Here is a 57,671-nt window from a genome sequence, read left to right as displayed (position 1 = left end):
AGTGGCGCCGCGAGGGCGAGCCGCACCTCTTTGACCCGGACACCGTCTTCCGGCTCCAGCACTCCACCCGCGAGCGCCGCTACGACATCTTCAAGAAGTACACCGAGCGGGTGAACGAGCAGTCCGAGCGGCTGATGACGCTCCGCGGCCTGTTCGGCTTCAAGAGCGACCGGCAGCCGATCCCGCTGGACGAGGTCGAGCCGGCGTCCGAGATCGTCAAGCGCTTCTCCACCGGCGCGATGTCGTACGGCTCCATCTCCCAGGAGGCGCACGAGACCCTCGCCATCGCCATGAACCAGCTGGGCGGCAAGTCCAACACCGGTGAGGGCGGCGAGGACCCCGAGCGGCTCTACGACCCGGCCCGCCGTTCGTCGATCAAGCAGGTCGCCTCCGGCCGCTTCGGTGTGACGTCCGAGTACCTGGTCAACTCCGACGACATCCAGATCAAGATGGCCCAGGGCGCCAAGCCCGGTGAGGGCGGTCAGCTGCCCGGCCACAAGGTCTACCCCTGGGTCGCCAAGACCCGGCACTCCACCCCGGGCGTCGGCCTGATCTCCCCGCCGCCGCACCACGACATCTACTCCATCGAGGATCTGGCCCAGCTGATCCACGACCTGAAGAACGCCAACCCGGCGGCCCGCATCCACGTGAAGCTGGTCTCCGAGGTCGGCGTCGGCACGGTCGCCGCGGGCGTCTCCAAGGCGCACGCGGACGTGGTGCTGATCTCCGGCCACGACGGCGGCACCGGCGCCTCGCCGCTCACCTCGCTCAAGCACGCGGGCGGCCCCTGGGAGCTGGGCCTGGCCGAGACCCAGCAGACCCTGCTGCTCAACGGCCTGCGCGACCGCATCGTGGTGCAGACCGACGGCCAGCTCAAGACCGGCCGTGACGTCGTCATCGCCGCCCTGCTGGGCGCCGAGGAGTACGGCTTCGCCACCGCCCCGCTGGTGGTCTCCGGCTGCGTGATGATGCGCGTCTGCCACCTGGACACCTGCCCGGTGGGCATTGCCACCCAGAACCCGGTGCTGCGCGAGCGGTTCAGCGGCAAGGCCGAGTACGTCGTCAACTTCTTCCAGTTCATCGCCGAGGAGGTCCGTGAGCTCCTCGCCGAGCTGGGCTTCCGAACCCTGGAGGAGGCGGTCGGCCACGCCGAGCTGCTGGACACCGCCCGGGCGGTCAACCACTGGAAGGCGCAGGGCCTGGACCTGGCCCCGCTGCTGCACGTCCCCGAGCTGCCCGAGGGCGCGGTCCGCCACCAGATCACCGCGCAGGACCACGGCCTGGCGAAGGCGCTCGACAACGAGCTGATCAAGCTCGCCGCCGATGCGCTGGCCGCGGACACCGCCGAGGCCGCGCAGCCGGTGCGGGCCCAGGTCGCGGTGCGGAACATCAACCGCACGGTCGGCACCATGCTCGGCCACGAGGTGACCAAGAAGTTCGGCGGCGCCGGCCTGCCCGACGACACCATCGACATCACCTTCACCGGCTCGGCCGGCCAGTCCTTCGGCGCGTTCCTGCCGCACGGGGTCACCCTCCGCCTGGAGGGCGACGCCAACGACTACGTCGGCAAGGGCCTGTCCGGCGGCCGGATCGTGGTCCGCCCGGACCGCGGCGCGGACCACCTCGCCGAGTACTCCACCATCGCGGGCAACACCCTCGCCTACGGCGCCACCGGCGGTGAGCTGTACCTGCGCGGCCGGGTCGGCGAGCGCTTCTGCGTCCGCAACTCCGGTGCCACGGTGGTCTCCGAGGGCGTCGGCGACCACGGCTGTGAGTACATGACCGGCGGCAACGCCGTCGTCCTGGGCGAGACGGGCCGCAACTTCGCGGCCGGTATGTCCGGTGGCTTCGCCTACGTCATCGATCTCGACAAGGCCAACGTCAACAAGGACCTGGTCGATGCGGTGAACCCGCTGGACGACGCCGACAAGCAGTGGCTGCACGACGTGGTGCAGCGCCACCAGGAGGAGACCGGCTCCACCGTGGCCGAGAAGCTCCTCGCCGACTGGGATGCCGCGGCCGCCCGCTTCAGCAAGGTCATCCCGCCCACCTACCAGGCAGTGCTCGTCGCCAAGGAAGCCGCCGAGCAGGCCGGGCTCTCCGAGTCCGAGACCCACGAGAAGATGATGGAGGCGGCGACCAATGGCTGACCCCAAGGGCTTCCTGAACCACGAGCGCGAGGTCGCCAAGACCCGCCCCGTCGACGAGCGCGTCAAGGACTGGAACGAGGTCTACCAGCCCGGCTCGCTGCTGCCGATCATCAGCAAGCAGGCGTCGCGCTGCATGGACTGCGGCATCCCGTTCTGCCACAACGGCTGCCCGCTGGGGAACCTCATCCCCGAGTGGAACGACTACGCCTACCGCGAGGACTGGAGCGAGGCCAGCGAGCGGCTGCACGCGACCAACAACTTCCCGGAGTTCACCGGGCGGTTGTGCCCCGCGCCGTGTGAGGCCGCCTGTGTGCTGGGCATCAACCAGCCGCCGGTGACCATCAAGAACGTCGAGGTCTCCATCATCGACAAGGCGTGGGACAACGGCGACGTCACCCCGCAGCCGCCCGAGCGCCTCTCCGGCAAGACCGTCGCGGTCATCGGCTCCGGCCCGGCGGGCCTGGCCGCCGCCCAGCAGCTGACCCGGGCCGGCCACACCGTCGCCGTCTACGAGCGCGCGGACCGCATCGGCGGCCTGCTCCGCTACGGCATCCCCGAGTTCAAGATGGAGAAGCGCCACATCAACCGCCGCATCGAGCAGATGCGCGCGGAGGGCACCAAGTTCCGTACGGAGGTGGAGATCGGCCGCGACCTCGACGCCAAGAAGCTGCGCAAGCGCTACGACGCCGTCGTCATCGCCGCCGGTGCCACCACCTCCCGCGACCTGCCGGCGCCCGGCCGGGAGCTGAACGGCATCCACTTCGCGATGGAGTACCTGCCGCTGTCCAACAAGGTGCAGGAGGGCGACCTCACCACCTCCCCGATCACCGCCGAGGGCAAGCACGTGGTGGTCATCGGCGGCGGTGACACCGGCGCGGACTGCGTGGGCACCGCCCACCGCCAGGGCGCGGCCTCCGTCACCCAGCTGGAGATCATGCCCAAGCCGGGCGAGGAGCGGAACGCCGGCCAGCCCTGGCCGACCTTCCCGATGCTCTACAAGGTCACCTCCGCGCACGAGGAGGGCGGTGAGCGGGTCTACTCCGTCTCCACCACCCACTTCGAGGGCGACGAGGACGGCAACGTCCAGTGGCTGCACCTGGTCGAGGTGGAGTTCAAGGACGGCAAGCTGGAGCAGAAGGCCGGCACCGAGCGGAAGATCCCGGCCCAACTGGTCACCCTCGCCATGGGCTTCACCGGCACCGACCAGGAGAACGGCCTGGTCGAGCAGTTCGGCCTGGAGCTCGACGAGCGCGGCAACGTCGCCCGCGACGGCGACTTCGCCACCAACGTCCCCGGCGTGTTCGTCGCCGGTGACGCCGGCCGCGGCCAGTCGTTGATCGTGTGGGCCATCGCCGAGGGCCGCTCCGCCGCCCGTGGCGTGGACCGCTACCTGACCGGGGCCAGCGCCCTGCCGGCTCCCATCAAGCCGACGGACCGCGCACTCGCCGTCTGACCGACGGCGGTTGAGCGACCGTCCCCGACTGTCCCGTACAACGTCGTACGGAGGCAGGGGACCGGGGAGACCCGGAACCCCCACCGCGGCGCCTGCCCCCTCCCCCGACCGGAGGCAGGCGCCGCGGGTCCTTTCACCGGGCGGCGCGTCACGCGAACCGCCCGTCACCGGGCGATGCGCCGTGGGAACACCGCCCGCCACCGGGTGGCGCGTCACGGGAATTCCTTCTGCCACCGGGCGGCGCGCCATGGGACCGCCCGCCACGGGGCGGCGCGTCACGGGGCGGCGCGTCACGGGAATACCGCCCGCCCGCACCCCGTTGTGGCCCTGCAGGGGGCTCGCGGGCCCCCTAGGGAATCCGTTCGCCCGCCCCCTACGAGCCGCTGCGCTCGGCGGGGAACCGGCGCGCCAGGTGCTGCGCCATCTCCCGCGCGGGCGCCGGCACGGTGTGGGCCGGGGGAGCGGCCGGGGGCCGGAAGTCGTGCACCGGCGGATGCCACGCCCCCAGATCGATCCGGCCCTCGCCCAGCGGCAGCACCCACCGCGGGTCCGCGTGTACCCGTAGCACCTGAGCCTCGATCTGGGTCCACGCCCCGTCGGTCACCGTGCGCTCGCCGATCCGGCGCGCCTCCAGCTGCACCGGGCAGTGCACCAGCCGAGGCGGCCGGACCAGCTCGGACGGTTCCGTCCACGGTGCGTCCGGCGAGGGCCCGATGACGCCCGTCCCTTCCTCGGTCCCCGTTGTGTCCGGCGGCAGATTGAACACCACGTCCGGGCGGACCGCGAGGTTCCTGGCGGTGCGTCCGCGGGTCGGCAGCCAGAGGCTCACGACCGGGCCGAGGTCCCACCGGATCCGCAGCTCGACCAGGACGAATGTTCCGTCGTCGTTCTCCGTGGACAGCAGCGCCGGGGTGACCGAACTGCTCTTGTCCAGCGAGCTTTTCATGCAGTCGAGGATAGAAGTCGGATCATTCGGTGCTCACCGAAATGTTATCAGAGGTTACTCTGTGTACATGAACCGATGGGACGCCGATCAGGTAAGCCTCGCGGACACCCCCGATCTCGCCGCGCTCGCGGCACTGCTCGCCGACCGCACCCGCGCCGCCATCTGCATGGCCCTGCTCGACGGCGGCACCTGGACCGCCGGGGAGCTCGCCGAGTACGCCGCGGTGGCGCCGTCCACGACCACCGAGCACCTCAACCTCCTGGTCGCCGGAGGTCTGCTCACCGAGGAGCGCCAGGGGCGGCGGCGCTATGTGCGGCTGGCCGGCCCGGACACCGCGGAGACGCTGGAGAACCTCGCCGGCCTGGCCCCCTACCGACCCGTCCCGATCCGCTCCCTGGCCGAGGCCAACCAGCGCAGAGCCCTGCACCACGCCCGTACCTGCTACGACCACATCGCCGGCGCCCTGGGCGTCGCCGTCGCCGAGGCGATGACCGCCCGCGGTCTGCTCGCCCGGGACTACGGCCTGGTGCTCACCACCGCGGGCGCCCGGTGGCTGACCGCGCTCGGCGTCCCCGACACCGGCCCCTCGTCCGCCCACCGGGCGCACGTACGCACCTGCCTCGACTGGACGGTGCGCCGCCAGCACCTCTCCGGTGCGGTGGGGGCCGCCCTCTACCGCCATGCCGTGGACCGCGGATGGCTCGTCAAGTCGCCCACCACCCGCATCCTTGGCGTCACCGAGGCCGGCCGCGCCGCCTTCCGCGACCGGCTCGGCCTGCCAGAAGAGGCGCTCTCCCCGTCCCTGACGTTCGCCTCGCCCCGCACATGAGACGTGCGCCCCGCCCGCACATGACCGCCGGCCCGGCCCCTGGGTGGGGGCCGGGCCGGCGGTCATGGTCCGGAGCGTCGGCGGGGCTACGCGCCGGGGCCGCCCGCCACAAGGCGGGCCGGGAAGCCACCGGTGGCGATCGGGCCCCAGCGCCGCGGTGTCACCCGGATCAGTGACTTGCCCTGCTTGCGCATGGCGTCCCGGTACTCGTCCCAGTCCGGGTGCTCACCGGCGATGTTGCGGTAGTACTCGACCAGCGGCTCGATCGAGTCCGGCGCGTCGATCACCTCGGCCTCGCCGTCGACCTGCACCCAGGGGCCGTTCCACTCGTCGGACAGCACCAGGACGCTGACCGACGCCACCCGCCGGGCGTTACGGGCCTTGGCGCGCTCCGGATACGTCGCCATCACCAGCCGGCCGGAGTCGTCCACCCCGCAGGTCAGCGGCGAGCCCTGCGGGGTGCCGTCGCTGCGGCGGGTGAGCAGGATCGCGCGGTGACGGGGGCGGAGGAACTCCAGCAGCTCGGGCAGTTCGACACGGGTGGTGGTGGCGATGGAAGGGCTCATACGGCCGAGCGTAGGGCCTACAGGCCGCAAGGCGGTGGCCCCGGCAGGGGTACGCCCGGCCGCGTCGCGGGGTCAGCCCTTCAGCAGCTGCTTGCCGGTGGCCGCGTCCACGACCTTGCGGTCGGCCAGCGGCCCGTCGAGCTTGACCTTCACCTTGTCGGTGGCCAGGTTCTCGGTGCACATCCCCTTGGCGCTCTTGCGCTTGCCCCAGCCGGTCACCACCACCAGGCCCTTCGCCTCGTGGACCCGGGCGCCGAAGTGGGCGTCGCAGGCGCTGTGCCCGACGGTCACGGTGATCTCCCGTACACCGGTGTCCTTGGGGCGGTCGGCGCCGACCAGTGGCAGCAGCGCCTGCGTCCGCCCGTGGACCGGCGAGACCTTCGGCCAGTCCTTGACGATCTGGTCCGCCCTCTTCTCGAACGCGTCCAGCTTCGCCGGCGGCGGGGCGCTGCCCACGACCTGCTCGCGCTGGCCACAGCCGGTCAGCGCGAGAGTGCCGGTGAGCGCCACAGTGAGCGCGGCGGCGAGCGTACGGGTGCGGGAGAGGTGGGATCCTCGCATGACATGCCTCCTTGGTTCGCCTCTGTGACGTGCTCACGGCGTAACGGGTTCCGTTCCGGTCGCGGACCGTTCGCCGGGCGCGCAATCCGCTCCCCGCGCAAACCGTCCGGCGGCCCGCCCGCGCCCCATTAGCGTCGCTGGCATGGACTTACTCACCCGGATCGCCCCCACCGTCTGGCAGCTCGCCTTCCCCGTCGGCCATGTGTACGCCCTCGCCCTGCCCGACGACGGCTGGGCACTGGTCGACACCGGCGTCCCCGGCTCGGCCCCCGCCATCCTCGACGCGCTCGCCCAGATAGGCGGCCGGCCGGAGCGGTTGCGGCAGATCGTGCTCACCCACTCCCATGTGGACCACATGGGCTCCGCGGCCGACCTGGTCGCCGCCACCGGTGCCCGCGTCCTGGCCGGTGCGGCAGACGTCCCGTACATCCGGGGTGCCGCCCCCGAGCTCCCGCCGGTGCTCACCGAGGCCGAACGGGCCCTGCACGAAGGGATCATGGCGGACCTCGCGGCCTCCGGGATCCCGCCGCGGCGCCCGGTGGAGGTCGATGTCGCCCTGCACGACGGCGACACCCTCGACGACTGGTCCGAGCCGGTCCGGGTGCTGCACGTTCCCGGCCACACTCCGGGCGGCATCGCGCTCCATCTGCCGGCGAGCGGGCTGCTGTTCCCGGGCGACATCATCGGCGCCGCGCCCGGCGGCGACCGCGCGGTCCTCGGTCCGTTCAACGTCGACCGGGATGCCGCCGTCGCCTCCTTCCGCCGGCTCGCGGCGCTCGACGACGTCGACACGGTGTGCGTCCCGCACGGTGGGCCGATCCGGGGCGGCGCCCGGGAGATCCTGGCGGCGGCGACGCCGGAGCGGGACTGGCGGTGAGGGGGTGGCGGTGAGGGGTTGGGGCGAGTCACCCAAGGTGGCGCGGGGTGTCGGGCCGGTGGCTCGGGACCAGAGGGCCGGTAGGACCCGGTGTGCCGTCCCGCTGCGAACGGTGGCCCGGTCAACTTCCCGGCCTGATAGTGCGGTTGGGGTGCCGCGGAGCCAGTAGGGCCGGTCGCGCCGTATGCCGGACGGTGCCGCCCGGCGGGCCCGGGGCGCGGCATGATCACCGGGGCGGCCGGCCCGTATAACCTCGTGCGCGTGCGGTCCCGGACCGGAGGACACCGGGCCGGGAGCCGGAGGACCGGGACACAGGAGAGAGGCCACGGGCATGCAGCTGCACACCCAGCAATGGGGTACCGGGGAGCGGACCGCGGTGCTGGTCCACGGGATGATGTCCGACCACCGCACCTGGCACCGGGTCGCGCCCGCGCTCGCCGCCCGCGGGTACCGGGTCCTCGCCGTCGACCTGCGCGGCCACGGCCTCAGCCCGCGCGGCCCGTACGGCGCCGAACTTTTCGCCGACGACCTGGTGGAGACCCTGCCGGCCCGGCCCGAGGTGGTCATCGGGCACTCGCTGGGCGGCCTCGCGCTGGCCCTGGCCGTGGAGCGGCTGCAGCCCCGGCGGGCGGTCTACAGCGACCCCGCGTGGTCACTCGGCCGGGTCGGCCAGGCCGTCGACCCGGCCGTGTTCCTCCCCTTCAAGACCGCCGGCCGGGCGATGGTGAAGACCTTCAACCCCCGCTGGGACGAGACCGACGTCGACATCGAGCTGGCCACCCTCGCGCTGTGGGACACCGGCACCGCCCTGGCCCTGTCCGCGGAGCGCCTCCTGGACCGTACGCCGGAGAAGCCGGTCGTCCCCTCGCTGGTCCAGATCGCCGGCCGGGGCTTCCTCTTCTCCGACGCCGCGGCCGCCGACCTGGCCTGCCGCGGCTTCGAGGTCCGTACCGTGCCGGGCGCCGGACACACCATCCACCGCGACGACTTCGACGGCTTCATGGCCGGGCTGGAGGGGTGGATCTGAGCTCCGGCGCCGCCGCCCCGCTGTGCCGCCGGACCAGCAGGCCGCCCAGGGCGGTGCGCCGGTGCAGTACCGCCCGTCCGGCGCGCACCGTGGTGAGCAGGCCGGCGCCGCGCAGCGCGGCGGTGTGGGCGGAGACGGTGGCGTTGCCCACGCCCAGCCGCCGGGCCAGGCCGCTGGTGGTGTGTGCGTCGGCGAGCGCCAGCAGGATGGCCAGCCGGGTCCGCCCGAGCACCTCCGCCAGCGCGCCGTCCGGGCCGTCCGCCCCTCCCGGGGTCAACGGCAGGCCCGGACCGGCCGGGTAGGTCAGGAACAGCGGGCCGTCGGGCGGGTCGGCGATCAGTGGGTGGCCGGTCCAGTGGAAGGTGGGCTGGAGCACCAGACCGCGCCCGCGCAGCTCCCGTTCGCCCGCCGTCCCGGGGCCCGGGCACTCCCACACCTCGCCCTCCAGCCGGCTGCCGGGGACCAGCGCGGTCAGTGCGGCGCCGGTGCCGTGCTCGGCCACGGTCAGGGCATGGCGGGTGAACTCCGCCTGGTGCAGGTCCTGCACCAGCGGCCAGACGGGGCGCAACGCCGTCTCGAACGCCGCCCGTTGGGCGCGCCGCAGCAGCCGCCAGGCGTCGTCGTCCCCCCGGTGCAGACCGCGCACCCACAGCGGGGCCGGGCCCGGCGCTCCCGCGTACACCCGCTCGATCTCGGCGCGGACCAGGGGCGGGTGGCCGGACCGTACGGCGGTGAGCCCCTCCGTCAGGCTGTCGGCGAACACATCGAGGAACGCCGGGGCGGCTGCCCCGGGGACCAGGTCGGCCAGGGGACCGGCCGCGGTCGGCAGCGACCGCAGCAGCTTGCGGCGCCAACGGCCGAATAGCAGGTCGTCGCCGGGGTGGCACATCTGCAGCAGGGCCGTGTTCAGCTCCTGCAAGGGGGCCGGGCGGGGCGCGAGGCGCACCATGGCGAAGTCGGCGGCCGTGAAGCGGATCCGGATCACTGCTGTCCTCCGTCGTGCCCGCCAGCCTTTCGGGCAGGGTCGAAACCCTGGCCGCGCGCGGAGGTGGGCGCCAGCATGCGGGTCATGACCTCTTCGTCCTGCTCCTGTTCGTACGCGTCCTCGTGCACGTGCGTGGGCTTCCCCCATGATGCCGCCGGGGTGGACCGGCGGACCGCCGTCCGGTCGGCGGTGGTGGCCGCCGGGGCGCTGCTCGCCGGCCGGGCCGGCACCGCCCGGGCCGCCTCCCGCCCCTCATCCGCCGCCGGCCTCACCCTGCACCTGCCGCCGCCCACCGGCCCGCACCCGATCGGCGTCACCCCGCTGTACCTGGTCGACCGTGGCCGGCGGGACCCCTGGGACTCCCGGATCCCGGTGCGGGAGCTCATGGCGAGCGTCTTCTACCCGGCCCGCACCGTCCATGGGGTGCCGACGGCGCCGCAGATGACCGAGGGCGCCGCGGCCCGGTTCGCCGCGATCGACACTCGGGTGCACGGCCTCCCGGCCGGCGGGGTCGACTGGGCGGCGACCAGGTCGCATGCGCACGTTGGGGCGCCCGTGGCGGCCGGGCGGTGGCCGGTGCTGCTGTACAGCCCCGGTGGTGGTGACCCGCGCACCCTGGGGACCTCGCTCGCCGAGGAACTCGCCGGCCACGGCCATGTGGTGGTGGCCGTCGATCACCCCGGCGATGCGAGCGAGGTGGAGTTCCCCACCACCACCCCGTACCGGCGCGACCTGTTCCGTACGACCGTCTTCCGCGACGACCCCCGCAAGGACCCGGGGCGTTTCCGCGCCATGATCGACACCCGGATCGCCGATCTCCGCTTCGTACGGGACCAGTTGGCGCTGCTGGCCGAGGGGCGCCCCGCCGACGCGGCCGGCCGCGCCCTGCCGGAGCACCTCGGCCGGGCGCTGGACCTGCGGCGGGTCGGCCTCTACGGCCACTCGGCCGGCGGCACCGCGGTCGCCGAGGCGCTGTACGAGGACCGTCGGTTCGCCGCCGCGGTCAACCTGGAGGGCTACCTGGACCGTCCGGTGTCCGGCGGGGGAGCGGAGCCCTATCCGGTCGCCGCCCACGGGGTGGACCGGCCGCTGCTGCTGCTCGGTTCGCAGCACTTCCTCGGCCCCGGATCCCGGCGGGAGTTGGCGCGTTCCTGGTCGGCGGTGCTCGACCGGTCGCGCGGGTACGCCCATCGGCGGCGGATCGCCCGCACCGCGCACTGGGCGTTCACCGACTACGCCGCGCTGGTGCCGCCGTTGCAGGCCGCCGGGCTGCTGCCGGCCGCGGCCCGCAATGCGCTGGTCGGCACCGCGGGGCCGGCCGAGACGGTGCCCGCGGTGCGCACCAGCGTGCGGGGGTTCTTCGCCCGACACCTTCCGCGGTGCCCGGTCGGCTGACGCACCGCCCGGCTGGCTGACGCACCGCCCGGTCGGCTGACGCACTGCCCAGCCCGGCTGACGCGCCCTCAGGTGTCGCAGTCCAGCAGCGTGGTGCACAGCCCGCAGCGCGCCTGCAACCGGCCCCGGACCGGTACCCGGATCCGCTGGTGGCAGGCGGGACAGGGGAACGACACCCGCAGCGGAGCGGAGCCCTCGGCGGCCTCGAAGACATAGCTGTCGCCCGGGCCCGCCACCCGGCCGGTCCGGCGTGGATCCTGCGCCGCCCGGCGGTCCTTGGCGTACCGGAGCCGGGCGGCCAGGCCGGCACCGGCCAGCGGCGGCCGGCGGGCGTCCCGGCGGGCCCGCGCCGCGCCCGCGGTGTACGCGTCGTACGCCTGCGGGCTGGTGAACCACGGCGAGGGGTCCTCGTCGAAGAACGCGGCCCGCTGGGCCAGGACATAGCCGAACTCCTCCGGCGTCAGATAGCCCAGCTTCTGCGAGAGCGGCCCGTGCTCGCGGTAGGCGTCCAGCAACAGCCAGCCGGCACCGAGGTAGGTGGTGGCGGTGTCGGTGAGGATCTCGTTGTCGTGGGTCCCGGGGAACGACAGGTCCAGGCGGTGCAGGTAGATGTGCATCACCTCGTGGGCCAGCGCGGCGCCGATGTCCTTGCGGTGGCTGCGGAAGCGGTCGTTGAGCTCGATGAAGTACTCCGGCCCCGCGGTGAGCTCGACATTCGCGGCATGCGCCATCTCGCGGAAGGTCACCACCATCCGGGCGTCGGGCAGATGCAGCTGCCGGACCAGCGCCCGGGCGACCCGCTGCGCCCCCAGATGCAGGTCCTCGGCGTCGTCGAAGGCCACATCGACGGGCAGCACACTCGTCCCGAAGGTGCTCACCGTGTCGTACGACAGCCGTTTGAACAGCGCGTGGACGGCCGAACGCACCGTGTCGAGATGGGGGAATCCGTGCTCGATGCCGCTGTCGCCCGTGGTCACCCGGCCCACTCTACGGGCGCCCGGGTTGCTCCGGTATGAGCCGTACCGGGCGGAGGAGCAAGGGAGTTGGCCGGATGCGAACCCTTGCCACTTCCTTTACCCACTCCACATAATCCAAGGGCGCTCCGCGGACTCATCCCCCACTGGGTCCGGACGCTCACGGCGTGCTGCCGCTCTCCACGCAGACCCTGCGGCGGTGACGTCCGGCTTCCGGTGTTGGCATGGGCTCGTCAGCGACGTGCAACCCCCCACGAAAGGAAGCCCGTTGCGCAGCTACCGGAAGCACCTCAAGAGAGCCACCGCAGTCGGCGCGGTCGCCCTGGCCGCCTACAGCCTCCAGGCCGGACCGGCCCTCGCCGCCCCCGCACCGGACCCCTCCGGCTCCGTCCACACCAAGGTCGTCGGCGGCACCAAGGCCGACCAGGGTGAATTCCCCTTCATGGTCCGGCTGTCGATGGGCTGCGGCGGCGCCCTCTACGCCAAGGACATCGTGCTCACCGCGGCGCACTGCGTCGACGGCAGCGGCGACAACACCTCCATCACCGCCACCGCGGGCGTGGCCGACCTGGAGGACTCCGGCGCCGTCAAGGTCAACTCCACCAAGGTCCTCCAGGCCCCCGGCTACAACGGCAAGGGCAAGGACTGGGCCCTGATCAAGCTGGCCAAGCCGATAGACCAGCCCACGCTGAAGATCGCCGAGGACGACAAGCTCAACAACGGCGACTTCACCATCGCCGGCTGGGGCGCCGACAAGGAAGGCGGCGACCAGCAGCGCTACCTCCTCAAGGCGACCGTGCCGTTCGTGGACGACGCCACCTGCAAGAAGGCCTACGGCGACCAGCTGACGCCGGGCGACGAGATCTGCGCCGGCAAGCTCGACACCGGCGGCGTCGACACCTGCCAGGGCGACTCCGGCGGCCCGATGTTCCGCAAGGACGACGGGGGGCAGTGGCTCCAGGTCGGCATCGTCTCCTGGGGCGAGGGCTGCGCACGGCCCGGCAAGCCCGGCGTCTACAGCGAGGTGAGCACCTTCGCCAAGGACATCAAGAAGGCCGCGGGCGAACTGGGCGGCTGACCGCACCTCGTACGGACCGCACCGCGTGCGGACCGCGTGTGGACCGCACTTCGTACGGACCGCGTGCCGCGTGTGGACCGCACTTCGTACGGACCGTCCTCGTACTGACGGCGTCTCCTCCGGAGCGGCGCCAGTGCCAGTACCAGCACCTCGTACCGACCGCACCACCCACGCAGGCGCGGCCCCGGGACACGCTGCCCGGGGCCCCGCTGCGCCGTGTGCCCGTGTGCCCGTGGCCGACGGGCCCCGGTCCCGGCCCTTCGCCCCGGCCTTTCACCCTGGCTCACCCCGGCCCTCGCCCCCGGACCTCGCCCCCGCCCCTTGCCCGGGCCTTTGGTCCCGGCCCTTGGTCCTGCGGGCCCCGGACGTTGGTCCCGCTCCCGCCGGGGTCCAAGCTCCTGCGCCCGTCCGGCCCTTGTGCCGCCGGTCATGGCCCTACGGCCTCTGGGCGGCCCGCCGTCCGCTGCCTAGCGTGAACGGCATGTCCTCCGCGCCCCGCACCAGGCCGCCGAAGCCCGACCGCGACCACCGCACGACGGTCCTGGCCGCCCTGGTCCTCGCCGCCTCCGCCGCGGCCCTCGCCTATGTGCTGCTCGGTGGCCACCACGACCCCGTCGAGACGGCCGCGGAGCCCCCTCGACCCCAGGCCCCGGCGTAGGGCGGTTCGTTCGGGAACCGCCCGCAAGCACGCGGCGGACGCCACCGCGGTACGGATCACCCTGCGGGCGGTGTGCGGGGGAGTGGAACTGCGGATCGCCAACGACGGCGGCGTCCCGGCCTGGACCGGACCGGCCCCCGCGGGTCGACGGAGCCCGCCGGTCCAAGGAGCCCGCCGGTCGACCGGCCCCGCCGGTCCACGGGCCCGCCGGTCCACGGGCCCGCCGGTCCACGGCCCCCGCCGGTCGACGGGGCCCGCCGTAAAAGCCCGCATAACCCCCGTGCACGGCCCGCCGGGAGTACGGCAGCATGGCTCCATGCCCCCACTGCAGCGCGACGAGGCGCAGAACCGAGCCCGGCTGATCGACGTCCACCGCTACACCGTCGAACTCGACCTCACCCAAGGCGACGAGCGGTTCGGCTCGCACACGGTCATCCGCTTCACCGCCCGCACCGCCGGCGACACCTTCGTCGAGCTCAAGCCCGCCGAGTTGCACTCTGCCACCCTCGACGGCCGGCGGCTCGACCCGGCGACGCTCGACGGCAACCGCCTCCCGCTGACCGGCCTCGCCCCCGGCGACCACGAACTGTGCCTCGACGCCACCATGCGCTACTCCCGCACCGGCGAGGGCATGCACCGCTTCACCGACCCCGCCGACGACGAGAGCTACGTCTACACCCAGCTGTTCATGGAGGACATCCAGCGCGTCTTCCCCGCCTTCGACCAGCCCGACCTCAAGGCCGTCTTCGAGGTCTCCGTCCGGGCCCCCGAAGACTGGACCGTCCTGGCCAACGGCCGCACCGAGCAGCTGGGCGACGGCCGTTGGCGGGCCGCCCCCACCCCGCTGATCTCCACCTACCTCGTCGCCGTCGCCGCCGGCCCCTGGCACTCGGTCCGCACCGAGCACGCCGGCCTGCCCTTCGGCATCCACTGCCGCCGCTCCCTGGCGTCCCACCTCGACGCGGACGCCGAGGAGATCCTCGACCTCACCCGCCGCTGCTTCGACCGCTACCACGAGATCTTCACCGAGCCCTACCCCTTCGACTCCTACGACCAGGCCTTCGTCCCCGAGTTCAACGCCGGCGCCATGGAGAACCCCGGCCTGGTCACCTTCCGCGACGAGTTCGTCTACCGCTCCGCCGTCACCGACACCGAGCGCCAGACCCGCGGCATGGTCATCGCCCACGAAATGGCCCATATGTGGTTCGGCGACCTGGTCACCCTCCAGTGGTGGGACGACATCTGGCTCAACGAGTCCTTCGCCGAGTACATGGGCTACCAGGTGCTGTCCGAGGCGACCCGCTTCACCGACACCTGGACCGACTTCGCCGTCGCCCGCAAGGGCTGGGGCTACGACGCCGACCAGCGCCCCTCCACCCACCCCGTCGCCCCCGCCCCCGACGACGTCCCCGACACCGACTCGGCCCTCCTCAACTTCGACGGCATCTCCTACGCCAAGGGCGCCTCCGCCCTGCGCCAACTCGTCGCCTGGATGGGCACCGAGGACTTCCTCACCGGCATCAACGCGCACTTCGCCCGGCACCGCTTCGGCAACGCCACCCTCGCCGACTTCATCGACTCCCTCGCCGGCGCCACCGACCGCGACGTCCACGGATGGGCCGAACGCTGGCTGCGCACCACCGGCGTCGACACCCTCACCCCCGTCGTCGAAGACCGCGACGACCACTGGAGCCTCACCGTCGAACAGACCGGAAGCGGCGACGGCACCCGCCCGCACCGCCTCACCGCCGGCCTCTACGACCACGACCCGCACACCCCCGGCCGCCTCGTCCCCCGCCCGCCGCTCTCCCTCGACGTGCCCGACGACACCCGCCACACCGCCGACGGCCGCCGCCCCGCCCTGCTCCTCCTCAACGACCAGGACCTCACCTACGCCAAGGTCCGCCTGGACGCGGGCTCCTGGGACACCGCCCTGGCCACCCTCTCCGGCCTCCCCGACCCGCTCACCCGCGCCGTGGTGTGGAACGCCGCCCGCGACATGGTCCGCGACGGTGAACTGCCGCCCACCGCCTACCTCGACGCGGCCCGCGCCCACCTCCCGCACGAGACCGACCTCGCCCTGCTCCAGGGCGTCCTCGCCTTCGCCCGCACCCAGATCGCCGACCGTTACCTGCCGGCACCCCAGCGCCACCAGGCGCTGACCACCCTCACCGCGCTCAGCCGCGAGATACTCCGGCGCACCGAAGGACCCGAGAACGGCAACCAGGCCGGGCTGCGGCTCACCGCCGTACGCGCCTTCATCGACAGCGCCACCTCCCCCGAGGGCATCCAGGACTGGCTCGACGACGGCAGCGTCCCCGGCGGCCCGCACCTCGACCCCGAACTCCGCTGGCGCATCCTCGGCCGGCTCGCCACCCTCGGCGCCACCCCCCTCGACGCCCTCCGCGCGGCCATCGACGCCGAACTCGCCCGCGACCCCAGCGCCACCGGTCGCGAAGGCGCCGCCCGCTGCCGCGCCGCGCTTCCCGACCCGGAGGCCAAGGAGGCCGCCTGGGAAGCGCTGTTCCGCACCGACGAGCACACCGCCCTGTCCAACTACCTCTTCACGGCCACCGCCGCCGGCTTCTGGGCACCCGAACACCCCGACCTGCTCCGCCCCTACGTCGCCCGCTACTTCCAGGAGGCCCCCGCGCTCGCCGCGGCCCGCGGCGCCGCCCTCGCCGACGCCGCCGGCCGCTACGCCTTCCCCGCCGCCCTCGTCGAGGAGGACACCCTCCGCCGCGGCGAGACCTGCCTCGCCGACGGCGCGCCCACGCCCGCCCTGCGCCGCAAGCTCATCGACCAACTCGACGATCTGCGGCGGGCGTTGACGGTACGGGCCGCGGCCGGCGCGCGGTAGCGCGGGCGCGGTGGACGGTGCCGCCGGCCGGCCGCCGGCGGCACCCGAACACCTGCGGTACACCCGTACCACCTTCGGGTGGTATGACTGCATGCAGTGGATACGGTGCGTACAGGGAAAGTAACTTAGGGCTGCCTCACGTCTCGTCCGCAAGGGAACTCCCTGCGGCCCGGCCCGCACTCCCTGACAGAAGAGCACCCGATGTCCGTGCCCCCTGCCGGCACCGCCCTCGCAGGCGGCACCCACGGCCCCCGCGCACTCCGCCCCCTCCTCGACACCGTCCTCGACGCCCTCACCACCGGTGCCGAGGACCGCGCCGGCCCCCTCCCGCCGGGCGGCCCCGAGGCCGTCGCCCGCGCCGTACGCGACGCCTGCCACCCCCTCCTCCCCGAACACGGCACCGGCCCGCACGCCGCCCTGCGCACCCTCGTCCACACCCTCGCCGCCGGCGCCGCCGACCCCGCCGACCCGCACTGCGCCGCCCACCTGCACTGCCCCCCACTGGCCCTGGCCACCGCCGCCGACCTCGCCGCAACCGCCCTCAACCCGTCCCTGGACTCCTGGGACCAGGCCCCCGCCGCCTCCGCCCTGGAAGCCCTCACCGGCCACGCCCTCGCCGCGCTGGTCTACCCGCACGCCCCCGCCCCCGACGCCCTGGTCACCACCGGCGGCACCGAATCCAACCAACTGGGCATCCTCCTCGCCCGCGAGGCCGCCGCCCACCACCCGGGGACCGGCCCCCTCCAGATCGTCTGCGGTGCCAATGCCCACCACTCCCTGCACCGCTCCGCCTGGCTCCTCGGCCTCCCCGAACCCGTCACCCTCCCCACCCCCAACGGCATCCTCACCCCCGACACCGTCCACACCTGCCTGGCCAACCTCGCCGGCCACACCGGCCCCGTGCTCCTCGCCGCCACCGCGGGCACCACCGACGCCGGCGCCATCGACCCCCTCCCGGCCCTCGCCGACGTGGCCGACCGGCACGGCGCCCGCCTCCACATCGACGCCGCCTACGGCGGACCGCTGCTCTTCAGCGACACCCACCGGGCCGCCCTCGACGGCCTCTCCCGCGCCCACACCGTCGCCCTCGACCTGCACAAACTCGGCTGGCAACCGGTTGCCGCCGGCCTACTGGCCGTCCCCGACCCCGCCACCCTCGCCCCGCTCGCCCACCAGGCCGACTACCTCAACGCCGACGACGACACCGAAGCCGGCCTCCCCGACCTGCTCAGCCGCTCCCTGCGCACCACCCGCCGCCCCGACGTCCTCAAGATCGCCGTCACCCTCAAGGCCCTCGGCCGCCACGGCCTCGGCGACCTCGTCGACCGCACCCTCGCCGCCGCCCAGACCCTCGCCGACCTCATCGAGGCCCACCCCCGCTACCAACTCCACTCCCGCCCCACCCTCAGCACCGTCCTCTTCCGCCCCGTCGGAGCCGACGACACCGCCCTCGCCGCCATCCGCCGCACCCTCCTCATCGACGGCCGGGCCGTCCTCGGCCGGGCCACCACCCCCACCGGCCTCTGGCTCAAAGCCACCCTCCTCAACCCCCACACCCAACCCGGAGACCTCAGCACCCTCCTCACACTCGTGGAAGGCCACACGCCCCGATGAGCACCGCCGCCGAAACCGCCCCCACCGCCGACCCCACCACCCCCGGCACCCCGCTCGACCTCGCCGGCATCGGCATCGGACCCTTCAACCTCTCCCTCGCCGCCCTCGCCCACCCCCTCACCGGCCTCCGCTGCGCCTTCTACGACCAGCGCCCCGCCTTCCACTGGCACCCCGGCCTCCTCATCGACGGCGCCACCCTCCAAGTCCCCTTCCTCGCCGACCTCGTCACCCTCGCCGACCCCGCCAGCCCCTGGAGCTTCCTCAACTACCTCAAGACCCGCGAACGCCTCTTCCCCTTCTACTTCGCCGAGCGCTTCCACATCCAGCGCACCGAGTACGACGCCTACTGCCGCTGGGTCAGCGAAAACCTCCCCGGCCTCCACTTCGGCCACCAGATCGACGCTGCCCGCTGGAACCCCGAACACGAAGTCTTCGAGATCGACTACACCCAGCTCGCCCCCGACGGCGAAGCCCAGGCCCTCGGCCGCACCTACGCCCGCAACCTCGTCCTCGGCATCGGCACCGCCCCCCACATCCCCGTCCCGCTGCGCCCCCTCGCCGACGCCCCCGCCGTCCCCGTCCTGCACTCCGCCGACTACCTCGACCACCGCGACAGTCTGCTCGCCGCCGGCCACCTCACGGTCATCGGCGCCGGCCAGTCCGGCGCCGAGATCTTCCTCGACCAGCTCCGCGCCCGCCCCACCGGCGCCGAAGGCCTCCACTGGCTCGCCCGCAGCCCCGCCTTCGCCCCCATGGAGTACAGCAAACTCGGCCTCGAACACTTCACCCCCGACTACACCCGCTACTTCCACGCCCTCCCCGAACGCGTCCGCGACGCACTCGTCCCCGCCCAGTGGCAGCTCCACAAGGGCATCGACCACGACACCCTCGCCGCCATCCACGACGAGCTCTACCGCCGCACCCTCGACGGCGGCTGGCCCGACGCCACCCTCACCCCAGGGGTCTCCGTCCGCACCGCCGGCCGCGTCGGCACCACCAAGGTCGAACTCCACCTGGACCACATCCAGCAGGGCACCCGCTCCCGCCTCACCACCGACGCCGTCGTCCTCGCCACCGGCTACCGCGAACGCCGGATGGACACCCTCCTCGCCGCCCTCGACCCCTACGTACGCCGTGACGCCGCCGAACGCCCCCGCATCGACGCCGACCACCGCATCGTCCTGGACCCCGCCGTCACCGGCTCCCTCTACGTCCAGAACGCCGAGACCCACACCCACGGTGTGGGCACCCCCGACCTCGGCCTCGCCGCCTGGCGCAGCGCCACCATCCTCAACTCCCTGACCGGCACCACCTCTTACCCCCTCCCCGAACGCACCGCCTTCACCACCTTCGGCCTCACCACACCCCCCACCGCCCGCCCCGGCACCGTCCCCCGCCCCGGCTCGACCCTCGTCCCCCGCCACTGACGAGAACGGCGGCGCTGCGGAGAACGGCGGCGCTGGCAAGGATGGCGCCACTGCCGAGAACGGCGCCCCTGCCGAGAGCAGCGCCCCTGCCGAGAACGGCGGCGCCGCCTCCCGCACCGCCGCCGTCCCGCCCCACCCGCCGGCTCGAAGCGGGCACACACGCCAGGTCAGCACGCCAGGCCAGCGCACCAGCCCAGCGCACCAGGTCAGAACACCGGCGCCCCGTCCCGCGTCAGCCGCCAGTCCACCGAAGCGAACTCCGCCGGATCGATCTCCTTCTTCTGCTGCACCCACCCGATGATCAGGTTCCGTATCTCGTCCGACGCCGACCACACCTGCTGCGTCGCCGCCACATGCGGGAAATTGCCGCCACCGCTCGCCCGGTAGTTGTTCACCGCCAGCACGAACCGCGCCGCATCGTCCACCGGCTTGCCCCCGAACATCAGCTTCCCGATCCGCCGGCCGGCCGGCTGGGCGATGTCGATCTCGTACGACACCCCCCGCACCGCGTCATAGTTGTAGTCCGGAATGCCGTCCGCATTCGTGATCTTCGACGGATCCACCGGACCCCCGGCCGGCGTCCGCACGTAATAGCGCGCCGAGAACTCCAGGTAGTCCCGCAGCTGCGCCCCCGTCAACACCCGCGCCTCCAAGGTGTTGTCGAACGGGTAGAGCGCCGCCATCGCCCGGATCGTCACATCCCCCTCCGGAACCTGCGCCGTCCGCGAGAAGCACGACGCCTGCGACAGCACCGGCAACGACGCATGCTCCGAACCCGCCAGCGCCGCCCGCACCACCTCCGCCTGCACCCAGGAGATGAAGTCCAACACCGGGGTGTCCTGCACCGGCGCCCGCTCCGCCGTCATCGCCGCCTTCGACCGGCCGATCACCCGGTTCACATACGCCACGACCTTCCGGTGCTCGGCCCGCAGCAGATCCGTGATCCGCGGATCCTCCGGCACCGCGTTCGCATTCAGCACCCGCGCACCGACCCCGGCCACCTCCCAGCCGCCCCGGTGCCACTCCACCGCCACATCGAAGACCGTCAGCCGCTGCCCCCACTTCAACGGCTCCGAGAGCACCACCTCCCGGCCGGTCGCCTTGTTCACCACCCGCCGCTCGGGAACCTCCACATGGGCATGCCCCACCAGCACCGCATCGATCCCCGGCACCTGCTCCGCCACCAGCGCCGCCGCATTCTCCACATACGGCAGCTGGTCCCCGTACGACGACGTTCCGCTCATCCCCGAATGCGCCGCCACCAGCACCACATCGGCGCCCATCGACCGCAGCTTCGGCACCCACTTCGCGGCCTGTTCCACCAACCCCGGAAACGCCAGCTTCCCCTGCACATGCGCCCGGTCCCACAGCGCGATCCCCGGATTCGTCAGCCCCAGCACCGCCACCTTCACCTCGCGCCCGTGCGGCGAGCGCAGCCGCTTCATCGCGTACGGACGGAATGCCGGCCGCAGCGTTTTCGCATCCACCGCATTCGCCCCCAGCAGCGGGAAATCACAGCTCTCCTCGAACTTCCGCAGCACCGGAATCCCGTAATTGAACTCGTGATTCCCCAGCGCCGCCGCGTCATAGCCGATCGCATTCATCGCCCGAGCCATCGGATGCACCGGGCCGTGCGGATCCGTGATGGGATCCACCTTCGCGTAGTAGTACGCCAGCTGTGTCCCCTGAATCGTGTCGCCCGCATCGATCAGCAGGGTGTTGCGCCGGCCCTTCGCCCGCCGTACCGCCGACACCAGCGTCGAGATCTTCGCCAGCCCCACGTCGTTGTGCGCCGGATCGTCGAACTCGGCGTCCGTGGTGTAGTCCCAGTTGAAGACGTTGCCGTGCAGATCCGTCGTGCCCATGACGCTGAAGGAGTACCGCTCCGGCCGGTGGCCGTGCCCCCGCCCGTTCCGCGAGCCCGCCTCCTCCGCCTGCGCCGCCGGAGCCCCGGCCAGCGCCATCCCGGCTCCCGTCACCACGGAACCCCCCACGAACGACCTGCGGTCGAGCGCCATACCAACTCCCTTGTCCCTGGGCCGACAAGCCTCACCGCATCCACGGCAACGCGCGTAGATTCTGGCGCAGCCGCCCCTCGCGCAACACCCCCCACGCCCACCGGCCCGAACACCCACCCCGCCCCACCCCGATGTGCGACCCTTCGGCCACCCACCTCCCCAAGGAGCGACCCATGACCGACCCCACCGACCCCACCGCCCCCGCCACTCCCGACGGCACCCCCGACCTGCCGTACGGCACGCCCGACGCCCCCCGTCTGGCCGTACGCGGCGAGGCCCGCCTCGAAGTCGACCCCGAGATCGCCCGGATCGCCCTCACCGTCAGTGCCCGCGGCACCGACCGCAGCACCGCCCTGGCCGATCTCACCCGCCGCAACGAACACGCCCTCACCCTCCTCAAGAGCTACGGAGACGCCATCGAACAACTGGAAACCGGCTCCTTCAGCCTCACCCCCGAACTCACCGAAAAGGGCCGCCACGAACGCGTCCGCGCCTACCACGGACGCGTCACCCACACCGCCACCCTCAACGACTTCACCACCCTCGGTGAGCTCACCACCCGCCTCGCCGACCTCGACCTCACCAGCGTCGACGGCCCCTGGTGGGCCCTCCGCCCCGACTCGCCCGCCCACCGCGCCGCCCGCACCCAGGCCGTACACGAGGCCGTCCAGCGCGCCCGCGAATACGCCGAAGCGGTCGGTGCCCGCCTCGACGCCCTCCTGGAGATCGCCGACCTCGGCGCCGAGAACGGCACCCCCGCCCAGACCCGCAGCATGCGGGGCTTCGCCGGATACGGCAGCGCCGCCGTCCAGGAATCCGCCCCCGCCCTCGACCTCGAACCCCAGCGCCAGACCGTCTACGCCAGCGTCAACGCACGCTTTACGATGACCCGTCCCGCGCTCTGAGGTGCGTCCATGCGGGGGCGGAATTCCGCTCATCGGAGCGCCCTCGCGCGCATTCCATTAGTTGTCAACAGCCTTTCATCAAGCGCTCGTTGAGCGGCCATCGCGCCACAGTCACCTACTGCCGGGTACGGCATAGAGTCGCAGCATGCGCCGAGCAAAGATCGTCTGCACTCTCGGGCCCGCCACCGACTCGTACGAGCAGATCAAAGCCCTCGTCGAGGCCGGAATGGACGTCGCCCGCTTCAACCTCAGCCATGGCACCTATGCCGACCACGAAATGCGGTTCGACTGGGTGCGCAAGGCCTCCGAGGAGATCGGCCGCAGCGTCGGTGTCCTCGCCGACCTTCAAGGTCCGAAGATTCGCCTGGGCCGATTCCGCGAAGGTCCCGTACTTCTCGAACGCAACGACGAGTTCACCCTCACCGTCGAACCGTCCGTCGAAGGCGACCGCCACCTCTGCGGCACCACCTACGACGGCCTGGCCGCCGACGTCACCACCGGCGAACGCATCCTGGTCGACGACGGCAAGGTCACCCTGGAGGTCACCGGCGTCGACGGCCCCCGCGTCCGCACCAAGGTCATCGAGGGCGGCATGGTCTCCGACCACAAGGGCCTCAACCTCCCCGGCGTCGCCGTCTCCGTCCCGGCCCTCTCCGTGAAGGACGAGGCCGACCTCCGCTGGGCCCTGCGCTACGGCGCCGACGTCATCGCCCTCTCCTTCGTTCGCAGCGGCCGCGACATCGACGACGTGCACCGCATCATGCGCGAGGAGGACCGCCTCCTCCCCGTCATCGCCAAGATCGAAAAGCCGCAGGCCGTCGAGAACATCCACGACATCGTCGCCGCCTTCGACGGCATCATGGTCGCCCGCGGCGACCTCGGCGTCGAAATGCCCCTGGAAACCGTGCCGATCGTCCAGAAGCGCGCCATCAAGCTCGCCAAGCGCAACGCCAAGCCGGTCATCGTGGCCACCCAGATGCTCGACTCGATGATCGACAACTCCCGGCCCACCCGCGCCGAGGCCTCCGACGTCGCCAATGCCGTGATCGACGGCACCGACGCCGTGATGCTCTCCGGCGAGACCAGCGTCGGCAAGTACCCCACCGAGACCGTCCGGACCATGAGCCGCATCGTCGAGGCCGCCGAGGAGGACATCCTCGCCAAGGGCCTCCCGCCGCTCACCGAGACCAGCAAGCCCCGCACCCAGGGCGGTGCCGTGGCGCGCGCCGCCGCCGAGATGGGCGACTTCCTCGGCGCGAAGTTCCTCGTCGCCTTCACTCAGTCCGGCGACACCGTCCGCCGCCTGTCCCGCTACCGCTCGCCCATCCCGCTGCTCGCCTTCACCCCCGACACCGCCACCCGCTCCCAGCTCAACCTCACCTGGGGCGTGGAGACCTTCCTGGGCCCGACCGTCAACTCCACCGACGAGATGGTCGCCCAGGTCGACGAGCAGCTCCTCGCCCTCGGCCGCTGCCAGAAGGGCGACGTCGTCATCATCACGGCCGGCTCCCCGCCCGGAGTCCCCGGCTCCACCAACCTCGTCCGCGTCCACCACATCGGCGAGGACGACTCCCCGAAGTAGCCCCACCCGCACCGCGATTCCGCTGGGCCGAGGTACTTGACTGCCGTCCCCGTCAGTACTTCGGCCCGATGTGTCGGTCCATGAGGGCGACGGAGGCTTTGCGGGCTACGGAGATGTTGAACGGGTCGCTGCCGCGGGCGAGGACGGTCCATTCGACGCCGACCTTCGTGAGGGTGTCCGAGAAGAGTCGCCGGATGTCATCGGACTTGTTGGTGAAGAAGTACCGCGGATACTCGTAGCGTTTGCGCTTGCCACCCACCATCCTGGTCGTCCAGTTGGTGATGCGGCAGCCGTCGGAGTGGATGAGGCCGCGGAGGAACTCCCAGGGGTGTGCGTCCACGATCCGCTGCTGCCAGGGCTCCAGGACGATCGGCCGCTCGTGTTTCTTGCCGGGGCCGTGCTGCGGGAACATGCACCATAAGTGCTTCGAGTAGAGCTTCACGTTGTGGCAGCCGGGCCTGCAGACCCGGCACACGGAATTGTCCGGGAAGACCGCGCGCATGGCGGCTTCGCAGGCATCCATGAGGCCCGGCCAGCCGTCACCGCACGTGATCATGAGACTCGGCACGCGGTGCGTCGAGTACTGGATGATGTGGCCGTCGCCGAGGTAGAGGGCCAGGAGATAGGAGTACGCCGACTCATCGAGCGTGCGCCCATCACAGCGTGGGCATTTCGGGTTGTGGGCGCCTGGGCACTCTCCGCGTTCGGCGCGGTCCCTATGTCGCCAATAGCCGATGGTGCCGAGGGGGATGCCCAACGCGCGGGCAACATCCGCGTTCCTTGCCCCCGCGCGGAGCTGGGCGATCGCCTTGTGGCGCACGTCTGTGCCGTGGAAGTCCATGACATCACTGTGCGTGACGCATCGCGAGGGCGGGGGGAAAGTGCGTGCGAACCACGCGAAGGTGCAATTCCGCTTTTTGAAGGTGCCCGGTGTGGGATTCGAACCCACATGCCCAAGGGCACGGCTGTTTGAGAGCCGCGTGTCTGACCAGTTCCACCAACCGGGCCGGTTGCGAGAGACACCCTACCGTGTGCATCCCGATGGCCGCCTCTAGGTAGGCTGCAATGGCACCACCTGCCTGGAATGAGGAGTCCCGTGAGCGCCGCCGAGCCCGAGCAGCCCGTCGCCGATGACGATCAGTCGCACGTCCCGCCGCTGACCACGCGCGTCGTGATCGCGGAGGACGAGGCCCTCATCCGTCTCGACCTCAAAGAGATGCTGGAGGAGGAGGGCTACACCGTCGTCGGTGAAGCCGGGGATGGGCAGACCGCCGTGGAGTTGGCCCGTGAGCACCGGCCCGACCTGGTGATCCTGGATGTGAAGATGCCGGTTCTGGACGGCATCTCGGCGGCCGAGAAGATTGCCGAGGAGAGCATCGCGCCGGTGCTGATGCTGACCGCGTTCTCGCAGCGCGAGCTGGTGGAGCGGGCGCGGGACGCGGGGGCGATGGCCTATCTGGTGAAGCCGTTCTCCAAGAGCGATGTGGTGCCGGCGATCGAGATGGCGGTGAGCCGGTTCACCGAGCTGAAGACGCTGGAGCAGGAGGTCGCCGACCTCACCCAGCGGCTGGAGACGCGGAAGCTGGTGGACCGTGCGAAGAGCATTCTGCAGACGCAGTACGGGCTGACCGAGCCGGCCGCGTTCCGGTGGATCCAGAAGACGTCGATGGACCGCCGGCTGTCGATGCAGCAGGTCGCCGAGGCGGTCATCCAGGACGCCGAGGAGAAGAAGCAGCAGAAGAAGGACTGAAGCAGAAGGACTGACTGCCGTCGTCCGCGTGTGCGCGGCCCCGCACCGGTGTCCGGTGCGGGGCCGCCGTGCTGTGCGGGGGCGGTGGTGCGGGCGCCGCGCGTGGTTCAGTCCTCGCCGAGGTAGGCCTTCCGGACGGATTCGTCGTGGAGGAGGGACTGGCCGCTGCCGGAGAGGGAGATGCGGCCGATCTCCATGACGTGGGCCTGGTCGGCGAGGGAGAGTGCGGCCTGGGCGTTCTGTTCTACGAGGAGGATGGTGGTGCCCTGGGAGCGGAGCTCCCGGATGGTCTCCATGATCTTCTGCATCATGATCGGCGAGAGGCCCATGGAGGGCTCGTCGAGCATCAGCAGCTTGGGGCGGGACATCAGGGCGCGGCCCATGGCGAGCATCTGCTGTTCGCCGCCGGAGAGGGTTCCGGAGGCTTGTTTGCTGCGCTGGCCGAGGATGGGGAAGAGGTCGTAAACGCGTTGGATGTCGGCCTCGATGCCGGCGGCGTCCTTGCGGAGGAAGGCGCCGAGCTTGAGGTTCTCGGCGATGGTGAGGCGGGGGAAGAGGCGGCGGCCCTCGGGGGAGTGGGCCAGCCCCCGTTCGACGATCTTGTGCGCGGGGACGCCGTTGAGGGGTATTCCGTCGAAGGTGATGGTGCCGGCGAGCGGCTTGAGGAGGCCGGAGAGGGTGCGCAGGGTGGTGGTCTTGCCGGCGCCGTTGGTGCCGATGAGGGTGACTGCCTGGCCCGCTTCGACGGAGAAGGAGATGCCCTTGACGGCTTCGATCTTGCCGTAGGCGACGCGGAGGTCCTTGACCTCGAGCAGTGCGGTCATGGGGTGTCTCCGGTCTGTGCGGTGTCTCCGGCCGGTCCGGTGTCGGGGCGTGGGGCGGAGGCACGCGGTGGTTCGGCTTCCCCGGTGCCGGTGTCGCCGGTCTCCGTGGGGGCTTCCGCGGCGGCTTCCGGTGCGGGGGCGTCGTCGAGGGGCGTTCCGAGGTAGGCGGCGATGACGCGTTCGTCGGCCTGGACGATGTCGGCGGTGCCTTCGATGAGTTTCTGGCCCTGGACGAGGACGGCGACGCGGTCGCAGAGATTGAAGATGAAGCGCATGTCGTGCTCGATGACGAGTACGGCGGTGCCCTGGTCCCGGATCGCGAGGACGAGGTCCTGGGTGGCGCGGGTCTCCTGGGGGTTCATGCCGGCGGTGGGTTCGTCCAGGAGCAGCAGGCCGGGCTCGCTGGCGAGGGCGCGGGCGATTTCGAGCTTGCGCTGTTCGCCGTAGGGGAGGTTGCGGGCGAGGTGGTCGCGTTTGTGGGCCAGGCCGGTGAACTCCAGGAGTTCCATGGCGCGTTCCTCGCTGGTGCGCTCGGCCTTTTTGAAGCCGGGGCCGCGCAGCAGGGCGGACCAGAGGCCTTCCTTGGTGCGGGTGTGCCGTCCGACGAGGACGTTTTCCAGGACCGTCATATTGGCGAAGAGGCGGATGTTCTGGAAGGTGCGGGCGATGCCGGCTTGGGTGACGAGGTGGGGTTTGCGGGAGAGGCGGGTGCCTCGGTAGCTGACGGCCCCTTCGGTGGGGACGTAGAGCCCGGTGAGGCAGTTGAAGAAGGTGGTTTTGCCGGCGCCGTTGGGGCCGATGAGGCCGACGATTTCGCCGGTGTTGACGGTGAGGTCGACGCCCCGTACGGCGGTGAGGCCGCCGAAGCGCATGGTGACGCCGTCGGCGCGCAGGATGCTGCCGTTGCCGGCGGCGGCGCTGTCAGTGGCGGGTGCGAGGGTGGGTGGTGTGGTCATGGTCGTCACGCCTTTGCCTTGGTGACGCCGGTGATCGCGGCCGTGTCCGGGAGGCGTTGATCGGGCACGTCGAGCTGGCCGGTCTCGTGGAATTCGAGCTGCTTGCGGCGGTCGGGGATGAGGCCTTCGGGCCGGAAGCGCATGAGGAGGACGAGGGCGATGCCGAAGAGGAGGAGCTGGTAGTCCTGGAGGAAGTCCAGCTTGGCGGGGATGAGGAAGAGCAGTGCGGCGCCGACGAGCGGGCCGCTGAGGGTGCCCATGCCGCCGAGGATGACGGCGGCCAGGAGGAAGGCGGAGTTGGGGGGCTGGGGTCCGGCGAACTGGAACTGCTCGGGGGTGGCGGTGGTGACGACGTGGGCGTGGACGGTGCCGGCGAGTCCGGCCAGTGAGGCGCCGAGTGCGAAGGCCAGCAGGCGCAGCCGGAAGCTGTTGATGCCCATGGCGATGGCGGCGGTCTCGTCCTCGCGGATGGCGATCCAGGCGCGGCCGATGCGGGAGGCGGCGGCGCGCCGGAAGACCAGGACGACGAAGGCGGTCACGAGGATCATCAGCAGGTAGTAGTTGCCGTAGGTGGCGACGGGGATGCCGAGGATGTCGTGGGGTTCGCCGAAGTTGAACCCGAAGATTTCGAGGTTGGGGATGTTGGGGATGCCCATGGCGCCGTTGGTGACGTCGGGGCCGGTGGTGCCGTTGAGGTTGAGCATGGCGATGCGGAAGATCTCACCGAAGCCGAGGGTGACGATGGCCAGGTAGTCGCCGCGGAGCCGGAGGGTGGGGGCGCCGATGAGGACGCCGAAGACGAGGGAGGCCGCGGCTCCGGTGAGCAGGGCCGCCCAGAAGGGGAAGTGGAGTCCGAGGGCGGACTCGGGGGAGCCGGAGACCAGGGCTGCGGCGTAGGCGCCGACGCCGAGGAAGGCGACGTATCCGAGGTCGAGGAGTCCGGCGAGGCCGACGACGACGTTGAGGCCCAGGGCGACGGTGGCGAAGATCAGGATGTTGGCCCCGATGATCGTGTACTGGTCGGTGTCCTGGGTGAAGGGGAAGGAGGCGGCGGCGGCGAAGGCCGCGCCGAGGGTGACGCCGCGGTGGGCGGTGGTGAGCTGGGTGATCCGGGCGATCAGGCCGGCCCGGTTGAGGGCGGGGACGGCGAGCAGGACGAAGATCAGGTAGCCGACGAACGGGGCGCCGTCGTCGGTGTCGATGCCGTAGGTGAAGGCGAGCAGTCCGGTGGCGAAGGCCGCGGCGATGATCAGGATCTCGGCCCAGGAGGGGAGTTCGCGGCTGCGGCGCCGTACGGGGCTGGCGGCGAGGGTGGCGGTGAAGCGCTGCCAGGGGGTGCCGGCCGGGGTGGTTTCCGGCTGGTCGGGGGGCAGCGCGAGCGCGCCCAGGAGGGTGACCAGGGCGGCGATGCCGGCGACGGCGCCGCCGGGTTCGAGGTTGACCAGGCCGCCGAGCTGGACGGCGATGGCGCCGAGGGTGAACCAGGTGGCGGCGAAGGTGCCGAGGGCGGCCAGCAGGGTGGGGGCGTTGCGCCCCGCGGGGGTGAGCCAGCGCAGTCCGCGCAGGCCGAGGGCGGAGACGGCGAAGAGGAGGGTGAGCAGGCCGCCGGCGAGGGTGACGATCTGGAGGCCGGCCGGGGAGCCGTAGTAGGTGAGGTCGCCGGGGAAGTCGCTGCTCCAGGTCCAGGCGAGGCCGGTGCTGACGGCGGTGGCGAGGGCGCCGGCGGCGGTGGTGATCCGGGCGGCGCGTTCGGGGAGGGGGAGCAGGCCGCGGCGGGCGGGCGCTGTGGTGGTGTGGGTGGTCATCGGTATCACGCCCGATCCGCGACGCGTTCGCCCAGCAGGCCTTGTGGCCGCAGGAGGAGTACGAGGATGAGGAGCACGAAGGCCCAGACGTCCTTCCAGGCCCCGCCGCCGAACTGCTGCATGCCGGGGATCTCTTCGATGTAGGCGGTGGCGAGGGCTTCGGCGATGCCGAGGACGACGCCGCCCAGCATGGCGCCGTAGATGTTGCCGATGCCGCCGAGGACGGCCGCGGTGAAGGCCTTGAGGCCCATGATGAAGCCCATCCGGAACTGGACCTCGCCGGTGCGCAGTCCGTAGGCCACGGCGGCGACGCCGGCGAAGGCGGCGCCGATGGCGAAGGCCAGGACGATGATGCGGTCGGTGTTGATGCCCATGAGCCGGGCGGTGTCGGGGTCCTGGGCGGTGGCCTGCATGGCGCGGCCGCTGCGGGTCTTGGCGACGAAGAAGCCGAGGGCGATCATGCAGGCCGGGGCGGCGATCAGGACGAAGAGGTCGCCGCGCTGGACGGTGGCGCCGAGGATCTCGAAGGCGTGCCCCTTGAACTGCGGGAAGACCCGGGCCTGTTTGCCGTCGGGGTACCACTTCCAGACGGCTTGCTGGAGAGCGATGGACAGGCCGATGGCGGTGATGAGGGGGGCGAGGCGCGGTGCGCCCCGCAGCGGGCGATAGGCGAATCGTTCCGCCGCGATGCCGACGAGGACGGATACGACGATGCCGCCGAGGAGCATGACCGGCAGGGCGAGGGCGAGAGAGGTGCCGGCGGGCAGGGCCAGGTAGACGCTGAGCGCTCCGAAGCCGCCGACCATGAAGATCTCGCCGTGGGCGAAGTTGATGAGCTGGACGATTCCGTAGACCATCGTGTAGCCGATCGCGATGAGACCGTACATCGCGCCGAGGATGAGTCCGTTGGCCAGCTGTTGCGGCAGTTCGCTCACCGCAGGGCCTCCGTTGTCTGGGAGTGACGGGGTTCCGGGGGCGTCCCGGTGTGCCACGGGCCGCGCCAGGGTCGTTCGTGGCGTCCTGGCGCGGCCCGGGTTCGTCGGTGGTGCTGTGTTACCGGTCGGTCAGCTCTTGTCGAACTTCTTGAATTCGGCGCTGAATCGGGAGGCCCAGGCGCCCTTGTCGACCTGATACGCGGTGATCATGGTGTTGGTGGTGTCGCCGAACTTGTCGAAGGCGACCTTGCCGGTGACCCCGTCGAAGGTGACGGAGTTCATGGCGTCGACGACCTTCTTGCGGGCGTCGTCGGGGAGCTTGCCGCCGTTGTCGTCGACGGTCTTCTTGACGGCCTGGATGACGGCCCAGGTGGCGTCGTAGGTGGAGCCGCCGTAGGCCTCGTAGGCCTCCTTGAAGCCGGCCGCCTTGTAATCGGCGATGAACTTCTTGGCGGAGGGGAGTTCCTCGACGGGCTTTCCGACGGAGGAGGCGTAGTCGCCCTGTGCCTTCTTGTTGAGCTTGATGTAGTCGCCGCTGTACATACCGTCGCCGCCCATCAGCGGAACGGTGACGCCGCCGTCCTTGAGCTGCTGGCTGAGCGGGCCGGAGGCGGGGTATTCACCGCCGTAGAAGACCAGGTCGGGCTTGGCGGACTTGACCTTGGAGACCACGGCCTTGAAGTCGCGGTCGTCGGGGCTGACGTGCTCGGTGCCGACGACCTTCCCGCCGAGCTTGCCGAACTGGTCCTTGAAGGAGGAGGCGAGACCGACGCCGTAGGTCTTCTGGTCGTCGATGACATAGACCTTCTTGACCTTCATCTTCTCCCAGGCGTACTGGCCGTCGAAGGCGCCCTGCACCTCATCGGTGGTGGCGGTGCGGAAGTACGTCGGGAATTGCCGGACCCGCTTGTTCTTCTTCCAGTCCGGGCCCTGGGTGAGGTCGGGGGTGGTGTTCGCCGGGGATATCAAAACGACGTTGTTCTGCTTGGAGACCTGCTGCATGGACTGGGCGACACCGGAATTGAGCGGGCCGACGATGCCCATGGCGTCCTTGTCGCCGGCGAGTTTGGTGGCGTTCTGCTGGCCGACGTTCGGCAGCGCCTTGTCGTCGAGCGCTTCGAGTTTGAAGGTGACGCCCTTGACCTCGCCGGTCTTGTTGGCGGTGTCGATGGCGAGCTGGGCGGAGTTGCGTATGCCCAGGCCGAGCGCGGAGAGCTCGCCGGTGGTGGGGGCGTCGAGGCCGATGACGACGGTCTTCTTGCCGGCGCTGCTGCTGTTGTTGTCGTCGCCGCGCGAGCCGCACGCGGAGAGCGTGAGGGCACCGGTGGTGACTGCGGTGGTGAGGAGAAGCAAGGAACGGTGACGCACGATCAGTCCTTTCCCTGGCGCGGCCGTGGCTGTCGCCTGGCCGGTGCGCGCGCCGGGCCGTACGGAGCCCTACCACGGGGTCCGTGCTCACAGCGCGCCCGGCGGCGCGGTGACTGGCCGTGACTCTAGAGCGGTGTTCGTCACGTCGGCAGAGGCGCTGAGCAGGATGTGACGCTCTTGTTATGACCGGCGATGAGCGTTTTGTGGTTATGGTCCTTACCGCCCGAGCGAACGTGGTGCGGAGCGCGAACTCGCACTTCCACGCGCGATTGCCCCGGGCAGTGGCCCACGGGCGTCCGGATACCGGATGCGCCCCGCGCGCGTGCGCCCCGCCCCGTACCGGGCGGGGCGCACAACAGGGGCCGGAATGTCCGGGTGTTACGCAGGGTTACGGACATGCGGACGGCCCCGCACCCGGTGCCGGGTACGGGGCCGTGGTCGCGGGCGGCCGGTCGCCGCGCGGTTCGCCTCAGTTGCGGTACATCTCGGGGTCGGCGTCGCGCAGCATGCAGGTCAGACGGGCGGTGCAGACCCGCTTGCCCTGTTCGTCGGTGATGACGATCTCGTACGTCGCGGTGGAGCGGCCGCGGTGCACCGGGGTGGCGACGCCGGTGACCAGGCCGGAGCGGACCCCGCGGTGGTGGGTGCAGTTGAGGTCCACCCCGACGGCGACCTTGGACGGCCCGCCGTGCAGCATCGAGCCCACGGACCCCAGGGTCTCGGCCAGTACCGCGGACGCGCCGCCGTGCAGCAGGCCGTAGGGCTGGGTGTTGCCCTCCACCGGCATCGTGCCCACCACCCGGTCCGGCCCCGCCTCGGTGACCTGGACGCTCATCCGCTCACCGAGGTGCCCGGCGGAGAAGAGCGCGGGCAGGTCGAGGCCGAGCCCCGTCCACTGGTCGAGGATCTCCTGCGGAAACTTCGTGGTGCTGTGCTCACCCATGGCTGCGGCTCCGTTCGGTCGCGCGTGATCGTCACGCCGGTGATCGTCGTCGATCGTGCCCGTTCCTATCAGGCCGCTGAGCGGGCGCTCAGCGCGGGGTGGCTCCGGGGCCGCCCGCCGGCCCGTCGGCGCTCACTCCCCGGACGCCTCCTCCAGGCGGATCACCAGGGACTTCGCCGCCGGGGTGTTGCTGGTGTCGGCGGTGTGGTCGAGCGGGATCAGGACGTTGGTCTCGGGGTAGTAGGCCGCGGCGCAGCCACGGGCCGTCGGGTAGTGCACCACCCGGAAGCCGACCGCGCGCCGCTCGCTGCCGTCGGTCCACTCGCTGATGAGGTCGGCGTACGCCCCGTCGGCCAGGCCCCGTTCGCGGGCGTCGTCCGGGTGGACGAGCACGACCCGGCGGCCGTTCTTGATGCCGCGGTAGCGGTCGTCCAGGCCGTAGATCGTGGTGTTGTACTGGTCGTGCGAGCGCAGCGTCTGCAGCAGCAGCCGCCCTTCGGGCACGGCCGGGAACTCCACGGGCGCCGCGGTGAAGTTGGCCTTCCCGGTGGCGGTGGGGAACCGCCGGCTGTCCCGGGGCGCGTGCGGCAGGGCGAAGCCCCCGGGGCGTGCCACCTTGGCGTTGAAGTCCTCGAAGCCGGGGATGACGCGGGCGATCCGGTCTCGGATCGTTGCGTAGTCCTGAGCGAACTCCTCCCACGGGGTGCGGCTGTCCGCGCCCAGGACGCGGCGCGCCAGGTGGGCGACGATGGCGGGCTCGGACAGCAACTGGGGGCCGGCCGGCTCCAGTCGTCCCCGGGAGGCGTGCACCATGCCCATGGAGTCCTCCACGGTCACGAACTGCTCCGCGCCGGTCCCGTCCGGGCCCGGGCGCACATCGCGCTCCGTACGGCCCAGGGTCGGCAGGATCAGGGCGCGGGCGCCGGTGATCACGTGCGAGCGGTTGAGCTTGGTGGAGACGTGGACGGTCAGCCGGGCGCGGCGCATCGCCGCCTCGGTGACGTCGGTGTCGGGGGTGGCGGCGACGAAGTTGCCGCCCATCGCGAAGAACACCTTGGCCCGGCCGTCCCGCAGGGCGCGGATCGCGCGGACCACGTCGAGGCCGTGCTCCCGGGGCGGCGCGAACCCGAACTCCTCCTCCAGGGCGTCGAGGAATGCCGGCGCGGGCCGCTCGAAGATGCCCATGGTGCGGTCGCCCTGGACGTTGCTGTGGCCGCGCACCGGGCAGACGCCCGCCCCGGGGTGGCCGATGTCGCCGCGCAGCAGCAGGAAGTTGACGACTTCCTGGATGGTGGGGACGGAGTGCTTGTGCTGGGTCAGGCCCATCGCCCAGCACACGATCGTCCGGCGCGAGGCGAGGACCATCTCCAGGGCCCGCTCGATCTCGGCGCGGGTCAGACCGGTGGCGGCGAGCGTGTGGTCCCAGTCGTCATCGGCCCGCGCCAGCTGCGCGAACTCCTCGAAGCCGTGGGTGTGTTCGCGGATGAACTCCTCGTCCACGGCCCCGTCGGTGGCGAGGATCAGCCGGTTGAGGGCGCGGAACAGCGCCTGGTCGCCGCCGAGCCGTACCTGGAGGAACAGATCCGTCAGCGCGGTGCCGCGGCCGGCCAGGCCGCGCGGGGTCTGCGGGTTCTTGAACCGCTCCAGACCGGCCTCGGGCAGCGGGTTGATCGAGATGATCTTCGTGCCGCCGGCCTTGGCCCGCTCCAGGGCGGTGAGCATCCGGGGGTGGTTGGTGCCCGGGTTCTGGCCGGCGACGATGATCAGGTCGGCCTTGTAGAGGTCCTCCAGCAGGACGCTGCCCTTGCCGACGCCGAGCGTCTCGGTCAGCGCCGAGCCGGACGACTCGTGGCACATGTTGGAGCAGTCCGGCAGGTTGTTGGTGCCGAATTCGCGGGCGAAGAGCTGGTAGAGGAACGCGGCCTCGTTGCTGGTGCGCCCGGAGGTGTAGAAGACCGCCTCATCGGGGGAGTTGAGGGCGGTCAGCTCCTCGCCGACGAGGTCGAAGGCCCGCTCCCAGGTCACCGGCTCGTAGTGGTCGGCGCCCTCCGCCAGGTACATGGGGTGGGTCAGCCGGCCCTGCTGGCCGAGCCAGTAGCCGCTGCGGGTGGCGAGGTCGGTGACGGAGTGCGCGGCGAAGAAGTCCGGGGTGACCCGGCGCAGCGTGGCCTCCTCGGCGACGGCCTTGGCGCCGTTCTCGCAGAACTCGGCGGTGTGCGGCTTGTCCGGTTCGGGCCAGGCGCAGCCCGGGCAGTCGAAGCCGTCCTGCTGGTTGACGCGCAGCAGCGTCAGGGCGGTACGGCGCACGCCCATCTGCTGCTGCGAGATCCGCAGGGCGTTGGTGATCGCCGGCAGCCCGACGGCGGAGTGCTGGGGTGCGCTGACCCGGGGTGCGTCCTGGACGGGGTCCGACGCGGGCGGCTTGCCTGCCATGGCGCTCTCCCTTGAGCCGTGAGCCGGTGCTCGCTTCGCCGGGCGCGGCGGAGCGTTGCCGTAACCGTCCGATCCTGTCACGGACCCGACGGGGGGTGTAGCGGAGAGCCGGGGCGGGCCGCACCGGGTGGGGAGGGAGTCTTCCGTACTGGCCCGCTACTGGCCTGCCACTGGCCCGCTACTGGCCTACCACTGGCCCGCGCGGACCGGTGCGGACCGGTGTTGCCTGGTCCGGGGCGTACGGGCCGGGTGCGGGACCGTCGCGGCGGGGATTGTCAGTGCGGCGTGGCAGGATCGGGGGCGTGGCAGCAAAGGCAGCGAAGAAGAGCGAAGCGACCGGCACCGAGGCGGCGGCGGGCGGCCGTCCCCACCTGCTCCTGATGGACGGGCATTCCATGGCATACCGGGCGTTCTTCGCCCTGCCCGTGGAGAATTTCACCACCGTCACCGGGCAACCGACCAACGCGATCTACGGCTTCGCGTCGATGCTCGCGAACACCCTGCGCGACGAGGCACCCACGCACTTCGCCGTGGCCTTCGACGTCTCCCGCAAGACGTGGCGGTCCGAGGAGTACGCCGACTACAAGGCGAACCGCTCCAAGACCCCCGACGAGTTCCGGGGCCAGGTCGAGCTGATCGGGGAGCTCCTCGACGCGATGCGGGTAAAGCGGTTCGCCGTCGAGGGCTTCGAGGCCGACGACGTGATCGCCACCCTCACCGAGCAGGCCACCGCACAGGGCTTCAAGGTCTCCATCGTCACCGGCGACCGCGACTCCTTCCAGCTGGTCACCGACGACGTCACGGTCCTCTACCCGACCAAGGGCGTCTCCGAGCTGACCCGCTTCACCCCGGAGAAGGTCTTCGAGAAGTACGGCCTCACCCCCGCCCAGTACCCGGACTTCGCCGCCCTGCGCGGCGACCCGTCCGACAACCTCCCGGGCATCCCCGGCGTCGGTGAGAAGACCGCCACCAAGTGGATCAACCAGTTCGGTTCCTTCGCCGAGCTGGTCGAGCGCGTCGACGAGGTCAAGGGCAAGGCGGGCGCCAACCTCCGTGAGCACCTCGAAGCCGTCAAGCTCAACCGCCGGCTGACCGAGATGGTCCGCGACGTCGAGCTGTCCTGCGGTCCGGACGCCCTGAACCGCGAGGCGTACGACCGCGAGGCGCTCAAGGTGTTCCTCAACGCCCTGGAGATCCGCAACCAGGGCCTGCGCGACCGGCTGCTCGCCGTGGACCCGGGTGCCGCCGAGGACGCCGAGGAAGCCGCCCCGGCGCCCGGCGTCGAGGTCGACGGCTCCGCCCTCGGCACCGGTGAACTCGCTCCGTGGCTGGCCGAACACGGCACCGGCCCGCTCGGCGTGGCCACCGTCGACGTCTGGAGTCTGGGCACCGGCAGCGTCGCCGAGGTCGCCCTGGCCACTCCCGGCGGTCCCGCCGCCTGGTTCGACCCCGCCCAGCTCGACCAGGACGACGAGCAGGCCTTCGCCGCCTGGAGCGCGGACCCCGAGCGGCCCAAGGTGATGCACAACGCCAAGGGCCTGATGCGGGTCTTCGGCGAGCACGGCTGGCGCATCGAGGGCGTCACCATGGACACCGCCCTGGCCGCCTACCTCGTCAAGCCCGGCCGCCGCTCCTTCGCCCTGGACGCCCTCTCCATCGAGTACCTCGGCCGCGACCTCGCCCCCGCCGAGTCCGGCGACGGCCAGCTGGCCTTCGGCGTCGACGAGGAGGCCGCGGCGGACGCCCTGATGGCGCAGGCCCGTACGGTCCTGGACCTGGGCACCGCCTTCGAGCAGAAGCTGGCCGAGGTCGGCGCCGCCGACCTGCTGCGTGACGTGGAGTTGCCCACCGGCGAGCTCCTCGCCCGGATGGAGCGGGCCGGTATCGCCGCCGACCGCGGCTGGCTGGAGCGCATGGAGGCGCAGTTCGCCGCCGCGGTCCAGCAGGCCGTCCAGGAGGCGCACGCCGCCGCCGGCCACGAATTCAACCTCGGCTCGCCCAAGCAGCTCCAGGAAGTCCTCTTCGGTGAGCTGGGCCTGCCCAAGACCAAGAAGACCAAGACCGGCTACACCACCGACGCCGACGCGCTCGCCTGGCTCGCGGCGCAGACGGAGAACGAACTCCCGGTGATCATGCTCCGGCACCGGGAGCAGGCCAAGCTCCGCACCACCGTCGAGGGCCTGATCAAGACCATCGCGGCCGACGGCCGGATCCACACCACCTTCAACCAGACGGTCGCCGCCACCGGCCGGCTGTCGTCGACCGACCCCAACCTGCAGAACATCCCGGTCCGCACCGACGAGGGCCGCGCCATCCGCCGCGGCTTCATCGTCGGCGACGGCTTCGACGCCCTGATGACCGCCGACTACAGTCAGATCGAACTGCGGGTGATGGCCCACCTCTCCGAGGACGAGGGCCTGATCGAGGCCTTCACCTCCGGCGAGGACCTGCACACCACCGTCGCCTCCCAGGTCTTCTCCGTCGGCAAGGACCACGTCGACGCGGAGATGCGCCGCAAGATCAAGGCGATGTCCTACGGCCTGGCGTACGGCCTCTCGGCCTTCGGCCTCTCCCAGCAGCTGGGCATTCAGCCGGACGAGGCGCGCAAGCTGATGGACACCTACTTCGAACGCTTCGGCGGGGTGCGCGACTACCTCCGCCGGGTCGTCGAGGAGGCCCGCGCCACCGGCTACACCGAGACCGTGCTCGGCCGGCGGCGCTACCTCCCCGACCTCAACAGCGACAACCGCCAGCGCCGCGAGATGGCCGAACGGATGGCGCTCAACGCCCCGATCCAGGGCACCGCCGCCGATATCGTCAAGATCGCGATGCTCCGGGTCGACGCGGCCCTGCGCGCGGCGAAGCTGCAGTCCCGGATGCTGCTCCAGGTCCACGACGAAATCGTCGTCGAGGTGGCCCATGGGGAGCGCGCCCCGGTCGAGGAGCTGGTCCGCCGGGAGATGGCCGCCGCCGTCGACCTCCGCGCCCCGCTGGACGTCTCCGTGGGCTTCGGCACGGACTGGGAGTCGGCGGCGCACTGACCGCACACGGACGGGCACCGCACACGGGACGGGCTCAGTCGGCGGTGGACGCCACCGCCGACGGGCCCGCCGCCGCGTCCGCGGCCGTGTCCGCCGGTGGGCCCGGGACCGGGTCCGCCGGCGCAGCCGTCGCCCCGTCCGTCGCCCCGTCCGTCGCCGCACCCGCCGGTGCGCCCGCCGCCGCGGCCCCGTTCGGCCCGTCCGGCCGGGCCCGCCGCACCAGCAGCCGCACGGCCACCGCACACACCAGCAGGCCCAGGACAAGGCCCGCCCCGGTGCCGAACAGCGCCGTCGGCACATAGGAGAACCAGCCCGCCGCACCCCCGTACACCGCATGCGCCCGCAGGACGCGGTGCACCACACCCCCCAGCACGCCCACCGCGACCAGCGCCCCCAGCAGCAGCCGGTCCCGCCCCGTCAACTCCGCCACCACGAAAGGCCGCACACCGGCCGGCACCTCCCCGCCCCCGCCCCGCCGCCGCAGCGCCGACCACACGAACCACACCGTCACCGCCAGCGCCGGCAGCGACGTGCCGTACTGCACATAGGTCGCCACCGGCCAGCCGCCCAGCTCACCGTCGAGCCCCGGCACCAGCCGGGTGCCCCAGCGCCCCGGATGGGTGAACGCGTCCCAGACCACATGCGTGGCCGAACCCAGCACCGCCGACAGCACGAACCAGCCACACAGCGCGGCGAGTTCCCGCCACCCTTGCGGTTGCCAGGGGTGGCCCCGCACCACCCCGTACACCCGCCCCCGCCACGCTCTGGGCAGCCACACCAGCAGTGGCTCGCGCAGCAGCAGCCAGCCGCAGACCAGCGCCACGCTGATCGACACATCCACCGTCGGTACGCCCCACCAGGCATGGGTGACCGCGCCGAACGCCATCCCACCGGGCACCACGCTGTCCGCGTAGTACGTCATGTCCGGTGCCAGCGCCCCCGCGACCAGCGCCGAGGCGACCAACCGGCCACGGGCCTCCCCGGTCCGCCGAACAGCCGGGAGCACGGCGGCGGCATGACTGAGCGTGAACGGCATGATGCCTCTCCTTGATCGATTTCGTTGATGATGTGTCCGATGCGGTGGTAGATGCCAGGCCCGAGTTGTCGTAGTGTCGCCTGAGTTGGAGCGCGGGGAGCGCAACACCGCGTCAGAGAGCGGTGGATCAACGCGGAGGGGACCACGCATGGCAGCCACAATCCGACGGCGGCTCCGCAAAGGAGCGGCCTCGACGGCCGTGACGGCGCTGGTGCTCGCCGCCCTGACCGCCTCTCAGTCACCGGCCGCCACCAAAGTAACGGCCGCCGACGGACAGCAGCCCACCCGGCCCCCGTCCGACACCCCCATCGACGGCGGTTCGAGGTACTACACCGACCTGCCGCCCCTCAACAGCCCGGTGCCGCCGCGCGGTTCCCACCCACGGCCCGACGGCGGTGCCGTCATCACCGGCCCCGCGCAGGCCGGCATCCCCGCCACCGTCCTGGCCGCCTACAAGAAGGCCGAGTCCGAACTCGCCGCCCAGAACGCGGGCTGCCGCCTGCCCTGGCAACTCCTCGCCGGCATCGGCAAGGTCGAGTCCGGCCAGGCCCGCGGCGGGGCGGTGGACGCCGAGGGCACCACCGTCCAGCCCATCCTCGGGCCCCAGCTCAACGGCAACGGCTTCGCCCGGATCACCGATACCGACGGCGGCCGCTACGACGGCGACCGCACCCACGACCGCGCCGTCGGCCCCATGCAGTTCATCCCCTCCACCTGGTCCCAGGGCGGCCCGGTCGGCGCCGGCTGGGGCGCCGACGGCAACGGCGACGGCAAGAGGGACCCCAACAACGTCTTCGACGCCGCACTCGCGGCCGGCCACTACCTCTGCGCCGGTGGCCGCGACCTGAGCGTCCAGCAGGACCTGGACCGCGCGGTCCTCGGCTACAACCACTCCGAGGAGTACCTGCGGACCGTCCTGTCCTGGTACGAGTTCTACCGTCACGGCAGCTTCGAGGTGCCCGACGGCAAGGGCGTGCTCCCCGTCCGCCGCGACGGCGGCACGGGCAACGGCGGCCACGCCGGCGACCGCACCGAAGGACGCAAGGGCCACGGCCGGCACACCGGCGGCGCAGCCGGTCAGAGCCCCCGCCCCGGGAAGACCCCCCGCCCCGGCAAGGACGGGCCGGACCGGCCCACCCGGCCCGGTGGCCCGGGCCACACCCCCGGCCGCCCTGGCACGCCCACCCCGAAGCCCACCCCCAAGCCGCCCACCCGGCCCGCGCCCCCCGCCGCCCTCCAGCGGGTCGGCACCAAGGACCTCACCGCCACCGCGGGCACCGACTTCACCACCAAGCCGCAGGTCCGCGCCGAGGACGCGGCGGGCAAGCCGGTCGCCGGCGTCCCCGTCCGCTTCACCCTCCCCACGGCCACCGACGCCCGCTTCCCCGACGGCGCCACCACCGCGACCGTCACCACCGGCAAGGACGGCCTGGCCACCGCGCCCACCCTGCACGCGGGCGACCGCGCCGGCACCTTCACCCTCCGGGCGACTGCTGCCGGCCGTACCCTCCCCGCCGTCGGCTTCGACGCCACCGTCAAGGCCAAGGCCGCCCCCCAGCCCGCTCCCGTGGCCGACACCCTCACCCGGACCTCGGACAAGCAGCTGACGGCCACCGCTGGCAAGGCCTTCGCCGAGGACGCCGTCGAGATCAAGGCGACCTACCAGGGCAAGGCCGTCGCCGGTGTGCCGATCACCGCGACCATGATCACCAGCGACCCCGGTCACCCCGTCCCCAACGACCGGGGCCCCTACTTCAAGGACCCCCAGGCCACTGGCGACGACAAGGACGAGCCGGTCCGCACTCTCACCGGCCTCACCACCGACGCCGACGGCCTGCTCAAGCTTCCCAAGATCTACACCGACAGCCACCCCGGCACCTTCCTGCTCCGGCTGACCACCGCCAACGGCACCACCCTCACCGTCACCCTCAAGGTCGCCGCGCCGGCCACCCGGTAACCACGACCGCCGGGGCGTCACCCCGACACCCCGGCACGCACCGCCGTCCCGCCCACCGTCCTGGGCCGGACGGCGGTGCCGCGCGCACCCCGGGCGAGCGCGCGGGCACACCGGTGCACCCGGGTGCCCACCAAGGCGTACTCGGACGTGCAGAGGTAACGCAGCGGCGCCGTCCGCGCTCAGGCGGACCGACGTGCCCAACCGACGTGCTCAGGGGAGTGCCCGGCGCCCGGCAGGTAGGCAGACGCGTCCGGAGACGCCCGCAGGCGTACCCGACTACGCGGACGAGCTCGGGCGCACTCGGGTGCAACGTGTTCTCATCTCACCCGCCCGTTGCTACGGTGCCCCGGCCTGACGCCGTATCAGAACCCGGGAGGCCGGTCATGCGCGCCCTGACAGCAGCCGCGATCGGACTGGCCGCGGCGCTCGCCCTCATCCTCACCGTCTCGGCGATCGGCGCGCCCAGCGGCACCACCTCACCCAAGCCGCTGCTGACCACCGTCCCCGAGCACCCCTGAGGGAGGGACGCCGCCGCCATGCGCCGCACCGCCAGCCTCGTCCTGCTCGCCTTCGCCGTCTTCTGCACCGCGCTCTCCCCACTGCTGCGCTGGTACGCCTTCCCGCGGCTGGCCAAGATCCCGCCCAGCCAGTACCAGGACATGGTCCTGGAGGCCCGGCCCGCCACCCTCATCGACTACGGCACCATGAAGGCCGAACAGGTGCCCAAGGTCACCATCGTCCAGACCCTCAAGGGCGATGTCGCCGCCTCCGACCGGATCGAACGGTCCGCAGGCCGCGACGTGGTCGTCTGGGACACGCTGTCCTACATCACCGGCCCCGACGGCAAGATGGTCTCCGAGATCCCCGAGCGCTACATTTTCGACGCCCACTCCCAGGAGCCGGTGCACGCCACCGGAGAGACGGTCGACGGCGACCCGGTGCGGCGCGAGGGCATCGAGTACAAGTGGCCGTTCCTCACCGAGAAGCGCGACTACAGCTACTTCGACGCCCAGACCCGCACCTCGGCCCCCATCCACTACCGGGGCACGCGCACCCTCCACGGCCTGGAGGTCTACTACTTCGAGCAGACCATCCCCTGGACCAGGGTCGCCCTCCCCAAGAAGATGCCGGTCAAGGGCGTCACACCGCAGACCGTCGCCAAGATGGGCACCACCCGGTGGTACACCACCAAGCGGATGTTCTGGGTGGAGCCGGTCACCGGCGCGCCCATCAACGGCGAGGAGATCCACAAAGAGGAGCTGCGCGGCGGCGCCCTCCTGCCCGGCGGCCGCACGGTCACCGCATTCGCCGGCCACGTCAAGATGCGCGCCGACTACGTCGACTCCACCGTCGCCCTGGTGACCTCCCAACGCGCCCTCGTGCTGCTGCTGACCAGCTACCTCCCCTGGGGGTTCCTGGCCCTCGGTGCCGCACTGCTCGCGCTGAGCCTGCACCTGGAGGCCCGCGGCCGGCGCCCCCGTACCAGCCCCGAGGATGACGGCGCGCCCCCGGTCCCGACCGGCCCCGACGTCAGCCCTGCCGTCTGAGCCGCGCCGAGGTGTGGCGGGTCGGTGCGGCCGTGGCAGGGTCCTCCGGCCAGGGGTGCTTGGGGTAGCGGCCGCGCAGCTCCGCACGCACCGAGCGGTACCCGTCCCGCCAGAACGACGCGAGGTCGGCCGTGACCGCGGCCGGGCGCCCCGCGGGCGAGAGCAGATGGACGAGGACCGGCACCCGCCCGTCAGCCACCCGCGGAGACTCCTGCCAGCCGAACAACTCCTGCAGCTTCACGGCGAGTACCGGCTGCTCGCCGCCGTAGTCCACCCGTATCCGGGAACCGCTCGGGACCTCGATCCGCTCCGGCGCCAACGTGTCGAAGCGCACGGCGTCACCGCTCGCCCACGGCAGCAGCCGGGCCAGCGCCTGCCCCGCGTCGGCCCGTTCCAGGTCGGCCCGCCGCCTCGCCCGCCCCAGCTCCACCCCCAGCCAGTCCTCGATCCGCTCCAGCAGGGCCGCGTCCGACACCTCGGGCCAGGGCGCGCCCAGCTCCCGGTGCAGGAACGCCATCCGCTGCCGCAGCGCGGTCGCCGCGGGCGTCCACCGCAGTAGACCGAGCCCGTCCCGCCGCAGGCCCGCCACCACCGCGTCCCGCAGCAGCTCCGGATCCGGCGCGGCCAGCGGCCGCGAGACGAGCTCGATCGCTCCCAGCCGGGTCACCGACCGGGCCACCACCTCGCCGTCCGACCAGTGCACCTCCTCACCGGACGAGTACAGCGCCCGTGCCGCCGCACACGCCGTCTCCTCGTCGATCACCGCCGCCAGCCGTATCCGTGCCGATGCCGCCGCCACCGGGCGGTCCGCCACGGCGACCGCCAGCCACGAGGCGTTCCGCAGCCGGGACCCGTCACCGGCCCGTGCCCCCGCGCCCGGCCCGGCCCCCGCCAGCTCCGCGCCCGTCCCGGACGCCATCAGATAGCTCCCCACGCCCCGAGCCCGGGCCACCCGCTCGGGGAACGCCAGCGCCGCGATCAGCCCGGCGACGGCGTCGTCGGAACCGCCCGCGGCCCCCGACACGCCCGCCCCCGCACCGGAACGGCCGGGGGCGCCCCCGCCGGCGCTCCGCTCCGCCTCCGGCCCACCGCCGACCGCCGAGGTCAGCCGCCGCGCCTCCTGCCGCCAGCGCGCCGCATAGGCATCGCCGCCGCGCCGCGCGGTGCGCCAGGCGGCGGCCAGGTCGTCGCCGTACGCCCGCGGCGGCTCCTCGCTCAGCAGGGCGACCACCTCCGCAGCCCGCCGCACCCCGACCTCGGCCGCGCCGTCCAGCAGGGCACGCGCCAGCCGGGGCGGGAGACCGAGCCGAGCCATCCGCGCGCCGCGGGCGGTGGCCCGGCCGTCCTCGTCCACCGCGCCGATCGCCGTCAGCACCTCCCGGGCCGCGGCCAGCGCACCGCCCGGCGGCCGGTCCAGCAGCGCCAGACCGCTGGCCGCCGGATCGCCCCAGCAGGCGGCCTGCAGGGCGAACGCCGTCAGATCCGCCACCTTGATCTCCGGCTCCGGGAAGGCCGGCAACCGGCCGTCCTCACCCTCCGCCCAGCAGCGGTAGACCACGCCCGGCGCCTCCCGTCCCGCCCGGCCGGCCCGCTGCCGGGCGGCGGCCCGGGACGCCCGTACGGTGGTCAGGGCGCTCAGCCCCCGCGCATGGTCCATCCGCGGCACCCGCGCCAGCCCGCTGTCCACCACCACCCGTACGCCCGGCACGGTCAGGCTGGACTCCGCCACCGAGGTCGCCAGCACCACTCGCCGCACGCCGTCCCCGCCCGCCAGCACCGCGTCCTGCACCTCGGCCGGCGCCCGCCCGTGCACCTGCAACACCTCGGCGTCCACACCGCCCGGCTCCCCGGCCACCTGGCCGCCCAGCTCCCCAGCCACCCTCCCGATTTCCCCGACCCCAGGCAGGAAGCACAGCACATCGCCCGTCTGCTCCCGCAGCGCTCGCCGCACCACCTGCGCCACATGGGTCAGCAGGGCCGGATCGACCCGCATCCCGTGCGCCGGCCGCATCGGCCGCTCCGGTGGCGCCCACACCACGCCCACCGGGTGCGACACGCCCGCCGCCTCGACCACTTGCGCCGGCCCCCGGGAGCCGCCCAGCAGCCGCGCCCAGCCCTCGGCGTCGGTCGTCGCCGACGCGGCCAACAGGTGCAGCTCGGGGCGCAGCGTCTCGCGTACGTCCAGCAGGAACGCCGCGCAAGTGTCGGCATCCAGATGCCGCTCATGGCACTCGTCGAGCACCACCACGTCGACCCCGGCCAGTTCCGGGTCCCGTTGCAGCCGCTGCAGCAGCACTCCGGTGGTCACCACCTCCACGGCGGTACGCGGCCCGGCCCGCCGCTCGCCCCGCACCGTGAACCCCACCCGTTCGCCGACCTGCTCGCCCAGCAGCCAGGCCATCCGCCGGGCCGCCGCCCGGGCCGCGATCCGCCGGGGCTCGGCGACCAGCACTCGCCGCAGCGGCCCGTTGCCCGTCAGGCCCGCCAGCTCCAGCGGCACCAAGGTCGTCTTGCCGGTGCCCGGCGGGGCGCACAGCACCGCCGCACCGTCCTCGTCGAGGGCGTCGCGGAGCGCGGGCAGCGCGGTACGAACGGGCAGTCGGGCGAGAGCGTCACGGGCGATCACGCACCCCAGTCTGCCGTCCGCCACTGACAGTCGGCCGCGCCCGGCGGCCCGCCTCACTCCCCGGCGGCTCCGCCCGCCCGCCTCACTCCGCGCCGACCGGGGCCGCCGCGCCGCCCCCGGACGCCTCCAGGCCCCCGTTCCGGGGCTCCGCCTCGCACACGAAGATCGCCGTCCCCGGGATCAGATGCCCGCGCAGCGGCGACCAGCCGCCCCACTCCTGGGTGTTCCACTCCGGCCATTCCGGTTCGACGAGGTCCACCAGCCGGAATCCGGCGGCGACCAGGTCCCGGACCCGGTCGCCCAGCGTCCGGTGGTGCTCGACGTACACCGCCCGGCCGGTCCCGTCCTGCTCCACGTACGGCGTGCGGTCGAAGTAGGAGGCCGCCACCGAGAGCCCCTCGGGCCCCGGCTCGTCCGGGAAGGCCCAGCGCACGGGGTGACTGACGGAGAAGACGAAACGGCCGCCCGGCCGCAGTACCCGGCGCACCTCCCGCAGCACCCGCACCGGATCCGCGACGAAGGGCAGTGCCCCGTACGCCGAGCAGGCGAGGTCGAAGCTGCCGTCACGGAACGGCAGCGCCCCGGCGTCCGCCTCCACCAGCGCGGTGGGGTCGTCGTCCGCCCCGCCGGCGATCCGCAGTGCGTGCTGCAACTGCCGGTGGGAGAGGTCGAGCGCCACCGGGAAGGCGCCCTGCGCCGCGAGCCAGCGGGAGCACTGCGCCGCGCCGGCGCCGATCTCCAGGATCCGCCGGCCCTTCAGATCGGTGGCCGGCCCGAGCAGCGCGGCATCCGCCTCATCGAGCCCCTCGGGGCCCCAGACGAACCGGTCGTCCCCGAGGAACGCTCCGTGCTCGTGCTGGTACTCGTCCGCGTTACGGTCCCACCAGCCCCGGCTGGCGCGGCTGCTTTCGGTGTCCGAGGCGTTACGGCGGGTCGCCTCCGGCTCGTGGTCTTGGTTCATCGCGCCTGTCGTCGTAGTCTTCGCACTGCTTGTTGCTGCAGGGACTGTGAGGCCGTTCGACCTCGCGGAACATCGCGTGTGCCGGTTATGGGGCGTTCTGTCCCCGGTGTGCGCGTTCGCGCATTGACCGTGTCCGGCTGCCCCCGTATGCTACAAGTTGCGCTGCGGGCTTGCGCGCCTCAGACGGAGCAGGCCGCGCTCGCATCTGTATGCACCCCTCGGTTTTGAGGCGTTTCGGGTGGCTCTGAATGCTCTGGCATCTACGAGCTTCCATAGTGATCGTCTCTGACACTGTCCGGCTTATGCAGAGGCGATACGGGCTCTCGGCGTAGCAGTACCTACGACTTCAATGTCCGTACCGGAGCCCTTTCCCACATGACGAGCAGCACCGAGACCACCGCCACCACCCCGCAGGTTGCGGTCAACGACATCGGTAACGAGGAAGCCTTCCTCGCCGCGATCGACGAGACGATCAAGTACTTCAACGACGGCGACATCGTCGACGGCGTCATCGTGAAGGTCGACCGGGACGAGGTCCTGCTCGACATTGGTTACAAGACCGAAGGCGTCATCCCGAGCCGCGAGCTCTCGATCAAGCACGACGTCGACCCCAACGAGGTCGTCGCCGTCGGTGACGAGATCGAGGCCCTTGTTCTCCAGAAGGAGGACAAGGAAGGCCGCCTGATCCTCTCGAAGAAGCGCGCCCAGTACGAGCGTGCCTGGGGCACCATCGAGAAGATCAAGGAAGAGGACGGCATCGTCACCGGTACCGTCATCGAGGTCGTCAAGGGTGGTCTCATCCTCGACATCGGCCTCCGTGGCTTCCTCCCGGCCTCCCTGGTCGAGATGCGCCGCGTCCGCGACCTGCAGCCCTACGTGGGCAAGGAGCTCGAGGCCAAGATCATCGAGCTGGACAAGAACCGCAACAACGTGGTCCTGTCCCGCCGTGCCTGGCTGGAGCAGACCCAGAGCGAGGTCCGTCAGACCTTCCTCACCACCCTCCAGAAGGGCCAGGTGCGCTCCGGCGTCGTCTCCTCCATCGTCAACTTCGGTGCCTTCGTGGACCTGGGCGGCGTGGACGGTCTGGTTCACGTCTCCGAGCTGTCCTGGAAGCACATCGACCACCCCTCCGAGGTCGTCGAGGTCGGCCAGGAGGTCACGGTCGAGGTCCTGGACGTCGACATGGACCGCGAGCGCGTCTCCCTGTCGCTCAAGGCCACCCAGGAAGACCCGTGGCAGCAGTTCGCCCGGACCCACCAGATCGGTCAGGTCGTCCCGGGTAAGGTCACCAAGCTCGTTCCCTTCGGTGCGTTCGTGCGCGTCGACGAGGGCATCGAGGGCCTGGTCCACATCTCCGAGCTGGCCGAGCGCCACGTCGAGATCCCGGAGCAGGTCGTCCAGGTCAACGACGAGATCTTCGTCAAGGTCATCGACATCGACCTCGAGCGTCGCCGGATCTCGCTGTCGCTGAAGCAGGCCAACGAGTCCTTCGGCGCCGACCCGTCGGCCGTCGAGTTCGACCCGACCCTGTACGGCATGGCCGCGTCCTACGACGACCAGGGCAACTACATCTACCCCGAGGGCTTCGACCCCGAGACCAACGACTGGCTCGAGGGCTACGAGACCCAGCGCGAGGCCTGGGAGAACCAGTACGCCGAGGCGCAGCAGCGCTTCGAGCAGCACCAGGCTCAGGTCATCAAGTCCCGCGAGGCCGACGAGCAGGCTGCGGCCGAGGGTGCTGCGGCGCCGGCGGCGCAGGGTGGCGGCCAGGCCGGTGGCGGCAACGCCGGCGGCGGCTCCTACTCCTCGGAGTCGGCGGACAACTCCGGCGCCCTGGCGTCGGACGAGGCGCTTGCCGCGCTGCGCGAGAAGCTGGCCGGCGGCCAGAGCTGAGCTCGCGCTGACAGCAGCGGCCCGCTGCTAGGCACTAGCCGATAGGCGAAGGCCCGTTCCCTCCGGGGAGCGGGCCTTCGTCATGTTCGGCGCAGTGTGTGTGGGGTGTGGTGCGGGCGGTGGGGTTGGGCTGGCCATGCAGGGGGGGCGGGGCGTCGGCGGGGCGTCACTTCTGGTGATGCCGGGCGGTCGGTGAACTCGGCGTTTGGGTGGGGGAGTTGCCTTCAAATCCCGGAAGGGGACGGGGCGGGGGCGGCTCGCTACGTTGGTGTGCCAGGTGCCAGGTGCCAGGTGCCAGGTGCCAGGTGCCGGGTACCAGGTGCCGGGTGCCAGGTGCCGGGTACCGGGTGTGGGGGAGGCGGGTGAGCTGGCGGAGGGGGGCATGCCAGAGGTGAGGGGAGGGAGAGGAGTGGTACGCGAGACGGGGGGCGCGGGGCAGGTGCTCGCGAGGTGCGCGGGCGGGGTGTCCGGAAAGAGGCGGGGCTCGTCCGGGGCCGGGAATGCCTGCGGGGGATCATGCGTTGGCGCTCATGAGAACGAGGAGGAGCGGTCACTGTGTTGGATCCCCAGAGTTTGTACGCATGGGAGCCGAGCGGGCTCGCGGAGGTCGAGGCACTCGCCTCCAGGGACTCCGCAGGACTCGTGTTGCTGTACCACTTCGACGGGTACATCGATGCCGGTGAGACCGGCGATCAGATCGTGCACCGGCTGCTCGACGGCCTGCCGAACGAGGTCGTCGCCCGCTTCGACCACGACCGCCTCGTCGACTACCGGGCCCGCCGCCCGCTGCTGACCTTCGAGCGCAACCGCTGGACCGCGTACGAGACCCCGCGCATCGAGCTGCGGCTGGTGCGGGACACCACCGACGCGCCGTTCCTGCTGCTGTCCGGCCCTGAGCCGGACGTCGAGTGGGAGCGCTTCGCCGCCGCGGTGAAGGAGATCGTCGAACGGCTGGGGGTACGCCTCTCGGTGAACTTCCACGGCATCCCCATGGGCGTTCCGCACACCCGCCCCGTGGGCATCACCCCGCACGGCAACCGCACCGACCTGATGCCGGGGCACGCCAGCTTCTTCGACGAGGCCCAGGTGCCCGGAAGCGCGGAAGCGCTGATCGAGTTCCGGTTGGCTGAGGCCGGTCATGATGTGCTCGGTGTGGCCGCGCACGTACCGCACTACATCGCCCGGTCTGCGTACCCGGACGCCGCACTGACCGCCCTGGAGGCGGTGACGGCCGCGACCGGCCTGGTCCTGCCGGGGCCGGCGCATGCCCTGCGTACCGAGGCGCTGCGGACCCAGGAGGAGATCGAGCGGCAGATCTCGGAGGGCGACGAGGAACTGGTCGCGCTAGTCAGCGGCCTTGAGCACCAGTACGACGCGGTGGCCGGCGCGGAGAGCCGGGGGAGTCTCGTGGCCGAGCCGGTGGAACTCCCGTCGGCGGATGAGATTGGCCGGGAATTCGAACGCTTCCTTGCCGAGCGGGAAGGCGACGGCGGCGGCAGCGTCTGAGGTCGATGTGCGGCAGCCCCTGACGGGGCGACGGGGCCGGGGCGGCGGCGGCTGGTATCGGGGCGGCGGGCCCGCCCTCCTGGCCGTTGACCGCCCCGGCACACCGTATAGCGTGGCCCCATGGTGAAGGTGGGGCTGACCGGCGGCATCGGTGCGGGCAAGAGCGAGGTCTCGCGCTTGCTGGAGTCATACGGCGCGGTCATCGTGGACGCGGACAAGATTGCACGCGAGGTCGTCGAGCCCGGTACGCCCGGACTGGCGGCCGTGGTCGAGGAGTTCGGGGAGGACGTACTGACCCCGGACGGCAGGCTGGACCGGCCGAAGCTGGGGGCGATCGTCTTCGCCGACCCCGAGAGGCTGAAGGCACTCAACGCCATCGTGCACCCGCTGGTGGGCGCGCGCTCGGCCGAACTGGAGGCGTCGGCCGGACCGGACGCCGTGGTCGTCCACGATGTGCCGCTACTGACCGAGAACGGTCTCGCGCCGCTCTACGACACCGTGGTCGTCGTCGATGCCGCCCCACAGACCCAGTTGGAACGGCTGGTACGGCTGCGCGGGATGGCGGAGGAGGAGGCGGAAGCCAGGATGGCCGCCCAGGCGACCCGCGAGCAGCGCCTGGCGATCGCGGATCTCGTCATCGACAACGACGGACCACTGGAGAACCTCGAACCGCAGGTCCGCACGGTATGGGAGCGCCTGCAGGCGGCCTGAGGTCGGACGATAACCTCGCCGCCATGACTGCCTCTTCTGCCTCTTCCTCCTCTGCTTCCCCTACTTCCTCCGCTACTTCCGCTACTTCCGCTCCTGCCGTTACGTCGTCCCTTGGCGACTCGGCTCGGGACGACGACAGCGTTCCCGCGGTGGACGGCGTCGCTCCCGAGGTGAACGGCATTGCTTCCGCCTCGTTCGTGGTGAACATTCCCGGCGTCCCGGACGCCGAGCTGGAGCCGGAGCCCCTGGACCCCGCCCAGGTTGTCTCGGGGGAGCCGGTGGTGACGGGCAAGGTGCTCTGGGAGTCGCCGGACGCCCGTCAGATACGCGGCATCTGGCAGATCACGCCAGGTGTGGTGACCGACACCGAGGCCAACGAACTCTTCGTCGTCGTCAGCGGGAGGGCCACGATCGAGGTCGAGGGCGGCTCGGTGCTTGAGGTGGGACCTGGCGATGCCTGCATCCTGCGTGAGGGCGACCGCACCACGTGGACCGTGCACGAGACACTGCGCAAGGCGTACCACATCAGCCTGTAGGGGCTTGGGGGCTTGGGGGACTGAGGGCTTCCCCCCCCGCCCCCGCCCCCGCCCCACCCCTCCCTCCCCCCCGCACCTCCGCACTGGCCCTATGCGGTGGTTGGGACCCGTCGTCCAGGTGCCCCATGCCGGCCGCTTGCTGGATGCCTGCCACCCGGGAGTCGTGCGTCCCCGAGGCGCAGGCCGCCGGCGCACCGACCGGTCGTGTAGCGGATCCCGTCACCGGTCACGCCCGGCCCCTGGCGCGAGCCCTGTCCCGGATCCTGTTGTCGGGTGCGGCCCGTAGTCACCACACCTGCGGGCGGGCTGGGGCTGGCGACAGGTGTGCCCTTGGCCGGTTGAGGCCTTGCCGGTCGGGGAATGCCGCGACCGATGGGATTGTTGTCGCCGCAGGTAGCGCCGTACGTTCCATGGCCGGCAGAGGTCCGATGGCAGTGGCACCGCTCATGGCAACGGCGACCGAAAGGAGCAGGCCGTGCCCGAAAGCAGCCCCGAGACGCATGTCATCGACTTCCGCGCGGCGGAGCAGCTGTTGGCGGCCCGCGACCCACGCGGTGCTATCCGGCTGCTGGACTCGGTCATCACCGCACACCCCGAGAACACCGCGGCCCGTTTGCTCCGCGCCCGTGCCTTCTTCCTCGCCGCCCAACTGCGCCCGGCGGAACTGGAGTTCCAGATCGTGCTGGATCGGGAGCCGGACAACGCCTTTGCCCACTTCGCGCTGGGCCGCACTCTGGAGCGTGCCGACCGCCCGGAGGAGGCGCTGCGCCACTTCCGCCTGGCAGCGGCGCTGGAACCCCGCCCGGAGTTCCTCCAGGCCGCCCGCTTCGCCCATGACGACACCCGCAACGGTGAGCACGGCTCCTGAGAGGCACCCTGTCCCGCCCCAGTAATGATTGCGTCGCGCAAGCGCCGTGCTGCCCGCCGCCTCCCTACCGTCTGGTGCCGCGGCGGCCGGTGCCGCGGCGTATGCCGTACACGTCGTTGCGGCCCCGGTCGGGCTCGTAGGGCGGTACTTCTCTGCCGGGCTGGTAGTGCGGCCCCTGGTGAATATGGCGGATCACCAGGATCAGGTCGGTGGCCGCGATCATGGACAGGGCGGCACACGCCGCCGCCCACTCCGGCCGGCCGGCGTTCACAAAGGCCACGGTTCCGGCGACGGCCCACAGCAGTCCCCACAGTGCCAGCCCACAGCGCATTCTCAGCGGGCTGCGTGCATGCACGGGCTCATTTCCGGTACGCATCGGCACCCATCTCCTCCCTCCAGGATCCTCCCTATCGGCCCGTCGGTCACCTCCCTCCTTCGGTCTCTCTCCGGATCCCTCTTCCGATCCCTCCGTCCTGATCACTCGGTGTCCGAGGCCTTCCGGAAGGCTGCTTCTGCCCGGTCCGGGGCGGGTCGCCGGCCGGGTGGGAGTTGATCCAGGACAGCCCTCCGATGTCGAGGAGTGATCGGGCCCGGGTCACCGCGACGTAGGCCAAGCGCGCCTCGCCCGTATCGACGGAGCCGGGAGCCGGTGTCCCGGCCTCGTCGTACTCGTACTCGTCGAGGTCATCCGGGCCGGTGAAATCGTTCGCGATGTGTACGCTCCGCCACTCCCGTCCTTTGGCCCGGTGCGCCGTGGAGACCGTTACCTCGGCCGCCTCCTCGGGCAGAAGCTGGTCCAGCGCCCGGCGGAGGGCTTCGGCGCCGTGCTCGTCGACCAGCTCCACCAGCGGCAGCAGGTCACGGCCGGCCGGGTCGAACTCCGCGTACTCGCGCAGCTCCCTCCGAGTCTCGAAGAGCATCAGCTCGGGGTGGGCGGTGCGGCGTCCCGACCCCAGGTCGTGTGCTGCGCGGGCAAGGGAGCGCAAGGACTCCCCGCCGCCCGCGAGCGCCACCCGGCGGCCCGCCGCCAGCTGCCGCATCACCTCCACCATCGCCCCCACGTTCGTGCGGCACAGAATCGCGTCCGGGGCCGGGACGGTGCGCAACTCCGTCTTCAGGGAGGGCGAACCGGTGAGTCTGATCGGTGCGCCGACGATCCTCAGCCAGCGGTTGGCCTCGCCCGCCAGCGCTGGACCGAAGCGGAAGGAGCGGGAGAGCGTGAGCTGTCTACCGTCGAAGCCGGTCATGATGTCGCGGGCGCCCCGCCAGCCGTAGACGGCCTGGGCGGAGTCCCCGACGAGTACCAGTTGTGCATGATCGCGCTGTGCCGTGAAGACCTGCTCGACCACGGGGTTGGTGTCCTGAGCCTCGTCGAGGAGCAGGAAGTCCGCCGGGATGACGGGCTCGCTCAATGCCCACATCTTCACGTAGTGGTCATGCTCGAAGCGGACCACTCCGCGGGCGGGGTGCGGCAGGTCGGCCCAGGCCTTGCGGGCGTAGGGCAGGACGAGGTCGGCGAGGTGTGTGTGCAGTGGTTCGGATTCGGCACCCCGTAAGGGCCGGACGTGGTGCGGGGCAATCTCCCTGTCGGCCGACTGGCAGAAGCGGGTGACGGTGCGCAGGACCGAGTAGGGCAGCGCCCTGTGGTCGACCTTGCGTCGTCCGAGGCGTAGGAACAGACCGTCGTCGATTCCCAGCGCGGCACCGGTGCGCCATCCCGCCTGTCGTGGGGCATTCAGCCGCGCCTGATATCTCCGGCCCACGGCGGTGTATGCGAGGGCGTGTGTGGTTCCGCAGGCCACCTCTGCGGGGAATTCCCGGGTTGCATGGCGTGCGACGGCTCTGTTGAAGGCGATGTATCGACCGAGGCGGCCCTGCTTCTGTGCGGAGTGCGCGAGCATCGCGAGGGTGGTGGTCTTGCCCGTCCCGGCTCCCGCCTGGATCACGAGAGGGGCTCCAGTCGAAAAGGCCTCCACAGCAGCGTGCTGTTCGGCGGTGGGTGTGGGTGTGGGGGTGGGGTTGGGGTTGGGGATGAGGGTGGCGGAGGTGGGGACGGGCGAGGAGGTGCCGATGAAGGAAGGGGATGAGGTCGGGGCTGGGGGTGGGGTTGGGTTCGCAGCGCGGGTGTGGGTGTGGGTGTGGGTGTGGGTGCGTGGGGGCGTGCGGGTGTGCATGGGGGCTCCTTTCTCAGGGAGGCCGCTCGGTGACCGAGAGTGATTTCGATTACTGAATGTAATTGAGTCGGGTGTGGGTGCGAAAGGCTTTCCTGCGGCCTGTGGATAACCTCGCTGCGGGCTGCGGGCCGCCGGCCGCGGGTGGTTCGCGGTCTCGCCGAGGTCGGCCGGGTGCGTTGTCAGTGCCGTCTGCTTCCATCGACACCGCGCACACCTACCGCCTCCGCCTCCGCCTCCGCCACGGCCTTCGGCTCGCAACCGGCATCGCCATGGGGGTCGGTAGCGGGGCGAACCACGTGAAGGCGTGGCGGAGCGGCAAGCAGGTGGGCGCAGAAGGGGGAGAGGCCGTACGGCGCGACCGTAAACTCGCAGGTCGGGCGTAGGAGGGCCGGCCGGTCGGCGGACCGGCTCTGCGGTCACGGAGAGCGTCGCGGACGGCGGCGGAGGAACAGGAAGCGGAGGACGGGACGGGATGACCGGACAGGGGCAGGGCGGCGGGTTCGCCGAGGCCGCGGCCCGCTGTGCCGTGGCCTTTCTACCCGCTCAGCCGCCGCGCGCCGGGAAGATCGGCCTCTGGCGGCCCGATGGCGGGCCGCTCCCCGACCCCTGTGCCGGGCCGCTCCCCGACCCCTGCGCCGGGCCGGAGGGGGCGTCCGTGCCGCGGGGGGCGACGGTGCGAGGCCATGCGGAGGCCCCGGGGGCGGCCGGGGGTGTGGAAGCGGGGGAGCTGACGATCGCGCGGCGGCACGGCGGCGGCGCCCGCAGCCGCACCGTCCCGGCACTGCTGCTCCCGCTCGCCGAGGCGATTCCGCTGCTGGTCCGTGCCCGGCACGATCCGGTCGCGGACCCGGCCGCCGCCTGCTGGGGAGCGGCGACCCTGCACGCCCTGCACCTCGCCGCGCGCGGCCGGCTGCTACCGGGGCTGACCCCCGACGACACCGATGCTTGGCGCGCCGGCCCCCTGGATCCCGAGGACATCGCTCACCTCCGCGCCATCGCCGCCGCCATGCCCGCCGAGGCGTACCCCGTCCCGCTCCCCGGCCACCGCCCGCTCCAGCTGCACGACCCCGTCACGCTGGTGCGGCGCTATGTGGACGCGGTCGCCGACACGCTGCCACGCACACCGGCCGCCGCGCTCGTGGCCGGCGGTGCCTTCGCGACGGGGGCAGCGCAGCACCTCCCGGGCGCACGGGACTGGGCCGCCGAGGTCGCCGCGGGGGCCGACGCCGGCGTACGGCTCTCGCTCCGTCTCGACCTGGCCCCACACCAGCTCTTCGACGTACGGGAGGAGGGCGGGCCCGGCGAGGCCGACGAGCGCCGTGCGGCCGCCGCCGTCCTCCAGGTGCACAGCCGCACCGACCCGACCCTGGTGGCCGATGCCCGCGACCTGTGGGAGGACATGGGGCCCGACCACTTCGGGCCGCGTTCCCGCGTCGACACCCTCCTGGCGCTGCGCCGTGCCGCCCGGGTCTGGAACCCGCTCGCCCGCCTCCTGGAGCGGCCGGTCCCCGACGTACTGCCCTTGGGTGAGGAGGAGCTGTACGACCTGCTGGGGGCGGTGGCGCCCCGCCTGGGAGCCGCGGGAGTGGCCGTCCACTGGCCCAAGGAGCTGGCCCGCGGGCTGACCGCGACGGCGGTCCTGCGCCCCGCACCGGGCTCCGCCGCGGACGGCTTCGGGTTCTTCGACACCCGTGAACTGCTGCAGTTCCGTTGGCAGCTGGCCATGGACGGGGCGCCGCTGACGGAGGCCGAGATGGACACCCTCGCCGAGGCCCACCGCCCCGTCGTCCGGCTGCGCGACCGGTGGGTCCTGGTCGACCCCGGGCTGGTACGCAAGGCCCGTAAGCGTGAACTGGGCTATCTGGAGCCCGCCGAGGCGCTCGCCGCGACGCTCCGCGGCACCGCCGAGGTGGACGGGGAGCAGACGCAGGTGGTGCCGCTGGGGGCGCTCGCCGCGCTGCGCGGCCGCCTCACCACCCAGGTCCCCCCGCTGCCCCAGCCGCCCGGACTGCGAGCCACCCTCCGTGACTACCAACGACGCGGCCTGACCTGGCTCGACACCATGACCTCCCTCGGCCTCGGCGGCTGCCTGGCCGACGACATGGGCCTGGGCAAGACCGTCACCGTCATCGCGCTCCACCTGCACCGGAAGCCCACCGAACCGGTCCTGGTGGTCTGCCCCGCCTCCCTCCTCGGCAACTGGCAGCGCGAGAGCGAGCGCTTCGCCCCCGGTGTCCCCGTCCGGCGCTTCCACGGAGCCGGACGCAGCCTCGACGGCCTGGACGGCGGGTTCGTGCTGACGACCTACGGGACGCTGCGCAGCAGCGCCGCCCAACTGGCCGCCAGAAGGTGGGCGTGGGTCGTCGCCGACGAGGCTCAGCACGTGAAGAACCCCCGCTCCTCGACCGCCAAGGCGCTGCGCGCCATCAAGGCGCCGGCTCGGATCGCGCTCACCGGCACGCCCGTGGAGAACAACCTCTCCGAGCTGTGGGCCTTGCTGGACTGGACGACCCCGGGACTCCTCGGCCCCCTCAAGACGTTCCGCGCGCTGCACGCCCGCGAGGTCGAGGGCGGTGAGCAACCGGAGGCGGCCGAGCGTCTGGCCCGGCTGGTACGCCCGTTCATCCTGCGGCGTAAGAAGTCCGACCCCGGAATCGCGCCCGAGCTGCCGCCCAAGACCGAGACCGACCACCCGGTGGCGCTGGGCCGCGAACAGGCCGCGCTCTACCAGGCCGTGGTCCGCGAGACCCTCGCCCGCATCGAGACCGCCGAGGGCATCGCACGCCGCGGCCTGGTGATGAAGCTGCTCACCGCCCTCAAGCAGATCTGCAACCACCCCGCGCAGTACCTCAAGGAGGCCGCGCCGGGCCTTGCCGCCCGCTCCGGGAAGCTCGAACTCCTCGACGAACTCCTCGACACGATCCTCGCCGAAGGCGGGTTCACACTGGTCTTCACCCAGTACGTGGGAATGGCGCGGTTGCTGGAGAAGCACCTCGCCACCCGCGGCATCCCAACCCAACTACTGCACGGCGGCACCCCCGTCGCCGAACGGGAGCGGATGGTCGACCGCTTCCAGTCGGGACAGGAACCGGTCTTCCTGCTGTCCCTCAGGGCAGCGGGCACCGGCCTCAACCTCACCCGCGCCGGCCATGTGATCCACTACGACCGCTGGTGGAACCCGGCGGTGGAGGAGCAGGCCACCGACCGCGCGTACCGCATCGGCCAGGACCGGCCCGTCCAGGTCCACCGGCTGATCGCCGAAGGCACCGTCGAGGACAACATCGCCCAACTCCTCGGCGCCAAAAGGGCACTGGCCGACGCGGTGCTCTCCGGAGGGGAGAGCGCACTCACCGAACTCTCCGACGCCGAGCTGGCCGATCTCGTCTCCCTCAGGAGGGCCGGATGAACCCCCGCCGCACCTCCGCGCGCACCGCCGCGGCCGACCGCCTGGCCCGCGCGGACCGCTCGCGCACCTTCCCGCCCCTGCCGGCCCGGCCCGGCGCCCGGGGGCTCTTCGCCGAATCCTGGTGGGGCAGCGCCTGGTTGGACGCCCTGGAGACCACCGCCCTCGACAGCGCCCGGCTCGCCCGCGGCCGCACCTACGCCCGCGACGGCCACGTCGACACCATCAACGTCACCCCGGGGCGCATCGTCGCCACCGTACGCGGCAGCAGACCCCGCCCCTACAGCGCCGAAATCCGCCTCCGCACCCTCACCGACCCGCAGTGGGACGCCCTCTTGGAAGCGGTCGCGGCGGAGCCCGCACAGCTGACCGCCCTGCTGGCCAGGAAGCTGCCCGGCGCCCTCGCCGAGAACGAGGTGCGCCTGCTGCCCGGACCGGACGATCTGGCCACCCGCTGCTCCTGCCCCGACCACGGCCGGCCCTGCAAGCACGC

At 72.1% G+C, this 57,671-nt stretch carries 44 protein-coding genes and 1 tRNA gene (2 of these 45 running past the window's edge); 25 read left to right on the top strand and 20 right to left on the bottom strand.

The features are described 5' to 3' along the window. On the top strand, positions 1-2,150 hold the 3' end of the coding sequence (gene gltB / locus AB0G84_RS15855) for a glutamate synthase large subunit (RefSeq protein ID WP_361320387.1). It extends 2,464 nt beyond the left edge of the window; 2,150 of the gene's 4,614 nt are visible here — the last part of the coding sequence; its start codon lies beyond the left edge, outside the window; its stop codon occupies positions 2,148-2,150. Further along, positions 2,143-3,603 carry a glutamate synthase subunit beta gene (locus AB0G84_RS15850; protein ID WP_361320385.1) on the top strand — a complete coding sequence of 487 codons (1,461 nt, stop codon included), beginning with the start codon at positions 2,143-2,145 and terminating at the stop codon, positions 3,601-3,603. The genes gltB and AB0G84_RS15850 overlap by 8 nt, the downstream gene beginning before the upstream one ends. A gap of 373 nt (positions 3,604-3,976) precedes the next feature. Here the strand turns inward: AB0G84_RS15850 and AB0G84_RS15845 are convergent, their stop codons facing one another. Beyond that, entirely contained in the window at positions 3,977-4,549 is a 573-nt protein-coding gene (locus tag AB0G84_RS15845; protein WP_361320383.1) for a hypothetical protein, read from the bottom strand. Positions 4,550-4,616: 67 nt separating this feature from the next. On the opposite strand from AB0G84_RS15845, the gene AB0G84_RS15840 reads away from it, so the two are divergent. Next, positions 4,617-5,378: a winged helix-turn-helix domain-containing protein gene (locus tag AB0G84_RS15840; protein ID WP_361320381.1), complete on the top strand. Its 762-nt coding sequence runs from the start codon at positions 4,617-4,619 to the stop codon at positions 5,376-5,378. Between the two features lie 86 nt (positions 5,379-5,464). Here the strand turns inward: AB0G84_RS15840 and AB0G84_RS15835 are convergent, their stop codons facing one another. Both AB0G84_RS15835 and AB0G84_RS15830 read right to left on the bottom strand, forming a co-directional pair. Then, on the bottom strand, positions 5,465-5,944 hold the full coding sequence (locus AB0G84_RS15835; RefSeq protein WP_361320379.1) for a PPOX class F420-dependent oxidoreductase: 480 nt from the start codon (positions 5,942-5,944) through the stop codon (positions 5,465-5,467). Positions 5,945-6,016: 72 nt separating this feature from the next. Beyond that, on the bottom strand, positions 6,017-6,505 hold the full coding sequence (locus tag AB0G84_RS15830) for a hypothetical protein (RefSeq protein WP_361320377.1): 489 nt from the start codon (positions 6,503-6,505) through the stop codon (positions 6,017-6,019). 142 nt (positions 6,506-6,647) lie between these two features. Here AB0G84_RS15830 and AB0G84_RS15825 point away from each other — a divergent pair, with 142 nt between their 5' ends. Both AB0G84_RS15825 and AB0G84_RS15820 read left to right on the top strand, forming a co-directional pair. Next, positions 6,648-7,382, top strand: a complete 735-nt coding sequence (locus AB0G84_RS15825) for an MBL fold metallo-hydrolase (RefSeq protein WP_361320375.1) — start codon at positions 6,648-6,650, stop codon at positions 7,380-7,382. 331 nt (positions 7,383-7,713) lie between these two features. After that, positions 7,714-8,409 carry an alpha/beta fold hydrolase gene (locus tag AB0G84_RS15820; protein WP_361320373.1) on the top strand — a complete coding sequence of 232 codons (696 nt, stop codon included), beginning with the start codon at positions 7,714-7,716 and terminating at the stop codon, positions 8,407-8,409. Here the strand turns inward: AB0G84_RS15820 and AB0G84_RS15815 are convergent. After that, positions 8,381-9,394 carry a helix-turn-helix domain-containing protein gene (locus AB0G84_RS15815; RefSeq protein ID WP_361320372.1) on the bottom strand — a complete coding sequence of 338 codons (1,014 nt, stop codon included), beginning with the start codon at positions 9,392-9,394 and terminating at the stop codon, positions 8,381-8,383. The genes AB0G84_RS15820 and AB0G84_RS15815 overlap by 29 nt on opposite strands. An 84-nt stretch (positions 9,395-9,478) precedes the next feature. On the opposite strand from AB0G84_RS15815, the gene AB0G84_RS15810 reads away from it, so the two are divergent. Next, positions 9,479-10,789 (top strand): alpha/beta hydrolase, encoded by a 1,311-nt coding sequence (locus AB0G84_RS15810; protein ID WP_361320371.1) that lies wholly within the window; start codon positions 9,479-9,481, stop codon positions 10,787-10,789. Between the two features lie 68 nt (positions 10,790-10,857). Here the strand turns inward: AB0G84_RS15810 and AB0G84_RS15805 are convergent, their stop codons facing one another. Beyond that, complete coding sequence (locus tag AB0G84_RS15805) at positions 10,858-11,766, bottom strand: hypothetical protein (protein WP_361320369.1); 909 nt, start codon at positions 11,764-11,766, stop codon at positions 10,858-10,860. Positions 11,767-12,031: 265 nt separating this feature from the next. Here AB0G84_RS15805 and AB0G84_RS15800 point away from each other — a divergent pair, with 265 nt between their 5' ends. The 5 genes from AB0G84_RS15800 to AB0G84_RS15780 all read left to right on the top strand — a co-directional run bounded on the left by AB0G84_RS15800 (position 12,032) and on the right by AB0G84_RS15780 (position 19,400). Beyond that, entirely contained in the window at positions 12,032-12,841 is an 810-nt protein-coding gene (locus tag AB0G84_RS15800; RefSeq protein WP_361320367.1) for a serine protease, read from the top strand. A 481-nt stretch (positions 12,842-13,322) separates the two neighbouring features. After that, entirely contained in the window at positions 13,323-13,499 is a 177-nt protein-coding gene (locus AB0G84_RS15795; protein ID WP_361320366.1) for a hypothetical protein, read from the top strand. Positions 13,500-13,815: 316 nt separating this feature from the next. Then, positions 13,816-16,359 (top strand): aminopeptidase N, encoded by a 2,544-nt coding sequence (gene pepN, locus AB0G84_RS15790; protein ID WP_361320365.1) that lies wholly within the window; start codon positions 13,816-13,818, stop codon positions 16,357-16,359. A 201-nt stretch (positions 16,360-16,560) separates the two neighbouring features. Beyond that, the gene (locus AB0G84_RS15785; RefSeq protein WP_361320364.1) at positions 16,561-17,973 is read left to right on the top strand and encodes a pyridoxal-dependent decarboxylase; all 1,413 of its coding nucleotides are present in this window, start codon (positions 16,561-16,563) and stop codon (positions 17,971-17,973) included. Beyond that, positions 17,970-19,400: a SidA/IucD/PvdA family monooxygenase gene (locus AB0G84_RS15780; RefSeq protein WP_361320362.1), complete on the top strand. Its 1,431-nt coding sequence runs from the start codon at positions 17,970-17,972 to the stop codon at positions 19,398-19,400. The genes AB0G84_RS15785 and AB0G84_RS15780 overlap by 4 nt, the downstream gene beginning before the upstream one ends. A gap of 206 nt (positions 19,401-19,606) precedes the next feature. Here AB0G84_RS15780 and AB0G84_RS15775 read toward each other — a convergent pair whose 3' ends face one another. Further along, positions 19,607-21,418, bottom strand: coding sequence for a 5'-nucleotidase C-terminal domain-containing protein (locus tag AB0G84_RS15775; protein WP_361320361.1), 1,812 nt, complete (start codon positions 21,416-21,418; stop codon positions 19,607-19,609). A 173-nt stretch (positions 21,419-21,591) separates the two neighbouring features. On the opposite strand from AB0G84_RS15775, the gene AB0G84_RS15770 reads away from it, so the two are divergent. Both AB0G84_RS15770 and pyk read left to right on the top strand, forming a co-directional pair. After that, a complete protein-coding gene (locus tag AB0G84_RS15770; RefSeq protein WP_361320360.1) occupies positions 21,592-22,323 on the top strand; it encodes an SIMPL domain-containing protein in 732 nt (243 codons plus the stop codon). Positions 22,324-22,468: 145 nt separating this feature from the next. Beyond that, positions 22,469-23,905, top strand: coding sequence for a pyruvate kinase (gene pyk, locus AB0G84_RS15765; protein ID WP_361320359.1), 1,437 nt, complete (start codon positions 22,469-22,471; stop codon positions 23,903-23,905). Between the two features lie 52 nt (positions 23,906-23,957). On the opposite strand, the gene AB0G84_RS15760 is transcribed toward pyk, so the two are convergent. Together AB0G84_RS15760 and AB0G84_RS15755 are read right to left on the bottom strand one after the other, a co-directional pair. Further along, entirely contained in the window at positions 23,958-24,746 is a 789-nt protein-coding gene (locus tag AB0G84_RS15760; RefSeq protein ID WP_361320357.1) for a helix-turn-helix domain-containing protein, read from the bottom strand. An 83-nt stretch (positions 24,747-24,829) separates the two neighbouring features. Further along, positions 24,830-24,912, bottom strand: a tRNA-Leu gene (locus AB0G84_RS15755). 89 nt (positions 24,913-25,001) lie between these two features. Here AB0G84_RS15755 and AB0G84_RS15750 point away from each other — a divergent pair. Continuing rightward, entirely contained in the window at positions 25,002-25,655 is a 654-nt protein-coding gene (locus tag AB0G84_RS15750) for a response regulator (protein WP_361320355.1), read from the top strand. A gap of 107 nt (positions 25,656-25,762) precedes the next feature. On the opposite strand, the gene AB0G84_RS15745 is transcribed toward AB0G84_RS15750, so the two are convergent. From AB0G84_RS15745 to AB0G84_RS15715, 7 genes are all read right to left on the bottom strand, one after another. Beyond that, on the bottom strand, positions 25,763-26,479 hold the full coding sequence (locus tag AB0G84_RS15745; protein WP_361320353.1) for an ABC transporter ATP-binding protein: 717 nt from the start codon (positions 26,477-26,479) through the stop codon (positions 25,763-25,765). Then, entirely contained in the window at positions 26,476-27,435 is a 960-nt protein-coding gene (locus tag AB0G84_RS15740; RefSeq protein ID WP_361320351.1) for an ABC transporter ATP-binding protein, read from the bottom strand. Before AB0G84_RS15740 ends, AB0G84_RS15745 begins: the two co-directional genes overlap by 4 nt. 5 nt (positions 27,436-27,440) lie before the next feature. Further along, entirely contained in the window at positions 27,441-29,240 is a 1,800-nt protein-coding gene (locus AB0G84_RS15735) for a branched-chain amino acid ABC transporter permease (RefSeq protein ID WP_361320349.1), read from the bottom strand. A gap of 5 nt (positions 29,241-29,245) precedes the next feature. Then, positions 29,246-30,175 carry a branched-chain amino acid ABC transporter permease gene (locus AB0G84_RS15730; RefSeq protein ID WP_361320347.1) on the bottom strand — a complete coding sequence of 310 codons (930 nt, stop codon included), beginning with the start codon at positions 30,173-30,175 and terminating at the stop codon, positions 29,246-29,248. Positions 30,176-30,304: 129 nt separating this feature from the next. Further along, on the bottom strand, positions 30,305-31,528 hold the full coding sequence (locus tag AB0G84_RS15725; protein WP_361320557.1) for a branched-chain amino acid ABC transporter substrate-binding protein: 1,224 nt from the start codon (positions 31,526-31,528) through the stop codon (positions 30,305-30,307). A gap of 484 nt (positions 31,529-32,012) precedes the next feature. Beyond that, positions 32,013-32,486, bottom strand: a complete 474-nt coding sequence (locus AB0G84_RS15720; protein ID WP_361320345.1) for a hotdog fold thioesterase — start codon at positions 32,484-32,486, stop codon at positions 32,013-32,015. A 132-nt stretch (positions 32,487-32,618) separates the two neighbouring features. After that, complete coding sequence (locus tag AB0G84_RS15715; protein WP_361320343.1) at positions 32,619-34,919, bottom strand: FdhF/YdeP family oxidoreductase; 2,301 nt, start codon at positions 34,917-34,919, stop codon at positions 32,619-32,621. 302 nt (positions 34,920-35,221) lie between these two features. Between AB0G84_RS15715 and polA the strand changes: the two genes are divergently transcribed. Further along, the gene (gene polA, locus AB0G84_RS15710) at positions 35,222-37,960 is read left to right on the top strand and encodes a DNA polymerase I (protein ID WP_361320341.1); all 2,739 of its coding nucleotides are present in this window, start codon (positions 35,222-35,224) and stop codon (positions 37,958-37,960) included. Positions 37,961-37,994: 34 nt separating this feature from the next. Here polA and AB0G84_RS15705 read toward each other — a convergent pair whose 3' ends face one another. Further along, complete coding sequence (locus AB0G84_RS15705; RefSeq protein WP_361320339.1) at positions 37,995-38,996, bottom strand: DUF4184 family protein; 1,002 nt, start codon at positions 38,994-38,996, stop codon at positions 37,995-37,997. Between the two features lie 148 nt (positions 38,997-39,144). Between AB0G84_RS15705 and AB0G84_RS15700 the strand changes: the two genes are divergently transcribed. From AB0G84_RS15700 to AB0G84_RS15690, 3 genes are all read left to right on the top strand, one after another. Next, the gene (locus AB0G84_RS15700) at positions 39,145-40,953 is read left to right on the top strand and encodes a lytic transglycosylase domain-containing protein (RefSeq protein WP_361320337.1); all 1,809 of its coding nucleotides are present in this window, start codon (positions 39,145-39,147) and stop codon (positions 40,951-40,953) included. Between the two features lie 383 nt (positions 40,954-41,336). Continuing rightward, positions 41,337-41,471: an SPW_0924 family protein gene (locus AB0G84_RS15695; RefSeq protein WP_361320335.1), complete on the top strand. Its 135-nt coding sequence runs from the start codon at positions 41,337-41,339 to the stop codon at positions 41,469-41,471. Between the two features lie 18 nt (positions 41,472-41,489). Next, positions 41,490-42,500 carry a DUF3068 domain-containing protein gene (locus AB0G84_RS15690; RefSeq protein WP_361320333.1) on the top strand — a complete coding sequence of 337 codons (1,011 nt, stop codon included), beginning with the start codon at positions 41,490-41,492 and terminating at the stop codon, positions 42,498-42,500. Here the strand turns inward: AB0G84_RS15690 and hrpB are convergent. Together hrpB and AB0G84_RS15680 are read right to left on the bottom strand one after the other, a co-directional pair. Then, complete coding sequence (hrpB, locus tag AB0G84_RS15685; protein ID WP_361320331.1) at positions 42,484-45,126, bottom strand: ATP-dependent helicase HrpB; 2,643 nt, start codon at positions 45,124-45,126, stop codon at positions 42,484-42,486. The genes AB0G84_RS15690 and hrpB overlap by 17 nt on opposite strands. An 82-nt stretch (positions 45,127-45,208) precedes the next feature. Further along, positions 45,209-46,087: a class I SAM-dependent methyltransferase gene (locus tag AB0G84_RS15680; protein ID WP_361320329.1), complete on the bottom strand. Its 879-nt coding sequence runs from the start codon at positions 46,085-46,087 to the stop codon at positions 45,209-45,211. A 375-nt stretch (positions 46,088-46,462) separates the two neighbouring features. On the opposite strand from AB0G84_RS15680, the gene rpsA reads away from it, so the two are divergent. The 5 genes from rpsA to AB0G84_RS15655 all read left to right on the top strand — a co-directional run bounded on the left by rpsA (position 46,463) and on the right by AB0G84_RS15655 (position 51,601). Beyond that, positions 46,463-47,980 (top strand): 30S ribosomal protein S1, encoded by a 1,518-nt coding sequence (gene rpsA / locus AB0G84_RS15675; RefSeq protein WP_361320327.1) that lies wholly within the window; start codon positions 46,463-46,465, stop codon positions 47,978-47,980. Between the two features lie 555 nt (positions 47,981-48,535). Then, positions 48,536-49,486, top strand: a complete 951-nt coding sequence (locus AB0G84_RS15670) for a PAC2 family protein (protein WP_361320325.1) — start codon at positions 48,536-48,538, stop codon at positions 49,484-49,486. A 120-nt stretch (positions 49,487-49,606) separates the two neighbouring features. Further along, on the top strand, positions 49,607-50,197 hold the full coding sequence (gene coaE, locus AB0G84_RS15665; RefSeq protein ID WP_361320323.1) for a dephospho-CoA kinase: 591 nt from the start codon (positions 49,607-49,609) through the stop codon (positions 50,195-50,197). 149 nt (positions 50,198-50,346) lie between these two features. Continuing rightward, complete coding sequence (locus AB0G84_RS15660) at positions 50,347-50,733, top strand: cupin domain-containing protein (RefSeq protein WP_361320321.1); 387 nt, start codon at positions 50,347-50,349, stop codon at positions 50,731-50,733. A gap of 475 nt (positions 50,734-51,208) precedes the next feature. Beyond that, complete coding sequence (locus AB0G84_RS15655; protein ID WP_361320319.1) at positions 51,209-51,601, top strand: tetratricopeptide repeat protein; 393 nt, start codon at positions 51,209-51,211, stop codon at positions 51,599-51,601. A 64-nt stretch (positions 51,602-51,665) separates the two neighbouring features. Here the strand turns inward: AB0G84_RS15655 and AB0G84_RS15650 are convergent, their stop codons facing one another. Further along, the gene (locus AB0G84_RS15650; RefSeq protein ID WP_361320317.1) at positions 51,666-51,977 is read right to left on the bottom strand and encodes a DUF6343 family protein; all 312 of its coding nucleotides are present in this window, start codon (positions 51,975-51,977) and stop codon (positions 51,666-51,668) included. Between the two features lie 46 nt (positions 51,978-52,023). Beyond that, entirely contained in the window at positions 52,024-53,634 is a 1,611-nt protein-coding gene (locus AB0G84_RS15645; RefSeq protein WP_361320555.1) for a UvrD-helicase domain-containing protein, read from the bottom strand. Between the two features lie 613 nt (positions 53,635-54,247). Between AB0G84_RS15645 and AB0G84_RS15640 the strand changes: the two genes are divergently transcribed. Together AB0G84_RS15640 and AB0G84_RS15635 are read left to right on the top strand one after the other, a co-directional pair. Next, the gene (locus tag AB0G84_RS15640) at positions 54,248-57,181 is read left to right on the top strand and encodes a DEAD/DEAH box helicase (protein WP_361320315.1); all 2,934 of its coding nucleotides are present in this window, start codon (positions 54,248-54,250) and stop codon (positions 57,179-57,181) included. After that, positions 57,178-57,671: the 5' portion of an SWIM zinc finger family protein gene (locus tag AB0G84_RS15635; RefSeq protein WP_361320313.1), read on the top strand. 946 nt of this gene lie beyond the right edge of the window; 494 of the gene's 1,440 nt are visible here — the first part of the coding sequence; the start codon lies at positions 57,178-57,180; its stop codon lies off the right edge, out of view. The genes AB0G84_RS15640 and AB0G84_RS15635 overlap by 4 nt, the downstream gene beginning before the upstream one ends.

Source organism: Streptomyces sp. NPDC020742, from assembly GCF_040641675.1.
Taxonomy (GTDB): Bacteria; Actinomycetota; Actinomycetes; order Streptomycetales; family Streptomycetaceae; genus Streptomyces.
The sequence above is the reverse complement of the archived record's forward strand: the minus strand, read 5'-3'. Positions and strand labels throughout refer to the sequence as shown.

Excerpts from the sequence above, each read along its gene's own strand:
- AB0G84_RS15850 (WP_361320385.1), top strand. The coding sequence starts at position 2,143 with ATGGCTGACCCCAAGGGCTTCCTGAACCACGAGCGCGAGGTCGCCAAG.
- AB0G84_RS15845 (WP_361320383.1), bottom strand. The coding sequence starts at position 4,549 with ATGAAAAGCTCGCTGGACAAGAGCAGTTCGGTCACCCCGGCGCTGCTG.
- AB0G84_RS15840 (WP_361320381.1), top strand. The coding sequence starts at position 4,617 with ATGAACCGATGGGACGCCGATCAGGTAAGCCTCGCGGACACCCCCGAT.
- AB0G84_RS15835 (WP_361320379.1), bottom strand. The coding sequence starts at position 5,944 with ATGAGCCCTTCCATCGCCACCACCACCCGTGTCGAACTGCCCGAGCTG.
- AB0G84_RS15830 (WP_361320377.1), bottom strand. The coding sequence starts at position 6,505 with ATGCGAGGATCCCACCTCTCCCGCACCCGTACGCTCGCCGCCGCGCTC.
- AB0G84_RS15825 (WP_361320375.1), top strand. The coding sequence starts at position 6,648 with ATGGACTTACTCACCCGGATCGCCCCCACCGTCTGGCAGCTCGCCTTC.
- AB0G84_RS15820 (WP_361320373.1), top strand. The coding sequence starts at position 7,714 with ATGCAGCTGCACACCCAGCAATGGGGTACCGGGGAGCGGACCGCGGTG.
- AB0G84_RS15810 (WP_361320371.1), top strand. The coding sequence starts at position 9,479 with ATGACCTCTTCGTCCTGCTCCTGTTCGTACGCGTCCTCGTGCACGTGC.
- AB0G84_RS15795 (WP_361320366.1), top strand. The coding sequence starts at position 13,323 with ATGTCCTCCGCGCCCCGCACCAGGCCGCCGAAGCCCGACCGCGACCAC.
- pepN (WP_361320365.1), top strand. The coding sequence starts at position 13,816 with ATGCCCCCACTGCAGCGCGACGAGGCGCAGAACCGAGCCCGGCTGATC.
- AB0G84_RS15785 (WP_361320364.1), top strand. The coding sequence starts at position 16,561 with ATGTCCGTGCCCCCTGCCGGCACCGCCCTCGCAGGCGGCACCCACGGC.
- AB0G84_RS15780 (WP_361320362.1), top strand. The coding sequence starts at position 17,970 with ATGAGCACCGCCGCCGAAACCGCCCCCACCGCCGACCCCACCACCCCC.
- AB0G84_RS15775 (WP_361320361.1), bottom strand. The coding sequence starts at position 21,418 with ATGGCGCTCGACCGCAGGTCGTTCGTGGGGGGTTCCGTGGTGACGGGA.
- AB0G84_RS15770 (WP_361320360.1), top strand. The coding sequence starts at position 21,592 with ATGACCGACCCCACCGACCCCACCGCCCCCGCCACTCCCGACGGCACC.
- pyk (WP_361320359.1), top strand. The coding sequence starts at position 22,469 with ATGCGCCGAGCAAAGATCGTCTGCACTCTCGGGCCCGCCACCGACTCG.
- AB0G84_RS15760 (WP_361320357.1), bottom strand. The coding sequence starts at position 24,746 with ATGGACTTCCACGGCACAGACGTGCGCCACAAGGCGATCGCCCAGCTC.
- AB0G84_RS15745 (WP_361320353.1), bottom strand. The coding sequence starts at position 26,479 with ATGACCGCACTGCTCGAGGTCAAGGACCTCCGCGTCGCCTACGGCAAG.
- AB0G84_RS15740 (WP_361320351.1), bottom strand. The coding sequence starts at position 27,435 with ATGACCACACCACCCACCCTCGCACCCGCCACTGACAGCGCCGCCGCC.
- AB0G84_RS15735 (WP_361320349.1), bottom strand. The coding sequence starts at position 29,240 with ATGACCACCCACACCACCACAGCGCCCGCCCGCCGCGGCCTGCTCCCC.
- AB0G84_RS15720 (WP_361320345.1), bottom strand. The coding sequence starts at position 32,486 with ATGGGTGAGCACAGCACCACGAAGTTTCCGCAGGAGATCCTCGACCAG.
- AB0G84_RS15715 (WP_361320343.1), bottom strand. The coding sequence starts at position 34,919 with ATGGCAGGCAAGCCGCCCGCGTCGGACCCCGTCCAGGACGCACCCCGG.
- AB0G84_RS15705 (WP_361320339.1), bottom strand. The coding sequence starts at position 38,996 with ATGCCGTTCACGCTCAGTCATGCCGCCGCCGTGCTCCCGGCTGTTCGG.
- AB0G84_RS15700 (WP_361320337.1), top strand. The coding sequence starts at position 39,145 with ATGGCAGCCACAATCCGACGGCGGCTCCGCAAAGGAGCGGCCTCGACG.
- AB0G84_RS15695 (WP_361320335.1), top strand. The coding sequence starts at position 41,337 with ATGCGCGCCCTGACAGCAGCCGCGATCGGACTGGCCGCGGCGCTCGCC.
- AB0G84_RS15690 (WP_361320333.1), top strand. The coding sequence starts at position 41,490 with ATGCGCCGCACCGCCAGCCTCGTCCTGCTCGCCTTCGCCGTCTTCTGC.
- AB0G84_RS15680 (WP_361320329.1), bottom strand. The coding sequence starts at position 46,087 with ATGAACCAAGACCACGAGCCGGAGGCGACCCGCCGTAACGCCTCGGAC.
- rpsA (WP_361320327.1), top strand. The coding sequence starts at position 46,463 with ATGACGAGCAGCACCGAGACCACCGCCACCACCCCGCAGGTTGCGGTC.
- coaE (WP_361320323.1), top strand. The coding sequence starts at position 49,607 with ATGGTGAAGGTGGGGCTGACCGGCGGCATCGGTGCGGGCAAGAGCGAG.
- AB0G84_RS15650 (WP_361320317.1), bottom strand. The coding sequence starts at position 51,977 with ATGCGTACCGGAAATGAGCCCGTGCATGCACGCAGCCCGCTGAGAATG.
- AB0G84_RS15640 (WP_361320315.1), top strand. The coding sequence starts at position 54,248 with ATGACCGGACAGGGGCAGGGCGGCGGGTTCGCCGAGGCCGCGGCCCGC.